The sequence below is a fragment of the Streptomyces sp. NPDC006551 genome (assembly GCF_040611675.1).
In the GTDB taxonomy this organism is placed as follows: domain Bacteria; phylum Actinomycetota; class Actinomycetes; order Streptomycetales; family Streptomycetaceae; genus Streptomyces.
This window is the reverse complement of the sequence record NZ_JBEXOT010000024.1, coordinates 1-57,161: the sequence shown is the minus strand read 5'-3', so window position 1 is coordinate 57,161 and position 57,161 is coordinate 1. Positions and strand designations below refer to the sequence as shown.

Below are 57,161 nucleotides of genomic sequence, written 5' to 3'. Positions count from 1 at the left end.
TCGGCGAGAGCACCGATTCGACCCAGATCTCGACACCCCGGCCGACCGGGGCCGCGGACTTCGCCGCGTACTTCACCGGCTGCCCGCCCAGGTGCAGCAGCACCTCGCCGTAGCCGTCGGCCGGGATCGCCGTGACCACGGAGCCTGAACTGCCTCGCAGATCGTCACCTCGCGGTGCGGGCGCGCCTTGGTCGCGCATCAGCGCCCGGCTGAATTTCCATGTCAGCCGGCCCGCGACGGCCCCCGCCGCCACGCCCGCACCGGTGGCGACCCCCGCCCCCGTGCCGGTGGTCCCCAGGGCGATCACGCCCGTGAAACCGAGCGCGGAGACGAACCCCGCGATCACCGGCAACGACAGAAACCCGTCCAGCCCCCCGCCGAGCCCGTCGAGGACCCCCTCCACCACCCCGTCGAGGACCAGGGACAGAACGAGCAGCACGAGACCCACGATGCCGAGACCGAGAAACCAGCCCATGTGCGCCACCCCGCCCCGTGCGTCTGTTTCCGTCGTGGAGGCGATCGTTGCACGGCGGCGCACTGGTGTTCACTGCCGGTTCCCGGCAGTCTTTACGCGTTCTTGATGCCGAGGTCGACCCCTGGGATGAGTCCGATCGGAGCTCGATGGGCGGCAGGCGAACGCTCCGCCCGTAGGCTGACGTCATGCGGCTGCTTCTGACCTCCGACACGCATGTGCCCGCCCGGGCGAAGAGCCTGCCGGACGACCTCCTGGCGGGTGTCGACGAGGCCGACGTGGTGATCCACGCCGGGGACTGGATCGACGAAGCCACCCTGGACCTGCTGTCGTCGAGGTCGCGTCGGCTGATCGGTGTGTACGGCAACAACGACGGCCCTGCGCTGCGACGACGGCTGCCCGAGGTGGCCCGCGCGGAACTGGGCGGGCTGCGGTTCGGTGTCGTGCACGAGACCGGAGCGGCCACCGGGCGCGAGCGGCGCTGCGCCGAACGCTTCCCGGACCTGGACGTCCTGGTGTTCGGGCACAGCCACATTCCCTGGGATTCCGTCGCTCCCGGCGGTTTGCGGTTGCTCAACCCCGGCTCTCCCACGGACCGCAGGCGCCAGCCCTTCCACACGTTCATGACGGTGACCGTCGCGGATGGGATCCTTCACGATGTGACGGTGCGTCGACTGCCGCGGAGGCGTTGACGAGGTGCCCTCGCCGAACGCGCCGGAACGGCCGGAACGGGTCGGAACGCGTAGGGCCGGCGGCGGGGGCGGGTGGTTACCCTCTTCTCTCCATGGATGTCGAGCGCAGGGGGAGTGGATCGTGCGCAGTGCCGTCGTGACGCCCGAGGGTGACCGGATTCGCTGGCTGGAGCTGCCTGGCCGGGAGCCGTCCCGCGTCTATGTGCACGGTCTGGGCGCCACCGCGGCCGCCTACTTCACGGAGGCCGCCGTGCACCCTCTGCTGGCCGGCCACCGCTCGCTGCTGGTCGACCTCCTGGGCCACGGCCTCAGTGACCGGCCCACGCGCTTCGACTACACCCTGGAGTCGCACGCCGATGCCCTCGCGGACGCCCTGACCGTGGCGGGCGTCAGCGGTGCGCAGTTGATCGGGCACAGCATGGGAGGCTCGGTGGCCATCGTGCTGGCCGCACGCCATCCGCACCTGGTCTCCCGCCTGGTCCTGGTCGACGCCAACCTCGATCCGCTCCCGCCCCCGATACCGAGCCTGCCCGCCTCCGGCGGCAGCAGCGGCATCGCCGCCTACTCCGAGCAGGCGTTCCTGGCCGGAGGGTGGGAGGAGGTACGGGACCGGGTCGGTCCGCACTGGTGGGCCACCATGCGCCTGACCGGTCGTGAGGCCCTGCACCGCAGCGCGGTCTCCCTCGTCCGGGGCACCGTCCCCACCATGCGTGAGCTCCTGCTGAACCTGAAGATTCCCCGTACCTATCTGCTGCCCGAGGCCGACGGCCCGCTCCCGGGCGCCGACGCTCTTGCCGAGGCGGGGGTGTCCGTGGTCGCGATCCCGGAGTGCGGACACAACATCATGCTGGACAACAAGGAAGCGTTCGCCCACGTCACCGCGGCCGCGCTGGCGGGCCCGGTCCCGGAATGACGAACCGGCGGAAGACCGCCGGTTCGTGACGTCGAGTCAGAGCAAGGAGACGCTGGGAGAGGCGTACGGCGTAAGGATCCGGATCGGGACGCGTCCGCCGACGGCTCGCCCAGCATCGTTCATCCGCCCCGCGCTACGCCGTTACGACGTGACCGCGATCCGCTGAGCCGGGTCGGTGGTGTCCGTCACCGTGTAGACGGCGTTGAACGTGGAGCTCGTCGCGCTGGTCGGGCAGCCGAACCCGCCGGTGACCTTGATCGGGACCGAGGCGTTGGTGAAGGTCAGGGAGGACGGGGCGCCGTTGGTCCAGGTGCCGGGCACGTTCGCCGCGGCGGTCGGTGCGGCGACGACCGTGCAGGAGGCCAGACCGGTCGTCTTGACCACGAGACCGCCCGTCGGGACGGTCATGGTCGCGGTGATCGGAGCTCCGTTCTGCATGGACACCTGCCAGGCGCCGCTGGTGGTGACCGTCGGCGTCACGCCCGCCGTGCTGGAGGTGCAGGAGCTGTAGGTCGGGGCGGAGATGGGGGAGGCGACCGGACCGGCCGGGTTGTGGTTGCCGGGGGCGGCCGGAACGGCGCCGGTGGCCACCGAGACCGTGCAGGTGATGGTGACCGAGCCGGCCTTGAGAGTGGCCTTGCCGCTCAGCGTGGCCTTGAAGGCGTGGCCGGCCGGGGTGACCGTGGTCGAGCCGGCCGCCGCCGTCGGTAACGGTGCGGCGGTGGCGGACGCGGTGCCGAAGGTCAGTGCGCCGACCGCGGCGAGTCCGAGGGCGAGGGTGGTGGGTGTGCGGCTCATGGCTGTGCTCCTTGGGGATCGGAGTGTGGTGCGTGGGAGGGGGTGTCGTGCGGTGCGGACGAAGCGGCTCGCCCGGTTCCGTCGGATTCCGTGGTCTCCTCGGGAGTGCCGGGCCTGGGGACGCTCGGCTGCCACGCGAACATGAGGCCGCCGCCGAGGATGCCCAACAAGGTCCCGGCGAGGAATCCGCCGAGGTTGGACAGGACGAGCGCGAAGGCGGCGATGAGGGTGGTGACGATTCCGGCGAGGGTGCGGTAGTGCGGGGCGAACCAGACGGAGACGCCGAGCACGACCATCACGAGGCCCATCAGGACGGACGGGATACCCGCCACACCCTGCGCGAGCATGACCTTCAGGGGGGCGAGCGGCAGGGCGCAGATCTCGGCCCCGGCGAGGACGGTGACGAGCCCGCCCCAGAACGGCCGGCTGCGGCGCCACCGCCGGAACCGCGTCCGGTAGCGGGTCAGAAGCATTCCTTCGTGCCCTTGCTGATCTTCATGTTCAGACCGGAGAGCTTGAAGGTGCCGGCGTTGGTGGCCCACGCCGTCTGCCGCAGATCGGTGATCGTGATGGTGTCGGCCTGCTGGGCGAACAGGTCCTGCATGCCCTGGGCGCCCTCCGGACCCTTGTCCAGGGTGGAGGCGTCACGGCCGATCTCGATGTTCGTGAACGCCGCGTTGCCCGAGAGCTGGGTGGCGTCGACGAAGAGGTTCGTCGCCTCGACCGGGGTCTTCTGCCCGGCGGTGAGGTTGAGCGAGATGTCGCCGATCACCGGGAGCGAGGTGACCACCGACTGGCAGAGGCTCTTGAGCTCGGCCTCCTTGATGGCGGTGACCGCCACCGGAATGAGTTCCTCACGGGCGTTGACGTCCACGCTGCCGTACTGGGCGAAGCCCTTGCCGGTCAGGCTCGTCGCGGAGACCTTGAACTGCTGGCCGGAGACGGCGAAGGAGGCGGCGAGCGCCCCTTGGGCCAGGGCGATGCCGAGGCCCGCCGTGAGGGCGATGCCCGGGACTGCCAGGACGGCGAAACGACGCCATCTCACCCGGCCGTCGCCCACGTCGCCTGAATTGTCTAAGCCATGTAAGCCACGTTGCATGACAGGACCCCCTTGAATGGGTGGGGTGGTGGGGAGTGCGATCCGGTCCGAGCCGGAGTGATCGGGCGCGCGATCTGGTGCGATCTGATGCCAACCGGTCGCGCGAGATCGTTACTCGCCGGTATGACCGTGGAGTTGAATGTAAGAGTGCCAATGACGGTTGGCAAGGTTGTGCGGACGCTGCCTTTCGGACAAGTCCTACTGCTCCGTACGCAGCAGCGCGGCGACCTCCGCCTCGACCCTCCTGGCCATCGCACGCGCGAATTCGGCGGCCACGACCTCCGCCGCCACCGGGCGCAGCGCCGACGCGGCCTCCGCGATGTGATCCAACTGCGTGGCCGAAAGCCGCTCCAGGCCCTCCGGGCCGATCACATGACGGCGGAAGAGGGCGACGAACCGGTCCGCGAGCGCCGCCGCCTGATGCTGGACGAAGTCCCCCGCCTCCAGAATCTCTCCGAGCGGCAACCCCTGGCGCACCAGCGTCAGCGTCGCCTCCAGCAGCCGGCGGCTGGGGAAGGTGACGGTGTCCCCGTCGACCCGTACGTACTCCAGGGCGGCGGCCCGCCGGGTGTCCTGGGGCGTCGCCGCCGGACCGAACAGCTCACGCAGCTCGGCCAGACTCATCGTGACGGGCTCCTCCCGCGCCCAGTCGCGGGTCATCTCCCGCTCCAGACCGAGGAGTTGGCCGATACCACCGCCCTGCTCCCAGGCGGCCAGGAGCTCGGCGATGCCGTTCACCGTGTAGCCGCGGCCGAGCAGATCGTCGATCAGGCGCAGCCGGGCCAGGTGCTGCTCGGAGTACCAGGCGATCCGGCCCTCACGGCGGGGCGGAGGCAGCAGCCCCCGCTCCTGGTAGTAGCGCAGGTTACGGACTTTGACGCCGGCCGCCCGGGCCACTTCCTCCTGGCGGTACCGCACCCCACCCGCTGCGACCGTGTCACCCGCTGCCTCGCTGCTCACGGCCCCGAGCCTAGTACCGCGCGGACCATGCGCCCGCTCGTCGGCGGCGGGTCGTGCGCCCGGCACACCTCCGCTCTCGAGCCCGCTCCTGAACCGATCCCGCTGACGTCACCGGAATTCGTCGCGCGACGCTCCCTGAAAGAGGTCGAAATCTCGTGCGTGTAGGGCTGTAAACGTGGGGCACATGATGCTGCGGAGGTAGATAACTATGGTTCCCCTGCTACTCGTTCTCCTGTTGGCCCTGATCCTGTTCGGTGCCGGATTCGCCGTGAAGGCGCTGTGGTGGATAGCGGTGATCGTGCTGGTCGTATGGCTGATCGGCTTCGTCGCCCGCCCGAAGGGCAGTACCGGCCGCTGGTACCGGTGGTAGCAGCACCGCTCCGCGCGGAAAGTTCCGTGCGGCCCGTCACCACGGTGGTGACGGGCCGCACGGCATTTCCCGGCGGTGGAGAATCGGCGACGGCATTCGACGAATCCGGATATCGAGGATTCGGGCGAGGCGCACCCCGCACTGCGCAATTTCCCTGATGTTCTATGGCGTGGCATCGATCCGGGAGTTACGGAAGACACAGGGTCGTATCCCGCCCGGGGGACTTTGGACCAGGGTGCCGGAGCGGAAGCCCCGGATTCTGTGAAGCAGGGTGACGGAGACGCGAGTTCTGCGATCATGATCGCGAGGAGGGTCATCGGGCCCTCCGCCGTATTCGGCCGGCGGAGTCCGCCGGCAGAGACCGAACAGGACTCGTCCTCCGTGACTTTCACAGCCCCCTGGCGACGCCTGGCCGCCGCGCCCGCGCTCGCCGCCGCGCTGCTGGGCACCGTCCTCGCCCCCACCGCGTCGGCCGCCCCTCCCACTCCCGCCCTCTACGGCGAGCTGGTGCTCAACGGCTCGTTCTCCGCCGGAACCGACTCGTGGTGGGCCAGCGCCGACGCGTCCGCCCGCGCCACCCCCGAAGGGCAATTGCGTACCACCGTCGAGGCCGGGAGCGGCAACACCTGGGACACCATGGCCGGGCAAGGTGGACTCACCCTGCGCAAGGGGGCGACGTACACCCTCTCCTTCGACGCCATGGCCTCCCGGGCGACACGGATAGCCACCTCCGTGCAGCTCGGGGAAGCGCCCTACACCGGCACCCTCTCCCGAACCATCGGTCTCGACACCACCTTCCAGCACTTCAGCTGGACCTTCACCTCCGAACTGGACACAGCCGCCGGGCAGGTCACCTTCCTGCTCGGCAACCAGAGCGAGCGGACCGACATCACCCTCGACAACGTCTCGTTGACCACGTCCACCGCACGCGAGGGCTTCTACACCGACCCGCACAACAACGCCTACACCTGGGCGAACGCCAACCCGGGCGACCCCCGTGCCGCGAGGATCAGGTCTTCCATCGGGGACCACGCCACCGTGAAGTGGTTCGGTGGATGGGACGCGGACGGCAACCCCGCGACCGGCGTCCGCGACGAGGTGAGCGCCTATGTCGGCGGGGCCGCCGCGAAGGGCGAGATCCCCGTACTGGTCACGTACAACATCCCCGGCCGTGACTGCGGTGGCCCCTCCTCCGGCGGAGCGGGGAGCCCCGAGGCGTACAAGAAGTGGATCGCGGACCTCGCCCTCGGCCTCGCCGGCCGTCCGGCGATCGTCGTGCTGGAACCGGACGCGGTGCCTATGGCCGCGAACGAGGCGTGCATGAACGGGGGCCTCGAACAGCGCCTCGACGCCCTCTGGTTCGCGAACCAGCGGTTGCGGGAACAGGGCCGCTTCGTCCAGACGTACCTGGACGCGGGCAACTTCACCTGGACTCTCGGCTCCGACGGCACCGGCGCTCAGGGAATCGGTCTGAAGAAGATGGCCGAGCTGCTCAACCGGGCCGGGATCTCCATGGCCCGGGGCTTCTCCGTGAACGTCTCCAACTTCGACGACACGGGCGTGTCGAACGACTACGGCCGGCGCCTCGCGGCACAGCTCCAGGCCGACTTCGGCGTGACCAGCAGGTGGGTGGTCGACACCTCCCGCAACGGCAACGGTGCCTACGTCACCCCTGGTGATCCGGACAGCGGGCACGTCGGCTTCTGCAACCCGCCCCGGCGCAAGCTCGGCGTTCCGTCCCAGGCCGGCACGGGCGGTGCCGAGTACCTGCTGTGGATCAAGCACCCGGGTGACTCGGACGGCGACTCGTCGGAGTGCCCGGCCGGTTCTCCCGCGGCCGGAGTCTTCTCTCCGGCCCTGGCCGACGCGTTGATCGACGGCACCTGAGAGCCCTGCCCGGGGAGCGTCAGGTGAGGCAAGCCCTCCACGCGGCCGCCAGGCCGTCCAGCCACCCGGGAGGCAGCTCCGCCCCGTCCCAGGCCGCGTACAGGGCATCCGTCGCGGTGTCGAGCCGTTCGAGCACGGCGATGCTGGTGGGGGAGTGGGCGAGAGAATGGCGGCCGTGGACGGCGATGCCGCTGCCCGGGCCGTACTCCGCGTACAGGCGGGCCAGGCTCTCCCCGTGAGTCTCGGCGAACGCGTCGAGCCGGCCCGGGTATCCCGCCCTCTGCTGCGCGCTCATCGTGCCGAGGACCGCTGTGAGGACCTCGTCCGCCATCTCGGGGTCGAGGTCCGACGGCTGGGTGAAGGTGAGGTACAGCGCCGTCACCGCGACGTTCGTCCGTTCCACCTCCACCCGGCCGACCGGAGCGTGCGCGCTACGGCCGTCGGGCGGCAGCCGATGTGCGGGGACCGTCGGCGCGGTGGCCCGCCGCAGGGTCCGTTCGGCGAGGCGGCGAAGTTCGTCTCTGACGGCCTCGGCGCCGTCGTGCCGGCCGGTGTCGTAGAGCTCCCCCTTCTCGGTCGGAGCCTCGCCCTCCGCGGCGCCGACCTCACCATGCGCGTGCGCGAGGGCGCCCGCCTCGACGAGCGCGATCAGGACATCCGCCTCGGCCGCGGACACACCGGCGCGGCCGAGGAGCTCGTGGAGGGTCTTCTTGGCGTTCAGGACGCTTGCGGAGTTCAGGCCGTGCTCCGGGTCGGACAGGTTCATGGTCACCAGCTTGCCGCGTTTCCGTCCTGCTTTCCGGCCACATACGGATCACGTTCTTAGGGGCGCGGTTCGACGGGAGCCCGTTAGACGTCCCCGATGGGCGGGTAACGGAGCATACTGCGACGTATAGGACGCAGTCGGAACAAATGCAGCAGAGGAGCCGAGGATCGTGACGGACGTTTCGAGCCAGGGTCCCGCACCCGGCGACGACCGGAAGGTACTCACCAACCGGCAGGGGCACCCTGTCTACGACAACCAGAACCAGCGCACCGTCGGGTCCCGGGGTCCGGCGACGCTCGAGAACTACCAGTTCCTGGAGAAGATCAGCCACTTCGACCGGGAGCGCATCCCGGAGCGTGTCGTCCACGCGCGCGGGGTCACCGCCTTCGGGTACTTCGAGGCGTACGGTTCCTGGGGCGACGAGCCGATCAGCCGCTACACCCGCGCCAAAATCTTCCAGGAGCGGGGCAAGCGCACCGACCTCGCCGTCCGGTTCTCGACGGTGATCGGTGGCCGTGATTCCTCCGAGGCGGCGCGCGACCCGCGCGGGTTCGCGGTGAAGTTCTACACCGAGGACGGCAACTGGGACCTCGTCGGGAACAACCTGGGCGTGTTCTTCATCCGGGACGCGATCAAGTTCCCCGACGTGATCCACTCCCTCAAACCGGACCCCGTCACCTTCGAGCAGCAGCCGCGGCGGATCTTCGACTTCATGTCGCAGACCCCCGAGTCCATGCACATGCTGATGAACCTGTTCAGCCCGCGTGGCATCCCCGCCGACTACCGGCACATGCAGGGCTTCGGCGTGAACACGTACAAGTGGGTCAACGCCGAGGGCGACACCGTCCTGGTCAAGTACCACTGGATGCCCAAGCAGGGTGTGCGCAGCATGACGGAGGAGGACGCCGCCAACGTGCAGGCGCAGGGGCTCGGCCACGCCACCAAGGACCTGTACGAGGCGGTCGGACGCGGCGACTACCCGGAGTGGGAACTGCTGGTCCAGATGATGGAGGACCACGACCACCCGGAGCTGGACTTCGACCCGCTGGACGACACCAAGACCTGGCCCGAGCAGGACTTCCCGCCCAAGCCGGTCGGGAAGATGGTGCTCAACCGGATGCCGGAGAACTTCTTCGCCGAGAACGAGCAGATCTCCTTCGGTACGGGGGTGCTGGTCGACGGCCTGGACTTCTCCGACGACAAGATGCTGGTCGGCCGGACCTTCTCGTACAGCGACACCCAGCGCTACCGGGTCGGTCCGAACTACCTCCAGCTGCCGGTCAACCACGCCAAGAACGCCGACGTGCGCACCAACCAGCGCGACGGGTTCATGACGTACCACGTGGACGGCGCCGGCGAGAACCCGGACGTGAACTACGAACCGTCGATCCGGGGCGGTCTGCGCGAGGGCCAGTACCCCACGCACGACGAACAGGGTCCGGAGATCCGCGGCAGGCTCACCCGTAAGCGGATCGAGCGGACGAACGACTACATGCAGGCCGGCCAGCGCTATCTGCTGATGGAGCAGTGGGAGCGGGACGACCTGGTGCACAACTTCATCAACCTGCTGAAGCAGTGCGACCGGCCGGTGCAGGAGCGGATGGTGTGGCACTTCCTCCTGGTCGAGAACGACCTGGGGCTGCGCGTCGGCGAGGGCATCGGCATCACCCCGCAGGACGTGGCGCACCTGGAGCCGCTCGCGAGCCAGGACCTCACCGAGGAGGACCGCAAGCGCCTGGCCAACCTCGGGGAGAACCCGCCCCGGGACGTCGAGGGACTGACGATGACGCACTGCGTGCCCGACGAGCGGCACGTCGTCACCCGCTGAGGCGCACGGCGCACGCACGGTACGCGTGACGGGGGCCCGCCCGCCCGGTGGGCCCCCCTTCCGTGCGTGCGGACGCCCTCGGGCGGCATCCGCGGCCGCTTCGAGGCATCGGGCGCCGGAGTCGTGGAACACGAGCGGAGGGCAGCGACAGCCGACTCGAGGAGGCCACCGTGTCACATACCCCCGATTCCCTCTACGCCCGCATCAGGGAGGAGGTGGCCGCCCGCGCGGACCGGCTCTGGGACGTGAGCCTCGCCCTGCACCGCGAACCCGAGACGGCCTACGAGGAGCACCGGGCGGCCGGTCTGCTGGCCGGCGAACTCGAGCGGGAGGGGTTCCGGGTGGAGCGCGGGGCGGCCGGGATGCCGACCGCCTTCGTCGCACGGACGGGCCGGGCGGCCACGGCGGGCGACGGGCCCTGTGTGGCCCTGCTGATGGAGTACGACGCTCTGCCGCTGCTGGGGCACGCCTGCGGCCACAATCTGATCGCGTCGGCCGGCCTCGGCGCGGCCACCGCTCTGCGGGCCGCGCTCGGCGAGGTCGACGGGACGCTGCTGGCCGTCGGGGCTCCGGCGGAGGAGCGGGGAGGCGGCAAGGTCACGGAGGTGGAGGCGGGTCTGTTCGACGGGGTGGACGCGGCGCTGATGTTCCACCCGGGCGTCTACGACTGGGCATGGGCGCCGCTGACGGCCAGCGCCCAGGTCCGCGTCGGGTTCCACGGGCGCGCCGCGCACCCCACCGGCAGCCCCACGGAGGGGATCGACGCGCTGGGCGCGCTGATCCAGCTCTTCAACACACTCGGCGTCCTGGACCGGCGACTGCCCGGCGGATCGCACATCCAGGGCATCGTGACGGACGGCGGCCGGGCCACGAACATCGTCCCCGAGTACGCGGAGGGCCTGTTCGGGCTGCGCGGCGGGACCACCTCGGCCCTGGAGAAGCTGGTGGAGGAGCTGCGTTCCTGCGCTCAGGGCGTGGCGCTGGCCACCCGCACGCGAGTGGAGGTGACCGACGTGGGCGGCCGGTACGAGCATTTCCGTGACAACGACGTGCTGTCCGGGCTGTTCGCCCACCACCTGGACCGGGCGGGCATCCGGCTGTCGGAGCCCGTGCCGGGTGTGTACCTGGGGTCGTCCGACATCGGCAACGTCAGCACGCGGGTGCCCGCGATCCATCCCTTCGTCGCCATCATGGGGTCGGAGGGCTCCGATCACACGCCCCCGTTCGCGGAGGCGGCGGCCGGGCCCCGTGGGCGGCGGGTGATGCTGGCCGCGGCGGAGGCGCTGGCGTGCACGGCGGCCGACGTCCTGCTGCGCGAAGACGTGCCGGAGCGGGCCTGGGACCGGTTCCGGGAGAAGGCCGCCGCGGGGCTGTGACGCGCGGCCCGGCGTCGGGCTGCCCCCGGCCGCCACCGGGCCGGGGGCGCTGACCTGGGCGCCGGACCGGGCGCCGACCGGGTGCCGGACTGACTGCGGGTCCGGGCGCCGGGCCGGGTGCCGGACTGACTGCGGGTCCGGGCGCCGGGCCGGGCGCCGGACGTCAGTCCTCGACCGTCACGCGGACGGTCTTGACCTCGGTGTCGGCGGCGTCCGGTACCACCATGCCCGCCTCGACGCCGCTCCGCAGGTAGCGCAGCACCTCGGCGTTGAGCTTCTCACCGGGCAGCGCCGCCGGGATGCCCGGCGGGTACGGCGTGAGCATCTCGGCGCTGACGCGGCCGACGGCCGACTCCCACGGCACCTGCTCGACCCGCCCGAAGAAGGCGTCACGCGGCAGCATGACCTGTTCGAGACGGAGGTCCGCCGGGTCCGGGACCTCCACCCGGGGCGCGGGCCGCAGCTCGTCGGCGTGGGCGGCGACGTCGCGCAGCGCGGCGAGCAGGGCGTTGGCGGTACGGGAGTCGTCGGCGTGGGTGAGCTGCGCGCTGGTGCGGCGGTGGTCGGAGAGATGCAGGTTGATCCGGTGGTGTGCGCGGATCCAGTCGGCGATCCGGTAACCGGTGGTCCCGAGCCCGGTGACGTCGACGATCACTTGGAGGGGGTCGAGGGCGGCGGAACGGCCGGGCCCGCAGAAGTCGTCGCGACCGTGGACGTGCATGCCGTCGATCTCGGCGATCCGCGCCCGTACGTCCTTGGCCAGGGCGAGCGCGTCGTCGTAGAGGGCGTGGCCGTGCTGGACCATCTGGCGGCGCCACCCGTCCAGGGCCGCGTAGACGAGGACGGAAGGGCTCGTGGTGCCCAGCAGGTCCTCACGGTTCTTCAGCACCTCGGGTTCGATCAGGTCGCCCTGGAGGTGGAAGACCGAGCCCTGCTCCAGCCCGGAGCCCATCTTGTGGACGGACGTGACGCACACGTCCGCGCCCGCGTCCATGGCCCAGGTGGGCAGGTCCGGGTGGAACGGGAGGTGAGCACCCCATGCCTCGTCGACGATGAGGGGCACCCCGTGCTCGTGGCACGTCCGGGCGATGGCGGCCAGATCGGAGCAGGTGCCGTACGGCGTCGGCGTCGTGACCAGGGCGCCCCGCGCGTCGGGGTGTTCGGCGAAGGCGGCGCGGAAGGCGTCGGCGGACGGCGGGTGGGCGAGGTGCCGCTCCGCGTCCCACTGGGGGTCCACCCAGACCGGCACGATCCCGGCGAGGACGAGGCCCGACACCACCGACTTGTGGGCGTCGCGTCCCACGAGCAGCTTCTCGTGCGGTCCGGCCACGGACAGCATGGCGGCCTTGATCGAGAGGGAGCTGCCGCAGGTCGAGAAGAAGGTGTGCTCCGCTCCGACGGCGTCGGCCATCAGCTCCTGGGCCTTGGCGAGGACGCCCTGGGACGAGGTCCGGTCGTCCAGGCCGCTGGTGGCGAGGACGTCGGACTGGAACACGGCGTCGCCGAGGATCGCGCGTACGCGGGGGTCGGCGCCGCGTCCCTGCTTGTGGCCGGGTGGGGTGAAAGGTGTCTGGTTCTCCACGTGGTACGCGGCCAATGCGTCGAGTACGGGTGCCTGTGCATGGTCCATGGGGCTCCGGCTGCCCCGCGAAACGGGACAAAAACTCCGCCTGGCGGCCGGGTGCGGGCCGCGGTGGTGGGCCGGGGCCGGCCGCATGGCGGGGCCGTGCGGTTCGGCGGAGGCATGCTCCGCGATCAACGGGGAACCCGCCGAAGCGGAGCGGGCCGCCTTTGCACCGTGGAACCGAACGGCGGACAGACGCTCGCTCCCTGTCTTCGAGGAGTTGTGGTGACCGTTTCATATGAGGTCGAGGAGGACTGCGAGGGCCCGGACGTGCCGGGGCGGGTGCGGCACGGCAGGGAGGTGCGGCATGTGCGGCCTGAGTGGTGAGATCCGCTTCGACGACCGGCGGCCCGACGTGGCCGCCGTGGAGCGCATGACCGACCGCCTCGCGGCCCGAGGACCCGACGGCCGGGGCATCTGGTCGCAGGGCGCCGTGGCGCTCGGCCACCGGCGCTTGAAGATCATCGACCTGTCGGAGCGCGGTGCGCAGCCGATGGCCGACACCGAGGCCCGGCTGACGGGCGTGTTCAACGGCTGTGTGTACAACTACCAGGCGCTACGGGACGAACTGCGGGCCCTCGGGCACCGGTTCTTCTCCACCTCGGACACCGAGGTGGTACTGAAGGCGTACCGGCAGTGGGGCACCGACTGCGTCGATCACTTCAAGGGCATGTTCGCGTTCGTCATCGTCGAGAACGACACCGGCCGTGTGGTGCTGGCCCGCGACCGGCTCGGCATCAAGCCGCTGTACCTGGCCCACGGGCCGGGCCGGCTGCGTTTCGCCTCCACGCTGCCCGCCCTGCTCGCCGGTGGCGGCGTCGACACATCGCTGGACCCCGTCGCGCTGCACCAGTACCTGAGCTGGCACGCCACGGTGGCCGCGCCGCGAACCGTGCTCAACGGGGTGCGCAAGCTGCCGCCCGCCACGGTGCGCGTGGTGGAGCCGGACGGCTCCCACCACGACCGGTGCTACTGGCAGCCGTCGTACACCCGCCGCGCCGAGTACGCGGGCATGGACGCGGCCGACTGGCGTGACGCGGTGCTGCACGCGCTGCGGACGGCGGTACGGCGCCGCATGGTCGCCGACGTGCCGGTCGGTGTGCTGCTCTCGGGCGGGCTCGACTCGTCCCTGATCGTCGGTCTGCTGGCCGAGGCGGGCCAGAAGGACCTGGCGACGTTCAGCGTCGGCTTCGAGACTGAGGCCGGCGAGGAGGGTGACGAGTTCGCGTACTCGGACCTCATCGCCCGGCGGTACGCCACCGACCACCACCAGTTGATGGTGCCCTCGGACCGGGTGTCGACCGCCCTGGACGGGGCGGTCGAGGCCATGAGCGAGCCGATGATCAGCCATGACGTGGTCGCCTTCCACCTGCTGTCGGAGCTGGTCTCCAAGGAGGTCAGCGTCGTCCAGAGCGGCCAGGGCGCCGACGAGGTGTTCGCCGGGTACCGCTGGTACCCGGACCTGGCCGCCGTCGAGCGGGAGCGCGAGCCGGAGACCTACGCGGAGGTGTACTTCGACCGGCCGCACTCCGAGTTCGCGCGGATCCTCCAGCCGCACCTGCTCACCCCGCACGACGAGTCCGGCAGGTTCGTCCGCGCGCACATGGCCGTGCCCGGGGCCGAGACCGCGCTCGACGCGGCGCTGCGGCTCGACACGCACGTCATGCTCGTCGACGACCCGGTCAAGCGCGTGGACAACATGACGATGGACTGGGGCCTGGAGGCCCGGGTGCCGTTCCTCGACCACGAGCTGGTCGAGCTGGCCGCCGCCTGCCCGCCGGAGCTGAAGCTGGCGCAGGGCGGCAAGGGCGTACTGAAGGACGCGGGCCGCATGATCCTGCCCCGCGAGGTGGTCGACCGGCCCAAGGGCTACTTCCCGGTTCCGGCGATCCGCCACATGGCGGGGCCGGTCCTCGAACGGGTCCGTCAGGCCCTTGCCGCCCCCGAGGCCCGGGCGCGGGGCGTCTTCCGCGACGAATACCTCGCGGAACTCCTCGCCGCCCCAGACCGTCACCGGACGAAGCGGGGAGCGAACGCCCTGTGGCACGTAGCGTTGCTGGAGATATGGCTGCAGACACACGGGATCAACTGACCGGAGCCGCGCCGGGGGCCATGCCAGGAGTCGTGCCCGGGGCTGTGCCCGGGGCCGCGTCGGCCGCGCCCGTGCAGGTGCCGCTCGCCGACGCGGCGGGCCCGTGGGACACCCCCCAACCGCTGATCTCCCACGGCTGCTGGTATCCGTCCGGGGATCCCACCGGTGAGCGCGTGGCATTCATCTGTGACCGTACGGGCGTGCCCCAGCTCTGGACCGGGCCGGTGAACGGTTCGGAGATCCACCTGCTCGACGCGGACCCCGATCCCGTCACGGAGGTGGCCTGGTCCCCGGACGGGCGATGGATCGCCTACACGGTGGCCCCGGGAGGTGGCGAGCACACTCGGGTGCTGTGCGTACGCCCGGACGGCACCGGCCGCCGCGTCGTGGCGGGCGCGGACGCCGACAGCTCGGCGTACCTGGGCTGCTGGACGCGGGACGGCTCGGCCTTGGCGGTCACGGTGGCGGAACCGCCGCCGGACCGTCTGTGGCACGGCGAGGCGGGTGGCGCCGGCGGCCCCGACGGGGCGGCGGCGCGAGGTGAGTGGAGTGGCCTGGACGGCCTGGACGGAATGGGGCTGGGTGCGGCGGGCGAGGCGGGCGACCCGAGCGGGGCGGGTGGCCTGGACGGGGTGGGGTTGGGCGACCTGAGCGGGGCGGGTGGCCTGGACGGGGTGGGGTTGGGCGACCTGAGCGGGGCGGGTGGTCTGGACGCGGCGCGGCGGAGCGAGCTGGGTGGGGCGGACGGCCTGGACGGGGCGCGGGACCGGCTCAGCGCGTATCTGGTCGACCCCGACGGGGTCCGGTCGCCCGCACTCCTCGCCACCGAGTCGGGGGCCGCGACGCTGCGCGTCTGCGACATCAGCGAGGACGAGCGGTTCGCGCTGGTACGGAGAGGGCCGCGCGGCCGACGCGAGGCGGTGGTCGTGCGCACCGCCGACCTCGGCGCCGGGTCCGTGCTGCGGGTCGCCGACGGCGATCCGTGGATCGGCCGCTTCGCGCCGGACGGCCACACGCTGTGGCTGCGGAGCGACCACGAACGGCAGTTCGCGGCCCTGCTCGCGGCCGCGCTGGACGAGGGCGGCACGCGCCTCGGCCTGTCCGTCGTGGCCGAGCGCGAGGACAGCGACCTGGAGCTCCTCGCCTTCGCCGAGGACGGCCGCACCGCCGCCCTCGCGTGGAACGTGCGGGGCGCCGTCGAACTCCAGACCCTGGGCCTCCCGGCGGCCGGGCAGGTGTCCAGCGGGGCCGCCACCGGCACCGCGCCGCCCCGGGACGTGCCACTGCCGCACGAGGTGGTCACGCGGATCACCCGGTCCGGACCGGACGGGATGGTGCTGGCGCTCTCCGGTTCGCAGCGCCGCCCCGGAGTGTGGTGGGTGCCCCCGGGCGCGCCCTCGGCGCGCACGCCGTGGTCGTCGCGGGACGAGGACGCCGTACCGCCGGGCAGGCCGCCCGTGCGGCCCGTCCCGCTGCGGCCGGTCGCCCGGGACGGGCTGCCGCTGGGCGGCTGGTACTACCGGGCGCCGGGCCGCGACACCGGCCGTCCGGCGCCGTGCGTCATCCATCTGCACGGCGGGCCCGAGGAGCAGGAGCGGCCCGTGTTCGACCCGCTGTACCACGAGTTGCTGGGCCGGGGACTCGACGTCTTCGCGCCCGACGTCCGCGGCTCGTCCGGCTGGGGACGGTCGTTCGTCGACGCCGACCTCGGTACGGGGCGGTTCGCTGCGATCGACGATGTCGCCGCCTGCGCGGCACACGCGGTCCTGACCGGCCGCGCGGACCCGACCCGGCTCGCGGTGATGGGGCGCTCGTACGGCGGCTACCTGACGCTGGCCTCCCTCGTATGGCATCCGGAGCTGTTTCGCACGGGCATCGCGGTGTGCGGGATGTCCGACCTCACGACGTTCTTCGCGGGGACCGAGCCGTGGATCGCGGAGTCGGCGGCGCACAAGTACGGCCATCCGGTGCGCGACCGGGAGCTGCTACGCGCGCTGTCCCCCATGAGCCGTATCGACGAGCTGCGCGTACCGCTGCTCGCGGTCCACGGCGAACACGACACCAACGTCCCGCCCGGCGAGTCCGAGCAGGTCGTGCGCGCCGCGCGGGAGCGGGGGCTGACGGCCGAGCTGCTGACGCTCCGCGACGAGGGCCACGACTTCCGACGGGCGGACAACCGGCGGCTGTTCCGCCGTACCGCCGCGGAGTGGATGGAGCGCCACCTGAGCGGCTGACCGGAGCTGTGCCGCGGTGCCGCGCCGGCGCGGCACCGCGGTCGTGTCGCTCTCGCCTCGACGGGACCGTGCGTGTCCGATTCATCCCCTTGTCCCGGGGTACTGGCACGGCATGATCACCATTGGGGTCGAGGAAGAGTACATGCTGCTCGATCCGGACACCTCCCTGCCGGTACCGCTCGCGGAACAGGTACGGGAGGCGGCCGGTCTGGGGCCGATCGTCGAGGAGGCGGAGGTCCAGTCGGAGCTGCTGCAGGCGCAGGTGGAGGTCGCCACGCCGATCTGCACCGACCTGGAGGAGGTCGGCGGCCATCTGCTGCGACTACGGCACGCGGTCGGAGCGGCGGCGGAGAAGAACGGCTGCCGGCTCGCCGCCTGCGGGACGCCCCCCTATCGGCAGGCGGCACCGGTCCCGGTCACACGCCAGGCCCGCTACCTGGCGATGCGTACCCAGGCCCCGCAGCTCGTGGCCGAGCAGCTGGTCAACGGCATGCACGTGCACGCCGCCGTGCCGGACCGGGCGATGGGCGTCGCGGTCCTGAGCCGTATCCGGGTCTGGCTGCCGGTCCTGGTCGCCATGTCCGCGAACTCACCCCTCTGGGACGGCACCGACACCGGCTTCGCGAGCTGGCGCACAGTGATCTTCGGCCGCTGGCCGGTCAGCGGCCCGCCGCCGTGCTTCACCTCGCTCGCCGACCACGAGAGCCGCGTCCAGTCGCTTCTGGACAGCGGCGTGATCACCGACACCGGACAGCTGTACTGGCAGGCCCGGCTCTCCGACCGGTACCCGACGGTCGAGGTCCGCTGCTCGGACGTCCAGCTACGGGCCGACACGGCGGTCATGCTGGCCGGGATCGTCCGCGCGCTGGTCGCGACGGCGATACGTGAGGAGAAGGCGGGAACCCCGCTCCCGCTCTGCCCGCCCGAACTGCTGCAGGCGTCGAACTGGCACGCCGCACGGCACGGGCTGAGCGGCCTGCTGGTCGACCCGGCCGGCCGGGCCCGCCGGGCCGGTGACGTGTTGTGCATGCTGCTCGACCACGTCACGCCGGCCCTCGACGAGGCCGGCGACACCCGTGAGGTGACCTCGCTGGCCCACCGGCTGCTCCAGGAGGGCACCCCGGCGGACCGGCAGCGCCAAGCCTTGGCCGAGGGCGGCATGTCGGCCCTTCTGGAGCTGATCACCGAGGAAACGGTCGCTCCCTGACGCTCCGCCCCCAACCCTTGCCGCGGCAGGCCGCCCCGAACTAACATACATACATGTTTGTATGTGAGTGCTCATGACGGCGGGCGGTGCCCCGAAGAGAACCCGCCGCACGCAGGCGGACAGGCGGGCCCTCACCCGGAACGCCCTCCTGGAGGCGGCGGCCCGGGGACTTTCCACGTACGGGTACGCCAATCTGGCGCTGGAGCGGGTGGCCCGAGAGGCCGGCTACACGCGCGGTGCCCTGTATCACCAGTTCACCGACAAGGAAGATCTGGCGCTCGCGGTCGTGCGGTGGGTCGAGGAGACCTGGCAGGCCGAAGTGGGCCGCCCAGCCGCCGCGGAGGCCGAACCCGTCGAGGCGCTCCTGGCCATCGCGCGCGGCCATGCCGTCTACTGCCGACGCGACATCGCCCAGGTCCTGATGACGCTGCGTGTCGAGTTCGCCGGGCAGGACCATCCGGTCGGCCGGGCGATCACGGAGATCGTCGACCGGCTCACCGCCGACTGCGCCGCACTGATCGCCGCCGCACGCGCGAGCGGTGCGATCCCTCCCGGACCGCCGCCCCCGACGACGGCAGCCGTCTTCCTCGGCGTCGTCGAGGCGGTCGGCATCGAGTTGGCCGGACAGGCCCCCTACGACATCCAGCTCACGGAACGGGCGGTGCGGGGCGTACTCGGTCTGCCGCCCGCCGCGCCCTTACCGGCGCGTTCAGATGAGGAGACGCACGCATGAAGCTCCCCGGCACCGCACACACCTCGCGCCCGTGGCGCATCCACGAGGTCGCCCCCGATTTCCGGCTCGAGGACGTCTGGGCACTCCGCACACCCGGCGGCCCGGACGATCTCCCCCGCCTGGTGGCGAGCATGGTCGGGGACGAGGCGAACAGCTTTCCCGAAGGCGCCCCGCTCGTCGTGCGCTTCCTCTGGGCGGCCCGGTGGAAGATCGGCGCCGTTCTCGGCCTCGACCGCCCCGACAGCGGCGTCGGCTCCAGGGTGAGGTCGCTCCGGGACCGGCTGCCGAGGGACCTGCGGGAGGCCGCCCGAGGGCCCGACTTCAAGGACGTTCCCCTCACCTCTCTGTACCTGCTCGAGAACGAGTGGGCGACGGAGATGGCCAACCGTACGGTGCACACGGTCATGCACATCGGCTGGGTCCCGGACGAGTCCGGCGGCTACCGAGGCCAGATGGCGGTGCTGATCAAGACCAACGGACGGTTCGGCGCCGCGTACATGGCGGCGATCAAGCCCTTCCGCCACTGGTTCGTGTATCCGGCGTTCCTGCGAAGCATCCAGCGGGATTACGCGGCGAGCGCCGATGCCGTGTAAGGCTCCTCGGCCGAGGAGGGGCCCGGCCGACGCTTCCTGCCCGCGTTGGCGCCACCCGGAGTGGGCGACCGGGCAGGCCCATCGTGATCACGCCCGCCCCGGCGCGTAGCACGCGGCGAGAAGGGGTGCTCGGTCACCGAGACGACCTGGCGTTTAAGGTCGCATCCATGACGAGGACCACCCCGCCACGCCCGCTCGATGTCGAGGAACTCTTCCCGGAGCTGGCCGCTCACCGCGGTACGACCACCCGGCTGCACCCGCGGCCGGGGAGCCCGGACGCGTCGTCCAGTTCCGTGGGCGGGCCCCTCCTGTGGCCGGCGGACGAGCCCTGGCCGGTGTGTACGGAGCCGCACGGCCGCGAGACCGGCCGGCGCCCCGCGGACATCCATCGGGAGCGACAGGTCCTCGCGGTCGCCTGGGCCCGCGACCCGGGCTCGGGGCCCACAGCGGAGGAGCGTGCGCTCCTGAAGGAACTGGCGCGGGAGCACCGTGTCACGGGTGTGGCCGACACCGATCCACTGCCGATGATCGGCGTCGCCCAGCTCTACCGGCGGGACATACCCGACTTGCCGGCGGGCCCGGACGGGTGCGATCTGCTCCAGGTGTTCTGGTGCCCGTTCGACCGGCACGGACGCACCGGACACGGCATGTCGCTGCACCTCCGCTGGCGCCGGTCCTCCGAGGTGGCCGAGGTCCTGGCCGCGCCACCCCGACCGGCGGTCGTCGGCTTCGCGGGATACGTGCCGGAGCCCTGCGTACTGCACCCGGAACAGGTGGCCACCTACCCGTTCGCCGGATCGCTGCCCGAGGACCTGCGCGACCGGATCGACGCCTGGGAGGAAGCCCTCGAGGAGGAGGCCGAAGAGGCGGCGGACGACGACGCGCCCGAGCCCCCCGACTACCAGCACGACCTTTCCATGCCGCCCGGCTGGCGCGTCGGAGGGTTCGCGTCGTGGCACGTGACCGACCCGTATCCCATGGACTGTCAGGCCTGCGCAGCACCGATGGACCTGCTGTTGACGATCGACAGCCGGGAGTGGGACGGCGGCACCGGCAGCTGGAACCCGCTCGAGGAGCGGGACCCGGCCGCGCACCGGTTCCCCTCGCCGACCGAGGTCATCGTGGGCCGCTGGGGTCAGCTGAACGTCTTCACCTGCCCCGTCGATCCCTCGCATCCACACCGCTGGAGCATCCAGTAGGCCCTCGGTCCTCCCTTCCCCCGCGGCCTCTTGGATTCCCGATCAATCGCTGCGGTCGTGGCCGGCGGCCCGCGGTGTCCACGCGCCGGTCCACGCCTTGTCCGACGGCCCGCCCGGCGCGATCACCATCACTCCCGGCGACGCCCGCGGCACTCTGCTGATTCCGGAGAAAGGCGGCGGCTACTGCTGCGGCCTCGACGGGGTCGACGGTCCCAACATGGCCGGTGCTGTCGACCAAGACCATCAACGGGGACCTGATCCGCCGGCAGTACGACCAGATCGTGAAGTACACCACCGCCCTGCGGCTGGGCACCGCCGAGGCCGAGCAGGTCCTGCGACGCTTCACCCGCGGCGGGCCCAAGCACCCCACCTACCAGGCGATCGAGGAACTCGGGCGGGCGGTGCGCACGGCATTCGTCTGCGACCACCTCGCCGACATCGAGCTGCGCCAGGAGATCCACGAGGGCTTGCAGGTGGGGAGAGCTGGAACAGCGCGAACAAGGACCTCTTCTACGGCAAGGACGGCGACCTGGCCGGGGCGGACAAGGAGTCCCAGGAGGTGTCCATGCTCGCCCTGCACCTGCTCCAGTCCGCCCTCGTGCACGTCAACACGCTGCTGATGCAGCAGGTCCTCGCCGAGGGGGTTGCTCCCAGGGTCGGGGCTCGGCGTGTGGGGAGCCCCGACCCTGGCACGAGGTCTCGGTTCCCAAGCTGCGGTCCGGGCTCAGGCGCGCTGCGTCCAGTCCTGGTCCAGGCGGTCGGTCAGGCCCGCGGCGGCGAAGGCCGCCTCCAGCTCGTCGCGGCCCTCGGTGAAGTGGGCCCAGCTGTCGTGGTGGACCGGGACGACGCGGCGGGCGTCAAGAATCCGGGTGGCCTCGGCGGCCTGGGCGCTGTCCAGGACGACCGGTCGGCCGTCGAAGAGCATGGGGAAGCGGGGTGCTCCGGCGAACAGGAGGGCGGTGTCGATCGGGGCGAAGCGGTCGGCGATCTCCCTGACCGCGTCGAGCGAGGCGTTGTCGCCGCTGACGTAGACCGTCGGCAGGCCCTCGCCCGTCAGGACGAAGCCGACGACCTGGCCGGCGAAGGGCTCGATCTCCTCACGCGCTCCGGGGCCGTGGATGGCCGGGACCCCGGTCACAGTGATGGTGCCGCCGCCCGGGCGCTCCAGCTCGGTCGACTCCCAGTCGGCCAGGCCCCTGGCCTTCGCCCCGAGGCGCTTGCCGCCGCCGGGTGTGGTGAGGGTGAGGGGGACGTCGGCGAGCAGGGCGCGGCCGGAGGTGTCGAGGTTGTCGGCGTGCTCGTCGTGGGAGAGCAGGACCACGTCGATGGGGCCGAGGTCGGCAGGGGTAGTGGTGGAGGAGGCGGTCTTGGTCAGGGTCGGGCCACCGGGTGAGGCGTAGTCGCCGGGGCCGTCGAAGGTCGGGTCGGTCAGGAAGCGCAGGCCGCCGTACTCGAACAGGGCGGTCGGACCGCCGAACGTGCGGACCGGGAACTGGTTGGCGTTGAGCTGGGACATCACGTCTCCGTTTCTCACGAAAAAAACCTGCGGTTAACGTGATTCCAGGCTAGGTAGGCATCACGGAAAAATGCAAGCGCTACCATGAGAGGCATGGACGACACCCTGGCCACCGACGTGGCACCGACCGCTCTGCCCCCGGCGCCGGGTGCCGACCGGTACCGCTCCCTGGACTTCGCCGACACCGCCGCCACCCTGCCCGCCAGCCAGAGCTACGACCTGCTCGCCGCCCCGGAATCCGCCATGCGCTGGCTCGCCGCCCACGACCTGACCACCCCGGACGTGCAGCTGTACGAGGTGTGCGCACAGCGGATGCGCACGCTGCGCGCCCACATCCGCGCCCTGTTCGCCGCCCGCGTCGACACCACCACCCCGCCCGAGGAATCCCTGCGCGCGGTGAACGAGGCCCTCACGGCCGTGCCCACCGCCCCCCTCCTCGCCTGGGACGGGGCCCGGGGGCTGCGCCGCGTCCAGGCGCACCCCACCGACCAGGCCGTCAACCACGCACTGGCGACCCTCGCCGCCGACGCCGCCGACCTGCTCACCGGTCCCGACGCCGACATCCTCGCCGCCTGCGGATCAGCCCCCTGTGACCGGTTCCTCCTGCGCACCCACGGCCGGCGCCACTGGTGCTCCACACGCTGCGGCGACCGTGCCCGCGCCGCCCGCGCCTACGCCCGGCGCAGCGGCGCCTCGGACTGACGCACCACCCCCAGGGTCCTCCTGCGGACCGCCCGGCGGCCACGCGAACACCTCCAGCAGGCTGCTTCCGGTTCGTGCAAGGGGTGGAATCTCATTACTCAGACGCTCGTGAGCGCCGTTGTCGCGCAGTGTCCGCGTCACCCGCCCCGCCGGTCTGCGTTGCGGCGCCAGGTGCCAGGCGGGACGTTGGATGCAACGGCGCCGGGCTGCGAGGTCAGGGCGAGGACGAGTGGCGGTCTCGGGACGTGATGTCTTCGGGGCGGAGGGTGAGAGCGCGTGAGCACACTGTCGAGTGATCTGTGGACGCTGGGCCACGAGGCGTATGTCTACCTGTATCCGCTGGTGACCATGGACATCACGCGCTTGCAGATGGTGAACGTCGAGGCGGACGCCAAGCCCGGGTGCGGGCCGCCGAACGAGTTCCACCACATGCGGGAGTTCCCCGACGCGACGTTCCGGCTGGTGGTGCGCCCGAACTTCGACACGCTGTACTCCGCTGCCTGGCTCGACCTGACGGCCGGCCCGGTGGTGCTGCACAGCCCCGACACGGCGGACCGCTACTTCATGCTGCCGATGCTGGACATGTGGACCGATGTCTTCGCCAATCCTGGCAAGCGCACCACCGGCACCGACGCGCGTGACTTCGTGGTCGTGGGCCCGGGCTACACGGGCCCCACGCCGCACGACCTACCGGTCATCGCGGCCCCGACCCCGTACGTGTGGGTGATCGGCCGTACCCAGACCAACGGTCCCGGTGACTACGAGGCGGTGCACGCCGTACAGGACGGCTACACCCTCACCACGGTGAACTCCGCGCCTGCCCACGTGATCGACCCGGACCACGACACCACCACAGAGCCGCTGACCCTGGTCAACAGGATGAACGCGGTGGAGTTCTTCACCCACGCCGCCCGCGCTCTGGCCGTCAACCCCCCGCACCTCACCGACTTCTCCGTCCTCGCCCGGATCGCGCACCTGGGCCTCGTGCCCGGCAAGGAGTTCGACGCGGGCCGGTTCGATGCCGCACAGCTCTCCGAGATCGAGGCCGGAGTGCGCACGGCCCGTGAGGCGATCCTTGCGGCACTGCCCACCCTGGGCACCAAGGTCAACGGGTGGACGACGTTCACCGACACCATGGGTGTCTACGGCAACTACTACTTCAAGCGCGCCGTGGTCACCGCGGTCGGGCTGGGTGCCAACCCCGCCGAGGACGCCGTCTATCCCGTGCTCATGGCCGACGCCGACGGCGAACCGCTGTCCGGCGAACACGACTACCACATCCACTTCGATGCGGACCAACTGCCGCCCGTTCACGCGTTCTGGTCCATCACGATGTACGACGCGGAGGGCTTCCAGGTCGCCAACGAGCTCAACCGCTTCGCCCTCGGAGACCGCGACCCGCTGACCTACAACGACGACGGCTCCCTCGACATCCTCCTCCAACACCACAACCCCGGACCCGGCAAGGAAACGAACTGGCTCCCCACACCGACCGGCCCCCTCGGCGTCACGATGCGCCTCTACGCACCCAAGCCCGAGGCCATGGACGGGCGATGGAACCCCCCACCCGTCCGCAAGGTGTAGACCCCACCCCGCGGCGAACACCGCGTCCCGGGACAGGCCGACGCACCTCCGAACCGCTGATGAAGCTACCTGAATCTCCCCCCCACGCTTCAGGTAGTGGCCAGAGTTGCCGGCCCCCGTCCATACCGATCACCCCCGGGCAGTGGGGTGATGCGCCGCAGCTGATCCCGGTCCTGGACCGTATCCGTGCCCCACGCCCAGCGGGCGGGCACCCGCGGGCCCGCCCGGACCATCTGTGTGGCGACAAGGCGTACGGCTCCCGTCGGAACCGCTTCTGCCCGCGGCGACGGCAGATCCGGCACCCGATTCCCCGAGCGCGGGGACCAGCGGGCCAACCGCCGGCGGCGCGGTAGCCCAGGTGGTTGCCCTGCTGGGTCAGGCGTGCTGTCCAGCAGGTCCGACCGACCGGCCTGCCCCCACGGCACTCCTCCCTTCGGTGGATCTCCATGGGCGGCGCCTCCGCCGCATGGGGGGAAGCGAATCACGCGCCGGCCTGATCCCTGCGCGCCGCGGACCCGGAAGAGTGAGCCCATGGCGATCAGCGAGGTGAGTCCCACGACGGCGTTCGAGGGGATCGAGGGGCCTGTGCCGCTCTGGGCGGAGCGCATGGCCCGCGAGTGGGGGAGCCATCCCGATGGGGTGACATACGACGCTGTCGGGCTGGGTGCCGGACTGTCGGCGCGAGCGGTCCGAGCGCGGACCGATGGCTGGCGTCCCGAGTTCTCCCGGTCCGCCCGTCCGATGAGAACGACGCCGACCCCTTCCGCTGTTTCCCGGTGGTCAACTGTGTTGAGGACGATGAGGGACCGTCTGTGACGTTCTTGCTCATGTCGTTCCCGGCGTTCGCTTCTCTGCTGGTCTTGTTCGCCCTGGTGGAGAGCGCGTGGCGATGGTTCACGGGGTCGGGCCTGATCCCGTGGCTACGCAGGCGCACCGGACAGTCGTTGTCGAGCATCGCCTTCGACGAATTCACGGCGGTCGTGAACGGAAACAAGACGGTGGAGCTGGAGCAGCGGAGGGTGGAGCGGCTGCGGCGGGACGACGAAAGCGACGGCGCGCCGCCCCGCTCCAGCATTGACCTGACCAAAAACACGGCGTTCATCGTGTTGCCACAGGAAGCGGATGGCCCGTGCGCTGGGCAGGCGCGATGTCCGTGAGAGCCGGCGGTGAGACGCCGGCCGGAGGAACAGGTGCAGAGCCGTCTTCGCTGTGGGGGAGTCTCGCCGATCCTGCCGGCTCGCGGCGCCACGGGAGGTGCCCCCAGTTGTCGTCGGTCGGCGACGCTCCGCGTGGCTCCCTCCTCCTCCTTGCGATCACGCACCAGACGCCGCTCGCTGATCCGGCCTGATCGACGAGACACCTCCTAGCCGCCGCCGAAGCTCGTGCGGACACCCGTCCAGGGCCCCGGCGGGCGGTGGGCGACATCGTGAGGCGGGGCGGTGCGCCCGCGGCGGCGGGTGGGTTGTTCGCCGCGGGTCTCCGCGACGAGGAGGTCCACGCCCGCCAGCAGGTCGTCCCGCGCGGCTGTCTCCCGCAGGCGATGGGCGGCGCTGCCGGCGCTCACCGTCTGTTGGGCTAGTTCCCGGACCAGTTCCCAGTCGCCGTGCTCCTCCAGCATGGGACGCGCGTGCCGCAGCAGGGCCTGTACGACCCGGGCCGCGGCGGCCGGGCGGCGGGTTTCCGGGTCGATCAGCTCCGCCTCGAGCCCCGAGCGGGCGGCGCGCCAGGTCGCCGCACGCAGCCACTCGTGCCGACCGTCGCATCCGGTAGTGCCACCGGTCGCCGCCAGGCGGGCGCAGGCGTCCGTCACGAGCGCGCGGAACAGTCCGGCGATCATCACCACCGTCTCGACGCGGGGGCAGGCGTCGCAGACGCGGAGCTCCAGGGTCTGCTGGTGGGCGGACGGCCGTACGTCGTAATAGATCATTCCCGCGTCGCTGATCACGCCGGAGCGGATGAGTCCGGCCACGGTCTCGTCGTAGTCCTGGGCGCCCGCGAAACAACCGGCCGGCCCGGCCGTGGGCCAGCGCTGCCACACCATGGTCCGCCAGCTCGCGTAACCGGTGTCGGTACCGAGCCAGAACGGGGAGCTGGCCGACAGCGCCAGCAGGGGCGGCAGCCACGGCCCCACCGCGCACATGGCGCGTACGGCGGTCTCGTGGTCGGGGATGTCCACGTGCACCTGCGCACCGCATATCAGCTGCTCGTCGGCGACGCGACGGTACTCGCGGGCCATCTTCTCGTAGCGCGGCGCGGGCGTGATGCGGACGGACTCGACCCGGCCCAGCGGGGCGACGCCGGCGGCGACGACCGCCAGGCCCTGACGCGACGCGGCCGCGTCCAGCCGACGTCGGGAGCGGCGCAGGTCGGAGTGCAGCCCCTGGAGGGAGGTGTGGACATCGCTATTGGTCTCGACCATCGACTGGGACAGCTCGTGTGTGTACGTCCTGGGCGGCAGCCCGGCCAGCAGGGCCCCGGCGCGGGGCACGAGCGATCCGCTTTCCACGTCGATCACATGGAACTCTTCCTCAACCCCTATGCGAACGGTCACGACCACTCTCCAGGGACGGGGTCGACCGTCGACGGGTCGACTGTATGTGCGGCAGATGCCCGGATCTGATGCTTTTAGGCCCATCATCCTCACCCGTCGCACGCGCATACACGTCTTCCGTCCCTGGTAAGGGGCGCCGGGCCGGACGCACGTGTGCCCGGCAGCCGCCTCGCGGAACGTGCGAGCCTCACCGTCCGTGTCCCGGGCGCACGCGTGTCAGGCGCGGGTGAGGGTGCCGAGGAAGCGTATGTGCGGGCGCCGGTCGGGTCCGGTGAGGGTGATCGCGGCCCGCACGCGGTAGACGTCGGCGATGAGCTCCTCGGTCAGGACCTCCGCCGGGCCGCCGGCGGCCACCACGCGGCCCTCCTTGAGCACCACGAGTCGCTCGCAGTACGTCGCCGCCAGGTTCAGGTCGTGCAGGGCGACGACACTGGTGAGGCCGAGGTCGGAGATCAGGCTCAGAAGATCGAGCTGGTGCTGGATGTCCAGGTGGTTGGTCGGTTCGTCGAGGAGGAGTTCGCGCGGCTCCTGGGCGAGGGCCCGGGCGATCTGGGCGCGTTGGCGTTCACCGCCCGAGAGCGTGTGCCAGGGCTGATGGGACTTCTCCGTGAGGCCGGTACGGGCGAGGGCGGAGCGCACGGCCGCCTCGTCCGCCGCCGAGGACGGCGTCCAGGCCCGGCGATGCGGGATGCGGCCGAGCCGTACGACGTCGATGACCGGCAGGTCGACCAGCGTGTCCGCCTGTTGCTCGACGACGGCCAGCCGCCGGGCCACCGTACGGCGGCCCAGGGCGTCCAGCGGGTCCCCGTCGAGGGTGACGATCCCGCTGTCCGGGGCGAGTACGCCGGAGAGCAGGCGCAGGAGAGTGGACTTGCCGGAGCCGTTGGGGCCCAGCAGACCGGTGACGGTTCCGGGGCGCGGTGTGACGCTGACCCCGTCCAGGATCAGCGTGCCGCCGGCGGTGCGCGAGACGCGTTCGGCACGCAGACCGGCGCCCGTCGTGCGCGTGACCGTCACCGCGTCCCCCTGGTGCGGAAGAGGATCAGGACGAACGCCGGTACGCCGATCAGTGAGGTCACCACGCCCACCGGGACCTCCTGCGGTTCGAGGACCGTACGGGCGAGCGTGTCGACCCATACGAGGAAGACCGCCCCGGCCAGGGCGGTGACCGGCAACAGTCGGCTGTGCCCCGGCCCGACCAGTGCCCGCGCGGCGTGCGGAAGCACCAGGCCGACGAAGCCGATGGCTCCCGCGGACGACACCAGTGCCGCCGTCAGCAGGGCGGTGACGCACAGCAGCACCAGCCGCGTACGGCCGACGGAGACGCCGAGGGTGGCGGCGGCGTCGTGCCCGAACGCGAAGGCGTCCAGCGTCCTCGCGTACCCGCCGCAGACCATCAGCGCCGCCACCAGTACCGCCAGGCACACCCACACATCGGTCCAGCCGACCCCGCCGAGCGAGCCGAGCAGCCAGAACAGCACTCCCCGTGTCGTCTCCGCGTCCGCCGCGGTCATCACGACGAAGGAGGTGAGCGCGGAGAAGAGCTGCATCGCGGCGACGCCCGACAGCACCACCCGGTCCGTCGTGCCGCCGAGCGCGTGGCTGAGCAGCAACACCAGTGCGAACGAGCACGCCGCACCCACGAACGCCCCGCCGGAGATCGACAGCGCCCCGCCGCCGACACCGAGCACCACGACCACGACGGCGCCGGTCGACGCGCCGGAGGAGACGCCCAGCACGAAAGGGTCGGCGAGCGGGTTGCGCAGCAGGGCCTGCATCACCGTGCCGCATACGGCGAGTCCGGCGCCGCAGACGGCGGCGAGCAGCGTGCGGGGCAGCCGCAGGTTCCACACGATGCCGTCCCGGATCGGCGAGAGGTCCGAGGCCCCACAGCCGAGTCGGGCCGCCACGACGGACCAGACGTCCGCGACACGGATGCTCGCCGGGCCGATGGTGATCGCCAGCGCGACGGAGACGACGAGCAGCGTGAGACCGGCGACCCACAGCAAGGGCCGCCCGAGCCCGCGTATCGCGGCAGGAGACGACACGGAGCCGGGGTCGGAACCCGAAACCGAAGGCGAAATGGTCGTCGTGGCCGTGGCCGTGGCCGTGGCCGTGGCCGAAGTCGAGCCCGTGTCGGCGTCCCCGGTGTCGGAGGCCGGGGCCGCGGCCGGCCCGCTCCCGGTCACTTCGCGAGGCCGTACGCACGCAGCGCCGCCGCCACCTTCTCCACGCCCTCGACGGTACGGATGGTGGGGTTCATCGCCTGGCCACTGAGCAGGACGTAGCGCTTTCGCTTCACCGCCGTCATGTTCCTGGTGACCGGATGGGACTCCAGGAACTCGATCTTCTTCGCGGCGGACTCGGCCGTCTGCGACTTGCGCGTCAGGTCGCCGATCACCAGGACGTCGGGATCGCGGTCGGCGACGGTCTCCCAGTTGATCTGCGGCCACTCCTCGCGCGTGTCGTCGAAGACGTTCTTCGCCCCGAGCGTACGGGTGATGATGCCGGGCGCCCCGCAACAGCCCGCCATGTAGGGGGACTCGGAGTTGGCGAACCAGTAGAGGAGACTGACGTCCCGGAAGTCGTGCGCGGAAGTCGCCTTCGCCACGCGGGACTTCAGATCGGCGACGAGTCGCTCGCCCCGGTCCGGCACGCCGAAGATCCTGGCCAGGTCGCGTACCTCGCCGTAGACCGTGTCCATCGTCAGCGGTTCGGTGCGTACGCCGTCGCCGTCACCGCTGTTGTCCTTGCCGGCGCAGTCGGTGGGGGAGAGGTAGGTGGGGACGCCGAGCTTCGCGAACTGCTCGCGTGGGGCCACACCGCCCTTGCCGAGGGTGAAGGTGAAGGAGGCGGCGGCGAAGTCGGGCTCGGCGTCCAGGACCCTCTCGAAGGAGGGGTAGCGGTCGGCCAGCCGCTCCACCTTCGCGTTCTCCTCCTCCAGGCCCTTCAGCACCGGGTCCGTCCAGGTGGCGGTCCCCGCCATCCGGTCGGCGAGACCGAGGGAGAGCAGGATCTCGGCCGCGCCCTGGTCGAGCGCGACGGCCCGCCGCGGCGGACGATCGACCCGGACCCGCTGACCGCAGTTGTCCAGGGTGACGGGATGGCCGGCGGCGGCGCCGTCCTTCGCCGACCCCTGAGCGGTGGAGGCGGCGGGCCCGCCGCCACAGCCGGTCAACATCAGGGCGCCGGCCAGGAACAGCGCGGCAGGGCGGACGGGGTGTGCGAGTGGCACGGGAACTTCCTCTGCGGCCAGGGCTCATACGCGGAGCCTGTCGTACGGTGCTCCCTCCGACGACCCACGCCGCGGAGGGCGCCAGCAGGTCTTCGGACTCGGGGTCAGCCGGACGAAGCGCCTTCCCGGGCCTGTTTCACGCCGCCCAGTGGCCGTTGCTCCGCCCGTCGCCCTCACCGCTGCGCGTCAGCTCCGGATTCCCACCGGATTCCCTGACCCGTGCACACACGAATGCGTACTCAGGTGCGACTGGCGTCGGCAAGCTATCACGGGCGCTCGGACCGTCCCGTACCCGGACGCGCCGACCGTGCCCCACGTCACGGCCCGCGAGCCCCGCGGACGAGCGCCGGCGTGGTCCCGCCGACGTCCGCCCCGCGCCGCTCTTTCCTCACCGTTCTCCTGGCGAACGGTGCCCGAGATCAAGGCTCGTTGATCTGCCATGGCGCTTTCGAGGCCCGTCGGACATGCCCTAGTCGAGGGTGTCCGGGTCCGGGCCCGTGCGCAGGCCGCGGTCCAGGGTGGCGATCGCCGTCATCTCGTCGGGCGTGAGTGTGAAGTCGAAGACGTCGATGTTCTCGCGGATGCGGGCCGGGGTGACGGACTTCGGTATGACGATGTTCCCGAGCTGGAGGTGCCATCGCAGCACCACCTGGGCCGGGGACTTGCCGTGGCGCGCGGCGATCTCACGCAGCACGGCGTCGTCCAGGACGGCACCCTGGGCGAGCGGGCTCCAGGCCTCGGTGGCGATGCCGTGTTCGGCGTGGAGGCCGCGCAGTTCGCGCTGCTGGAGGCCGGGGTGGAGCTCGACCTGGTTGACGGCCGGGACGAGCGTGGAGCCTTCCAGGAGCCGGTCGAGGTGCGCGGGCAGGAAGTTGGAGACTCCGGCGGCCCGGACACGGCCGTCGGCGGCCAGCTTCTCGAGGGCCCGCCACGTCTCCTGGAACAGGCCGCGGCCGGGGGCGGGCCAGTGGATCAGGTACAGGTCGACGTGGTCGAGGCCGAGCTTGGCGAGACTGTCGTCGAATGCCTTCAGCGTGGCGTCGTACCCCTGGTCGGCGTTCCACACCTTGGTGGTGACGAAGAGGTCCTCGCGGGCGATGCCGGAGGTGGCCAGCGCGCGGCCGACGCCGGTCTCGTTGCCGTAGATCGCGGCGGTGTCGATGGAGCGGTAGCCGGCCTCCAGGGCGGCGGTGACGGCGGCGGTGGTCTCGTCGTCGGGGACCTGGAAGACGCCGAAGCCGAGCTGCGGGATCTCCACGCCGTTGTTGAGCGTGACGGTGGGGACAGAGGTCATGACGTGCCGGATCTTTCCTGGGAGGGGGAGGGGTGTCGGCTTCGGAGCGCGGCTGGTGCCGTGCCGCGGATCGGTGACGGCCGTGTACCGGAGCGCTGTACCGGAGAAACGGCGCCACCCCAGGCGGCGGCGCGATCGACGCACTCGTAAGCCGGGAGTTCTGGCGTCGACGATAATTGCGTACGCGGGTTACATGCAAGCGGGCATACGTGCGTACGCGCTTAAGCGTTGTGCGCATGTGTCGGTCGCGGCCCGAGGGGCGAGAGAAAGCCCGCGCTTGCAACTAACGCGCGTGTGCAAGTATTGTGGACGCAAGCAAAGCGCCTCTGCAAATTTTTTGGAAGGTACTCCTCATGCCGCTCGCGCTTCTCGCCCTCGCGATGGGGGCCTTCGGAATCGGCACGACAGAATTCGTGATCATGGGCTTGCTGCCCGACGTCGCGGCCGATTTCGGTGTCTCCATCCCCACCGCCGGCTTCCTCGTCACCGGCTACGCCCTCGGTGTCGTCGTGGGCGCACCGCTGCTGACCGTGCTCGGCACCAAGGTGACCCGCAAGCGGATGCTGATGGTCCTCATGGGGTTGTTCGTGCTCGGCAACGCCCTGTCCGCCGTCGCCCCCAGCTTCGGCCTCATGGTGGCCGGCCGGATCGTCGCCTCGCTCGCCCACGGTGCCTTCTTCGGGATCGGCTCGGTCGTGGCGGCCGAGCTGGTCGCACCGGAGAAGAAGGCCGGCGCCATCGCCATGATGTTCACGGGCCTCACCGTCGCCAATGTCGTCGGCGTCCCCGGCGGCACCCTCATCGGCCACGCCATCGGCTGGCGCACCACGTTCGTCATCGTCGCCGCACTCGGCGTCGTGGGTCTCCTCGGTATCGCCCGGCTCGTCCCGGACACGCCGAAGCCCGAAGGCGTACGCGTACGGCACGAACTGGCCGCGTTCAAGAACGCCCAGGTGCTCCTGGCCATGGCGATGACCGTGCTCGGCTTCGGCGGAGTCTTCGCCGCCATCACCTACATCGCCCCCATGATGACCGAGGTCGCCGGCTACGCCGAGTCCTCCGTCACCTGGCTGCTGGTCCTGTTCGGCCTCGGCATGGTCGTGGGCAACCTCGTCGGCGGCAGGTACGCCGACCGCAGGCTGATGCCGATGCTCTTCATCTCCCTCGGCGCACTCGCCGTCGTCCTGGCGCTGTTCACGGTCACGGCGCACGACAAGGTCCTCGCGGCGATCTCCATCGCGCTCGTCGGCGCCCTCGGCTTCGCCACCGTGCCCCCGCTGCAGAAGCGGGTCCTCGACCACGCGCACGGGGCGCCGACCCTCGCCTCCGCCGTCAACATCGGTGCCTTCAACCTCGGCAACGCGCTCGCCGCCTGGCTCGGTGGCCTGGTCATCGCCGCGGGCCTCGGCTACACCGCGCCCAACTGGGTCGGTGCCGCCCTGGCCGCCGCCGCGCTCCTGCTGGCCTTCGTCTCGGCAGGCCTCGAGCGCCGTGACCGGGTGGCGGGCCGGGGTGTGACGGGGGACGTCGTCGCCGGTCAGACCGGTACGCGTCCCGCGGATGCCCAGCTTGCGAAGGCCGAAGCCGACCGGCCGACCGCGTCCGCCCTCCACTGACGGCTCGCGGCCCGCGGACGCGGGTACGCGGCATACGGCATACGGCATACGGCATCGTCATTCGGAAATACGGATCGGAACGACGGCCCGCCGCCCGGCGCCAGTACCTCTCTGGACGCCCGGTACGGCGAGTCGTCGGCCGATTCCGGGCCTGTTCCCCTTCCGTACCGAAGAGTTCGAGAAGCTGTGGAAGAACCCCGGCCCAGCGAGCGCTACGGGAACAGCGGCAGACTCGCTCGTACGAGACGGAAGGAAACGGGCACCGGTCATGAAGATCGATCTCACCGACACCACCTCCAGCAAGATCAACAAGGCGATCCTGTCGGGCCGCCGGTCCATCGGGATGCCGGCCGTCGGAATGGTGCTCACCCTCGTCATCGTCACGGACGAGGAGAACGCCTACGACTCGCTCAAGGCCGCCAACGAGGCGTCGCACGAGCACCCCTCGCGCACCCTCGTGGTGATCAAGCGGCACGCCCGTTCGCCCCGCGAGAGGCTTGAGGCCCGGCTGGACGCGGAGGTCCGCGTGGGCAGCGACGCGGGCGCCGGTGAGACCGTAGTGCTGCGGCTGCACGGTGAACTCGGCGCGCGTGCCGACTCCGTCGTCCTGCCGCTGCTGCTGCCCGACGCGCCCGTCGTCGTCTGGTGGCCGGTGGACGCGCCCGAGGTGCCGTCCAAGGACCCGCTGGGCTCGCTCGCCCAGCGGCGGATCACCGACGCGTACGCCGTGGAGGATCCGCTGGCGGCGCTCGCGGCACGCGCCGCGTCGTACGCCCCCGGCGACACCGACCTGGCCTGGACCCGGCTCACGCCGTGGCGCTCGATGCTCGCCGCGGCGCTCGACCAGGCCCGCGCGACCGTGATCTCGGCCGCCGTGGAGAGCGAGGCCGACAATCCCAGCGCCGAGCTGCTGGCCCGCTGGTTCGCGGACCGGCTGCGGGTCCCGGTCGAGCAGGTCGTCACCGAGGGGCCGGTCGTCACGGCCGTCCGGCTGGGCACACCCGACGGGGAGATCCGCATCGACCGGCCCGAGGGGCCGGTGGCGAGGCTGGCCATTCCCGGTCAGCCCAGCCGGGTCCTGGCCCTGAAGGTACGGACGACCGCCGAGCTGATCGCGGAGGAACTGCGCCGGCTCGACCCCGACGAGATCTACGCCTCGGCCCTCCGCGCCCAGGTCAACCCGCCGACCCCGGTCCGCCCCCTGACGGAGCCCTCGCCGCCGGCGCCCTGACCTGGACGTTCCTGCCGGCGGCAGCCGCGTGGGGGCCCGTCCGGCGCATTGTCGACCGCCCGCCGCCGGCGGCCGCGAGGGCCAGGGCCGGCGGCGGGGCCGTGGCCGTACGGTGCCACGCCCGCCCTGGCGAAGGCCCAGTTCCGGCCGCCCGCCAGTGCCCGCCCGGCCAGTGCCAGCGCGACCAGTGCCGGCCCGGGCCAGTGCCGGCCCGGGCCGGCGCCCGTCCGGGGCGTGCGCCCGGCCCCCGCGACAGCCCGGTGGCCGGGCCCACCTCCAGCGCCCCCGGCCCCTCGCGGCGTCGGCACCCCCGCCTCCCGCCCCGTCGGCGGCAACGCGGAATCGTCGCTCCCGATCATTGACAGCCGTCCCCCTCGCCCCGACACTCTTGCCACTCGTCAGTGAAGCATTCTTCACCAGGCGAACGAGCCGCTCGCGATTCAGGGACTCATATGACCTCCACCTCTGCCCCGGCCTCCCCGCCCGGCGCCCCCCGTACCTTCCGCACGGTCCTGCCGGTGCTCGCGCTGTGCTGGCTTGCCGTGTTCTTCGACGGCATGGACGTCAACATCTACGGCGCCGTGATGCCGCACATGCTCGACGACGCCGGGCTCGGGCTCACCCCGGCCGGGGCGGGGACCGTCGGGAGTTGGACCACCTTCGGCATGCTCGTCGGCGCGCTCGCCGCAGGGAACGTCACCGACTGGCTGGGGCGCCGCCCCATGCTCGTCGCCAGCGTCGTGCTGTTCTCCCTCGGCTCAGCCCTCTGCGCGCTCGCGTACGACGTCACCTTCTTCGGCGCCGGCCGGTTCGTCGCCGGGCTCGGTCTCGGCGGGCTGATGCCACTCTGTCTGGCCATGGTGCTGGAGTTCGCCCCGCCGCGCCGCGCCGCCCTGATGACCGGGCTCCTGATGACCTCGTACCACGCCGGGGGCATGGCGGCGACGGGTCTCGGGCTCACCCTCGCGCCCGCCGCCGGCTGGCGCTGGGTGTTCTGGGCGGGCGTCCTGCCGGCCGTGATCGCCGTACCGCTGCTCCTGAAGCTGCTGCCCGAGTCGCCCGGTGTGCTGCTCGCGCGGGGCGACCGCGCAGGGGCCGACGCGGTCGCCGACCGCTACGGTCTCGCCCGTCCGGCCGCCGTCGAGGCTCCGGCCGCCGGTGCGAAGGGCAGGATCGACGCGATACGGGCGCTGTTCCGCCCCGAGTCGCGCTGGGCGACCCCGCTGCTCTGGCTGGCCTCCTTCTGCGGACTGCTCCTCGTCTACGGAGTCTCCACCTGGCTGCCGACCATGATGCGGGCCTCCGGGTACGGCCTCAGCTCCTCCGTCAGCTTCCTCATGGTCATCAACGCGGGCGGCATCGTCGGCATGCTGATCGCGGGACGCACCGCCGACCGCTTCGGCGCCGTCCGGGTCTCCGCGATCTGGTTCGTCCTCACGGCGGCCGGCGCGCTGCTGCTGAAGGCGCAGCTTCCGCTGGGCGTCACCTACGCCGTCGTCGCCGTCACCGGGATCTGGCTCTTCAGCGCGCAGGTCATGGTGTACGCGGCGACCGGCACCGTCTACCGCGACAGCGAGCGCGCCGCCGGGCTCGGCCTCGTCACCGGCGTGGGCCGCACGGGGGCGGTCGTCGGCCCCTGGCTCGTCGGCGTCCTCGCCTCGAACGGCAACCAGGGCTGGGGCTTCACCGCTTTCGCCCTCGCCGGCCTGGTGGGCGCGGCGGCCATCGCTCTCGTCCCGCTCGCCCAGCGTCTCGGGCGATCCGGCGGGCGCGCGACACCCGCCTCCGCCACCGCCCCGGCGTCCGTCCCTCTCGTCAAGGACTGAGAGACGAAGGCGCGGCCTGCCGGACCCCCGGCGGGCCGCGCCTTCGCCGCTCCTGCGCGCGTGCCGCGCCGATCAGTGGCGGCCGAGCGGCAACCCGACGTAGTTCTCGGCCAGTTCGGCGGAGGCGTGCGGCGAGCTCGCGATCCGCTCCAGCTGGGAGAGCTGGAGCCGGGTGTCGAACGCGGATTGCCCGGGATCGGTGTGCAGCGTCGTCGTCATGAAGTACGAGAAGTGCTCGGCCCTCCAGACCCGGCGCAGGCAGGTGTCGGAGTACGCGTCGAGGAGCTCGGCCGAGCCCGTGGAGGACCGGTGGGCGAGCGCCCGGGCGAGAACGATCACGTCGGCGGCGGCGAGGTTGAGTCCCTTCGCACCGGTCGGCGGAACGATGTGCGCCGCGTCCCCGGCGAGGAAGACCCGGCCCCAGCGCATCGGCTCCGTCACCGAACTGCGCATCGGCAGCACGGACTTCTGGGTGACCGGTCCGCGCTTGAGCCGCCACTGGGGATCCGATGCGAGCGCGAGGCGGGCGTCGAGCTCGTCCCAGATCCGTTCGTCGGACCAGTCGGCCGGATCGGTGCCGTTCGGCACCTGGAGGTAGAGCCGGCTCACGGAGGGCGAGCGCATGCTCGCCAGCGCGAAGCCCCGCTCGGAGTGCGCGTAGATCAACTCGTCGTAGGCGGGCGGGGCTTCGGCGAGTATGCCGAGCCAGGAGTATGGATACGTCCGCTCGTACGTCCTGCGGACACCCTCGGGCACGGCCGCCCGCGTGACGCCGTGGAAGCCGTCGCAGCCGACCACATAGTCACAGGTCAGCGTCTGCTCACGGCCCTCGTGGGTGTAGCGGATCACCGGACGGTCGGTGTCCGCTCCTTCCACCGCGCTGACCTCCGCCCCGAACAACAGGGGACCGCCGTCGGCCACTTGGAGCGCGACGAGATCCTTGACCACCTCGGTCTGGGCGTAGACCCAGACCCTGCGGCCGCCGGTGAGCGAGGGGAAGTCCACTCGGTGGGCCCGGCCGTCGAAGCGGAGTTCCACGCCGTCGTGGACCAGGCCCTCGGCGTCGAGCCGGGCGCCCGCCCCGACGGCGCGCAGGGCGTCGACCGTGGCCTGTTCGAGGATCCCGGCGCGCTGGCGCCGCTCGACATAGGCGCGGTCTCGGCTCTCCAGGACCACGCTGTCGACGCCGGCGTTGTGCAGCAGGCGGGCGAGCAGCAGGCCGGAGGGGCCGCCGCCGATGATCCCGACGGTGGTGTGCATGCGATCTCCATCCCCGGACGTTCGTGACGTTCCCGGTGTTCGTATAGTGAAGGAAAGTTCACCGAAGAGTCCGCCGAGTCTGCGCCCGCCGCCGTCGGCTGTCAACGGTCCCGGCGTGGCCGCACCGGGCCCTTCCTCTACGGTGTCCCCAAGATCCGCCAGGGAGAGACCATGTCACCGACCGACACCGACGCACCGCCGGAGGCCGTCGCCCCGCTGATGCGCGGCCTCGCCGTGCTGCGCGCGCTCACCGACGCCGACGGGGTCCTCAGCCTCAGCGACCTGGAGCGGACCACCGGTCTCGCACGCTCCACCGTCGACCGGGTCACCGGGACGCTCGCCCGCATGGGATACGTACGTCTCGACGGCCGCGACGTCTTCCTCGCCCCCCGCCTGATGGAACTCGGCAACGCCTATCTGGCCTCCCTCCGCCTCCCCGGCCTGCTCGGCCGGCACGCCGACGCCCTCGCCGACGAGCTGGACGAATCGGTCTCGCTCGCGGTCGGCGACGGCGACGGCATCCGCTTCGTCCACCAGGCGACGCGGCGCCGCGCCATGTCCTTGAGCTTCCGCATCGGCGATCTGCTGCCCGCCGAACGCACCGCCCCGGGCGCCCTGTTCGCCGCCGACTGGACGGAGGCCGACTGGGAGCGCTGGCGCGCGCGCCGGCTCGCCGACCCGCGGGACGCCGGCTTTCCCGCGGTACCACCCGGCGGTGCACCAGGCGCCGGATCGGGCGTCGGGCCGGCGGGTGGTCTGGATGTCGGATCGGCGGGTGGTCCAAGTGTCGGGCCGGCGGGTGGTCCGGGCGTCGGGACGAATGACAGGCCGGACGACCGGCCGAACCGCCGACCGGACGGCGGGGACTTCGCCGCACGGGCGGCGCGGGCGGGGGAGCGGGGCTGGGCCCTCGACGACCAGCTCATCGAGCCGGGCCTCGTCGCGCTCGCCCTGCCCGTACGGGGCGCCGACGGCGCCGTGGCCTGCGTGGCGAGCGTCGTGAGCCACACCAGCCGCCACTCCGCCGAGTCCTTGCGAGACGCGATGCTGCCCCGGCTGCGGTCGGCCGTGACGGCCTGGGAGGAGCTGCTCCGGCAGGCACCGCCGCCCCGGGAGGAGCCGCCCCTGCCGGCCGCGGGTCTCGCGGCCTGGACGCATGCCTCGAAACAGGAGCTCGGGCGCGGCTTCATCGAGTCCCTCGCGCGCGGCCTCACGGTACTGACCGCCTTCGGTGAGGGCCGCGGCGCCTTGCCCCTGACCGCCGTGGCCGAGGCGACCGGGCTCGCCCGGGCCACCGCCCGGCGCGCCCTGATCACCCTGGAGCATCTCGGGTACGTGAGCGGCGAGGGCCGGCTGTTCCGGCTCACCCCCCGGGTGCTCGCCCTCGGGTTCCCGTATATCTCCCGCATGCCGCTGCCGCAGATCGCCGCACCGCACCTGGCCGAGCTGTCGCGTCGCGTGCACGACTCGGCGTCCTTGGCCGTGCTCGCCGGCGCGGACATCCGCTACACGGCCCGGGTCGCCACCCGGCGCATCATGAGCGTCCACATCACCGTCGGCACGCGCTTCCCCGCCCACGCCACGTCCCTGGGCCGGGTGATGCTCGCCGACCTCCCCTCCCGCGAACGCGAGGCATGGCTGGCCGGCATCGAGCCGCAGGCCCTCACCCCGCACACGGTCACCGAGCGCGCGGAACTGTCCGCCCTGCTGGAACGGGTGAGGGAGCAGGGGTACGCCCTCGTCGACGAGGAGCTGGAGCAGGGACTGCGGTCGATCGCCGTACCGGTCCGCGACCGGGCGGGCGTCGTCGTGGCGGCGGTCAACGTGGCCATGCACAGCAGCCGCCGCACCGTCGAGGAGTGCGTCGAGGTCGTCCTTCCCGAGCTGCGTGCCACCGCCGCACGGATCGAGGACGACCTGCGCACGGCGGGGCGGTTCGCGAGCGTGCCGGTGGTCTGACCGGCCCGCCGTACGAGCCGGTCGGCCGTGCGAGCCGGTCCGTCGTACGCGCCGGTCACGCCGTACGAGTCGATCCGCCGTACGAGTCGGTCCGTCGTACGCGCCGGTCACCGCCGTACGAGCCGGTCCGCCGGCCGTGACGGTTTCGCGCGGGCCCGTCCGGTCGGCGCAGCGGTTCCGTCGGCCCTGGTCCGGCCGGCGCGGCGAGCCCGTACGGCCCGGTCCGCCGGCCGTGACGGTTCCGTACGCCCGCTCGTCCGTCGCGTCCGGACCGTCAGGCGGAGGAGACCGGCTCCGCCTGAGCGCCGGTCTCCGAGACGGCGACCGGCTCCGCCTGAGAGCCGGTCTCCGAGACGGCGACCGGCTCTGCCGGAGTGCGCAGGCGCTCCGCCGCGTCCGACACCCGCAGCAGCAGGTTCATGAACTGCGCCTGCTCCTCGGTCGAGAGCGGCGCGAGGAAGACTTGGTTCATCCGCGCCGTACGCAGCGTCAGCTTGCGGTGGATCCGCTCGCCCTCCTCGGTCAGGCGCAGCAGGAACCGTCGGCCGTCCCCCGGGTCGCGCACCTTGTCGAGCAGACCGCGCCGGGTGAGCCGGGTGATGACCTCGGCGATGGTGGAGCGGTCGAGGCCGACGCGTTCGCCCACGGTCCGCTGGTCGAGGCCGGGCTCCGCCATCAGGGCGTTGAGGACGCCGAACTGCGGGGAGGTGATCTCCTCCGAGACCATCGCGTTCCACAGCAGATGATGCGCCTGCTGGAGCCGTCGGGCCAGGTGCCCGGGATGGGTGGTCAGGTCCACTGCGGCCATGAGGTGTCTCCCGCCCTGCGCCCGCATTCGTCTGTCTGATTCGTTGGTGCACTGAACAATACCCGCCTTCGTTGGAAGGCGCGGGCTGCTGTGGGGTGCTATTGACGGCCGGTGAGGCGGGTGCCAGCATGGCCGTGTCGGAATAAACGCTCAGTGCACTGACTAATAACGCGGGAGGCTTCTCGTATGGACAAGGTGGTCGCCACAGCCGCCGAGGCGGTGGTCGACGTCCGGGACGGGGCCTCCCTCGCCGTGGGCGGCTTCGGCCTGAGCGGTGTGCCGAACGCGCTGATCGAGGCGGTCCACGCCCAGGGCGCCAGGGACCTGCGGGTGGTGTCGAACAACTGCGGGGCGATGGACTCGGGCCTCGCGGTGCTCCTCGCCGCGGGCCGGATCGCCCGGGTGACGGGGTCGTACATCGGGGCCAACAAGGAGTTCGCCCGTCAGTACCTCGCCGGTGAGCTGGAGGTGGAGCTGATCCCGCAGGGCACGCTCGCCGAGCGCCTCCGCGCCGGCGGCTGCGGCATCCCGGCGTTCTACACCCCGGCCGGAGTCGGCACCCAGGTCGCGGAGGGCGGCCTGCCCTGGCGGTACGACGGCCGGGGCGGGGTCGCGCTGGCCTCGCCGGCGAAGGAGGTGCGGGAGTTCGACGGCAGCGAGTACGTCCTGGAGCGCGGGATCCGCACGGACTTCGCCCTCGTGCGGGCGGCGAAGGGCGACCGGCACGGAAACCTCGTCTTCAACAAGTCCAGCCGGAACTTCAACCCGTTGGCGGCGATGGCGGGGAAGGTCGCCATCGCCGAGGTCGAGCAGTTGGTGGAGCCGGGGGAGATCGATCCCGACGAGGTCCATCTGCCCGGCATCTTCGTCCAACGAGTGGTGGCACTGACCGCCGAGCAAGCGGCGGACAAGCGGATCGAACGGCGCACGGTCGCCGCGCCCCCGGCAGGAGGGACCACACGATGAGCTGGACTCGCGAGCAGATGGCTGCCCGCGCCGCGCGGGAACTGAAGGACGGCCAGTACGTCAACCTCGGCATCGGCCTGCCGACCCTGATCCCCAACCACCTGCCCCCAGGCGTCGAGGTGGTGCTCGAGTCGGAGAACGGCATCCTCGGCACCGGCCCCTACCCGACGGAGGACCAGGTCGACCCGGACCTGATCAACGCGGGCAAGGAGACGGTCACGGTGCTGCCGGGAGCGTCCTACTTCGACTCGGCCCTCTCCTTCGGCATGATCCGCGGCGGTCACATCGACGTCGCCGTCCTGGGAGCGATGCAGGTCTCCGCGCGCGGAGACCTCGCCAACTGGGCGGTCCCGGGGAAGCTGGTCACCGGGATCGGCGGGGCGATGGACCTGGTCCACGGCGCCCGCACGGTCGTCGTGGTGATGACCCACACCGCCAAGGACGGCTCGGCGAAGATCGTCGAGGACTGCGATCTGCCGCTGACCGGCCGGAGTTGCGTGGACCGGATCATCACGGACCTCGGCGTCCTCGACGTCACGGACGACGGGCTCGTGCTCGTCGAGACCGCCCCGGGCGTCGACACCGACGACCTCCTCGCCAGGACCGCCGCGAAGGTCCGTCTGCCCGAACCCGCCCGCGCCCGCTGACCCGCCGGGCCCGGTACCGGGGCGCGCACGCCCACTGGCTCAGCCACGCCCGCTGACCCGGCCGGGCCCCGTACCCCGCCGCGCGCCCACTCACTCGGCCGGGCCCGTCTCCCGTTGCCCCCGGCCCGACCCCCGCACGCCGCCCCCCCTCGGACCCGTACTCGAACCCCGTACTCAGACCCCTGGGACATCCTCATGGCTCTCACCCAGTCGGACATCGACACCGAGATCGACGACCTGCAGAACGCGTACGACAAGGAGCTGGCCGCCGGCGCGCCCGCGCGCAGCCATCCGGCCCGTGACTACGCTCCGTACCGCAGCTCGCTGCTCCGCCACCCCCGCCGGCCGCTCGTCGCCGTGAACGGCGGTGACCCGGAGACGGTCGAGCTCTCCGGTCCGGTCTTCGGGCCCACCGACGTCACCGAGATCGACAACGACCTCACCCGGCAGCACCCGGGGGAGCCCCTCGGCGAGCGGATCACCGTCTCCGGGCGCCTCCTCGACCGGTCCGGCCGCCCGGTGCGCGGTCAGCTGATCGAGCTGTGGCAGGCCAACGCCTCCGGCCGGTACGCCCATCTGCGCGACCAGCACCCCGCCCCGCTCGACCCCAACTTCACGGGCGTCGGCCGTACCCTCACCGACGACCAGGGCCGCTACCGCTTCACGACCGTCAAGCCGGGCGCGTACCCGTGGCGCAACCACACCAACGCGTGGCGCCCCGCCCACATCCACTTCTCCCTCTTCGGTACGGCGTTCACCCAGCGGCTCGTGACGCAGATGTACTTTCCGGGGGACCCGTTGTTCGCGTACGACCCGATCCTGCGCTCGGTCACCGACCGCGCCGCGCGCGAACGGCTCGTCGCCGCCTACCGCCACGAGCTCTCGCAGCCCGAGTTCTCGCTCGGCTACGAATGGGACATCGTCCTCGACGGTCCCTCCGCCACCTGGATCGAGGAAGGACGCTAGCCGGACATGAGCGAGACGACCGAGCTGTTCCCGCCCACCCCCTCTCACACCGTCGGGCCCTTCTACGGCTACGCGCTGCCCTTCCCCGAGGGGGAGCGCGTAGCGCCGGAGGGCCACCCCGAGCGGATCACCCTGCACGGTCACGTACGGGACGGCGCGGGTGCCCCCGTCCCCGACGCGGTCCTGGAGTTCTGGCAGGCGGCCCCCGACGGCTCCCTCGACGGCGCGCCGGGTTCGATGCGGCGCGATCCCGTGACCGGCGGCTTCCTCGGCCGCAACGGCACCGACTTCACCGGCTTCGGCCGGGTCGCCACGGACGCCGACGGTCACTACGCCCTGCACACCCTTCCGCCCGGCAACGCGGGACTGCCGTACATCAGCGTCTGCGTGTTCGCGCGAGGGCTGCTGCACCACCTCTTCACCCGTGCGTATCTGCGCGACGGCGCCGACCCGCTGCTGGACGCCCTGCCGGACGAGCGGCGCGCCACGCTGGTCGCACGCCCGGGCGAGAACCGCACGTACCGTTTCGACATCCGCCTTCAGGGCGAAGGCGAAACAGTCTTCCTGGAGTTCCGGTGACTCACGCCTCCGACGGCGCCGATCCCCGCGACGCCGGCCTCCCCGGCACCGACCCGCACGACGCCGGCCTCCCCGGCGCCGATCCCCGCGACGCCGGCCTTCTCGATGTCGGCCTGCTCGCCCCCGTGCGGGCGGGCTCCCCGGCCGAGACGGCGACCGGCGACACCGCGTTCCTCCAGGCCATGCTCGAAGCGGAGGCGGCGCTGGCCCGCGCCCAGGCCGCCGTCGGCGACACCCCGGCCGAGGCCGCCCACGCCGTGACGGCCGCCGCCGACGCGGGCCGATTCGACGTGCGCGACCTGGCCCTGCGGGCCCGTGACGGCGGCAATCCCGTCATTCCGCTGGTCGCCGACCTCACGGCGGCCGTGCCGGGGGAGTGGCGCCCGTACGTCCACCGGGGCGCGACCAGCCAGGACATCATGGACACCGCGACGATGCTCGTCGCGGCCCGCGCCCTGGACCTGGTCCTCGCCGACCTCGACCGGACGGAACGGGCCCTCGCCGCACTGGCCGCCGCGCACCGGGACACGACCATGGCCGGCCGCACCCTCACCCAGCACGCCGTGCCCACCACCTTCGGGCTCAAGGCGGCGGGCTGGCGCTCGCTGGTCCTCGACGCGCGGGACCGCGTCCGGCAGGTACGGGACTCCCTTCCGGCCCAACTCGGGGGCGCCGCAGGCACCTTGTCGGCCTTCGAGGCGTACGGCGGCGGCTCCCCCGAGCCGGAGACCGAGCCCGCTCCCCGATCCGCGTCCGTCCCCGCGTCCGCCTCCGCCTCCGCCTCCGGCGCCGCGTTCGTCGAGCGACTCGTGGCCGCCTACGCCCAGGAGACCGGCCTCGCCGTACCCCTCCTTCCCTGGCACACCCTCCGCACCCCCGTCGCCGACCTCGCCGGCGCCCTCGCCTTCACCGCCGGCGCGCTCGGCAAGACGGCCGTCGACGTGCTCACCCTGTCGCGGACCGAGATCGGTGAAGTGACGGAGGGCGCGGGCGGCGGCTCCTCGGCCATGCCGCACAAGGCCAACCCCGTCCGCGCCACCCTCGTCGCGTCCGCCGCACGGCGCGCCCCGCACCTCGCGGCCGCCCTGTACGCCTCGATGGCGGCGGAGGACGAGCGCCCGGCCGGCGCCTGGCACGCCGAGTGGGAGCCTCTGCGCGAACTGCTCCGCCTCGTCGGCGGAGCCGCCCACGCCGCCGCCGAACTCGCCGGAGACCTGCGCGTCCATCCGGACACCATGCGCGAAAACCTCGACCTCACCGACGGGTTGATCGTCTCCGAACGGCTCTCCGCCGCACTCGCCCCGCTGCTGGGACGGGCGCCTGCCAGGCGACTCCTCACGGAACTCGCCCGACGCACCCGCACCGAGGGACGCTCACTCACCGAACTCCTCGCTGAAGAAGAGGAGTTGAAGGGCGTCGATCTCAGTGATCTCACCGACCCCACCCGCTGCACCGGCTCCGCCGGAGCCCTGACCGACCGCGCCCTGGAGCGACGTTGACCACACAGCCGTACGAAGGACTGCTCCACCACCGTGCCGAAGGGCCCGCCACCGGACCGGTCCTCGTCCTCGGCCCCTCGCTCGGCACGTCCACCGCTCTGTGGGACGCGGTCGCGCCGGAACTCTCCGCGACCCACCGGGTGGTGCGCTGGGATCTCCCCGGTCACGGCGGTTCCCCGGCCTCCCTCATCGGACCGGGAGCGACGGTCGCCGACCTGGCGGGGCTCGTCCTGGCCCTCGCCGACGCCCTGGGCGTCGACCGTTTCTCGTACGCGGGCGTGTCTCTCGGCGGGGCCGTCGGACTCCACCTCGCCGTTCACCACCCCGAGCGGGTGGACCGGCTGGCCGTGCTCTGCTCCTCCGCGCACTTCGGCGGATCGGCGATGTGGCGGGAGCGGGCGGCCACGGTACGCCGTGAAGGACTCGCCGCACTGGCGGAGACCGCCCCATCCCGTTGGTTCACGCCCGGTCACACCGTCCCCGGCCTGATCGACGACCACCGCAAGGCCGATCCGGAGGCGTACGCCGCCTGCTGTGACGCGCTCGCGGCCTTCGATCTCCGCGAACGGCTGCCGTCCATCACCGCGCCGACCCTCCTCGTCGCAGGTCGGGAGGACCCCGCGACCCCGCCCGCCCATCTCAGGGAGATCGCCGACGCCGTGCCCGGTGCCGCGCTCACCGAGATCCCCGGCGCCTCCCATCTGGCGCCCGCCGAGCGGCCCGAGGCCGTCCTCACGGCGCTGACCGCCCACTTCACGCGCTGCGCCCGGCGCGGCATGGAGGTGCGCCGCGAGGTCCTCGGCGACGCGCACGTGGACCGCGCGCAGGCGCGCCAGTCCGGCTTCACGGCCCGCTATCAGGACTTCATCTCCCGCTATGCCTGGGGGGAGATCTGGACCGACACCACGCTCTCGCGTCGCGAGCGCAGCCTGATCACGCTGACCGCCCTGGTCGCGCACGGTCACCTCGACGAGCTCGCCATGCACGTCCGAGCGGCGCGCCGCAACGGCCTGACGGAGGACGAGATCGGCGCGGCGCTGCTCCAGACCGCCGTCTACTGCGGCGTCCCGGCCGCCAACGCGGCCTTCGCCGTGGCCCAGCGCGTCCTGGAGGAGGACACGCCGGACCGCTGACCCCACCCGCGCGCCGGGCGCCCCCCCCGTGTCCCGGCGCGGTGAGCCACGAGCCCGACGCGCGGGGCTCACGCCCCGGCCGCCGCGGTCGGAGGCTCGGGGCCCGGGCTCAGCCCCAGCCGCCCGGTCGGAGGCTCGGGGCCCGGGCTCACGCCCCCGGCGCGCCGCGGCCCCAGCCCGGCGCGCCGGGCCCACGGCTCGGTTCGCCACAGTCGTGGCGCGGGCTCACGCCCCCCAGCTGCCGCGCCGGTGCGCGGTTCAGCGCGTGAGGCGGTGGTCCGCCGCCTTACGCGCTTCCTCACGCCAACTCTGTGAGATCCGGCGGGCCTCGTCGGCCGAGTCGACGCCCAGGGCCCCGGCGACGGCCTCCCAGGATTGCCCGGAGGCCAGCAGTGCCTCGACGGCCGCGCCGACGCTCAGGTCGGCGCCGCGCCGGGCGTGGTCCAGGGCCCTCAGCGTGCCCAGGAGGTCGTCGGCGGTGGCCGAGTCGCGGAGCGCGCGAGCGGCGGCCTCGCGTCCCTGGACCGCGGTGACCCACCAGTCCGCGGCGGTGTGCGAGGGGTGCGGTCCCTGCGTTTCCCGAGGTTCCTGTGTTCCTTGCGTTCCCTGCGTCATGAGACGCCCTTCCGCTAGGTGCTCAGTGCACTGAGCACAGCTGGGTGTTGTTACGGCCGGATGTATTGACACCGCCCCGAGCGCGGGGGAGCATCGCCACCAGGTTAATTAACTATCTAGTGCGTTAACTGCACGTGTCAGGGTGTGCGCCCCGCTCGCCACCCCGCTCCGGCGCTCTCCTCGTGACGACGCCGACCCCCGTAGCCTCTCGCAGTCCGCCCCAGCCCCTGGGTAGGCTGCACACCCCCGAGGAGTTCACGTGTCCGCTGACCCGCAGGCCGACCGGGCGCCCGCCGCCCCGCCCCAGGGCAAGCCCCGCAAGGCCGCGTTCGCCGCCTGGATCGGCAGCGCGCTGGAGTACTACGACTTCTTCATCTACGGCAGCGCCGCCGCCCTGGTCTTCCCGAAGGTCTTCTTCGACCCCGACGACCCGGCCACCGCCACCCTGATCTCCCTGGCGACCTTCGGCGTGGCGTACGCCGCCCGACCCGTCGGGGCGCTCGTGCTCGGCCATGTCGGCGACCGGCTCGGCCGACGGACGATCATGGTGTGGACCCTCGTCCTGATGGGCCTGTCCACCTTCCTCATCGGCTGTCTGCCGACGTACGCCCAGGCCGGCACCCTCGCCCCGGCGCTCCTCGTCCTGATGCGGATCCTCCAGGGACTGTCCGCGGCCGGCGAGCAGGCCAGCGCGAACGCGATGACCCTGGAGCACGCCCCCGAGCACCGGCGCGGCTACTACACCAGCTTCACCCTGAACGGCACCCAGGCCGGTCAGATCCTCGCCACCCTCGTCTTCATCCCGATCGCCGCCCTGCCGGACGAGCAGCTGTACACGTGGGGCTGGCGCATCCCGTTCCTGCTCAGCGTCGTCGTCGCGGTCGTCGGCTACGTCATCCGCCGCACGCTGGAGGAGACCCCCGTCTTCCAGCAGGCGACCGCCGAGCGGGCCGTGGCCAGGATGCCGCTCGCGGAACTGTTCAAGAACCACTGGGCCGATGTGCTGCGCGTCGTCGCGGCCGCCCTCATCGCCACCGTGAGCACCATCTTCTCCGTATGGGCCCTGGCCTACGCCACCAGCGACGCGGTCGGCCTCGACAAGACCGGCATGCTCTGGGTCAACGGCTGCGCCAACGCGGTCGCGCTGCTCGCCATCCCGCTCTGGGCCCGGCTCTCGGACCGCGTCGGCCGCCGGCCCGTCTTCCTGATCGGCGCGCTCGGCAGCGGTGTCATGGTCTTCGTCTATCTCTGGGCGATCTCCACGGGCAGCTATCCGCTGGTCTTCGCCACCGGACTGCTCTTCTTCGGCGTCGTCTACAGCGCGGCCAACGGCATCTGGCCCTCCTTCTACGGCGAGATGTTCCCCGCCCGCGTCCGGCTGTCCGGCATGGCGGTCGGCACCCAGATCGGCTTCGCGGTCGCCGGATTCGCCGTCACCTTCGCCGCGAAGATCGCCGGCCCGGACGGGGACGACTGGACCGGTGTCGCCGTCTTCACCGCCGTCTTCTGCGTCATCTGCGCGATCGCCGTGGCCACCGGCCGTGAGACGCACCGCGTCCCCACGGCCGACCTCGGCCTCCCCGCGCGGCCCGAACCCGCCCCGACGCCGGCGCGCGAGTCCGCCGCGCTCTGAAGCAGCCGGCCCGTACCCGTCCGCGACCCCCACGCACGGCCCCCAAGGGCCCCACCCGGCCGCCTCTTCCGTGAACCGACCAGTTCGTACGAAAGGCACTCCCATGGAGACCTCCGTCCTCGTCCTCAACGGACCGAACCTCAACCTGCTGGGCCTGCGCGAGCCCGCGATCTACGGCACGGACACCCTCGACACGATCGAGCGCCTCTGCCACGACACCGGCGAAAGCCTCGGCCTGCGGGTCGACTTCCGCCAGAGCAACCACGAAGGCGTCCTCATCGACGCCGTACAGGAAGCCCGCACCACCCACCACGGCATCGTGATCAACCCCGCCGGCTACAGCCACACCTCCGTCGCCCTGCGCGACGCGCTCGCCGCCGTCGGACTCCCGGTCGTCGAGGTGCACCTGTCGAACATCCACCGCCGGGAGTCGTTCCGACACCACTCGTACGTCTCCGGCGTCGCCGACACCGTCATCTGCGGGGCCGGGTCCCACGGCTACGCCCTGGCCCTGACGCACCTCGCCCGGCTGGCGCGCCCCGCCGGCCGGACCTCCCAGGAGAGCCCGCGATGACCTCGTACCTCACCGGCCTGATCGGCTCCGGCATCGGCCCCTCCCTCAGCCCGGCCCTCCACGAGGCCGAGGCGGACCGGCACGGCGTACGGCTCGTCTACCGCACCCTCGACCTCGACACGCTCGGCGTCGAGCCCGAGGCCGTCGGCGATCTCGTACGTGCCGCCCGGCTCCTCGGCTTCGACGGCCTGAACATCACGCACCCCTGCAAGCAGCTCGTCATCGAGCACCTCGACGAACTGTCCCCCGAGGCCGCCGAACTCGGCGCCGTGAACACCGTCGTCTTCCACGGCGGGCGCGCCGTCGGCCACAACACCGACGTCACCGGCTTCGCCAAGGCATTCGCCCGCGGCCTGCCCGACGCCCCCACCGGCGACATCGTCCAGCTCGGCGCGGGCGGGGCCGGCGCCGCCGTGGCGCACGCCCTGCTGACCCTCGGCGCCGACCGGCTCACCCTCCTGGACACCGACCCCGCCCGCGCCGCGGCCCTCGCCGCCGCCCTCGACACCCGCTTCGGCCCCGGCCGGGCCGTGTCCGCGCCGCCGGCCGAAGCGGCGGACCGGCTCGCCCGCGCCGACGGACTCGTCCATGCCACCCCCACCGGCATGGCCGCCCACCCCGGCCTTCCCGTACCGGCCGACGTGCTCCGCCCCGGCCTGTGGGTGGCCGAGGTCGTCTACCGCCCCCTGGAGACCGCACTGCTCCGCGCGGCCCGCGCCGCCGGATGCCGCACCCTCGACGGCGGCGGCATGGCCGTCTTCCAGGCCGCCGACGCCTTCCGGCTCTTCACCGGACTGCGGCCGCACACCGAGCGGATGCTCGCCCACCTCGCCGATCTCGCCGCCACCCCGGCCTGAACGGAGCACCCCACCATGAACCCCCCGAGCCTCACCATGAACCCCCTGAGCCCCTCCGTGAACCCGCTGCGCACCTCCATCGCCACCGTCTCGCTCAGTGGCCCCCTCTCCGAGAAGCTGACCGCCGTCGCCGCCGCGGGATTCGACGGAGTGGAGATCTTCGAGAACGACCTGCTGACCGCTCCGCTCAGCCCCGAGGAGGTACGGCTGCGCTGCGCCGACCTCGGCCTGCGCATCGAGCTCTACCAGCCCTTCCGCGACTTCGAGGCCGTGCCCGCCGACCGGCTCGACCGGAACCTCCGGCGCGCCGAGCGGAAGTTCGACGTCATGGAACGCCTCGGCGCGGATCTGCTTCTCGTCTGTTCCAGCGTCGCTCCCGAGGCGCTCGACGACGACGCGCTCGCCGCCGAGCACCTGCGCCTCCTCGCCGAGCGGGCCGAGGAGCACGGCATCCGGATCGCCTACGAAGCCCTGGCCTGGGGGCGGCACATCAGTACGTACGACCATGCCTGGCGGGTGGTCGAGATGGCCGACCACCCGGCGCTCGGGACCTGCCTCGACAGCTTCCACATCCTCTCCCGGGGCTCCGACCCCGCGGGCATCGCGGAGATCCCCGGCGAGAAGATCTTCTTCCTGCAGCTCGCGGACGCGCCCCTGATGGCGATGGACGTCCTGCGGTGGAGCCGCCACCACCGGTGCTTCCCCGGCCAGGGCGGCTTCGACGTCGCCGGACTGGTGAGCACGGCCCTGCGCGCCGGATACCGAGGCCCGCTCTCCCTGGAAGTGTTCAACGACGTCTTCCGCCAGGCCGGAGCGGCCACCACCGCCGTCGACGCGCTGCGCTCCCTGCTGCTCCTCGGGGAGTCCGCCGGGCTGACCTCGCCGCCCGCGCCCTCCGTACCGACCGGCTTCGCCTTCGCCGAACTGGCCACCACCGACTCCGAACCGCTGCGCGGCATGCTCGGCGCGCTCGGCTTCAGCCGCACGGGCCGGCACACCTCGAAGCCGGTCGAGCTCTGGGAGCAGGGCGAGGCCCGGATCCTGCTCAACACGGGCTCCGCCGACCGCCGGAGCGGCCCGGCCTTGGCCGCCGTCGGCGTGGAGACCCCGGACCCCGGCCGGGCCGTACGGCGCGCCGAGGCCATGCTGGCCCCGGTCGTCCCCCGCCGTCGCGCGGCGCGGGACGCCCCGCTGGACGCGGTCGCGGCCCCCGACGCCACGGAGCTCTTCTTCTGCCGCACCGACGCGCCCGACCAGCCCAGCTGGACCCGCGACTTCGCGGCCGTGCCCGGTGATGTCGTACCGGCTGACGCCGTACCCGGTGGCGTACGACGGATCGACCACATCGCGCTGACCCAGCCCTGGCACCAGTACGACGAGGCGGCGCTGTTCTACACCTGCCTGCTCGGTCTGGCGGCCGACGACAGCCTCGACCTCGCCGACCCCTACGGGCTGCGCCGCAGCCGGGCCGTGGCCACCCAGGACGGCGGGGTCCGCGTCGTCCTCAACATCGCCCCGGCGCCCGGCCCCGACGACCACCGTCTCCAGCACATCGCACTCGCCACCGACGACCTCCTCACCACCGCCCGCCGGGCCCGCGACCGCGGAGCGGCCCTGCTGCCCATCCCCGCCAACTACTACGACGATCTCTACGCCCGCCACGCCCTGGATGCGGAGACCCTCGCCGCCTACACGGAACTCGGCATCCTCCACGACCGCGACGAGAAGGGGGAGTTCCTGCACTGCTACACCGCCACCGTCGGACGGGTCTTCTTCGAACTCGTGCAGCGCGTCGACGGCTACCAGGGCTACGGCGCCCGGAACGCGCCGGTGCGGCTGGCGGCCCAGCACGCCCACCAGCACACCGGCTGACGCCCCGGGCGCCGTCGGCCCCCACGGCTAGACTGACCGGCGCCGGACAGTCCGCCCCGAGGAGCCGCATGGCCGCCGCCGTCCCCCCGTCCACCCAGCCCGCCAAGCGCACCCGGGACGCGGCCCGGACGCGGGCGGAGATCCTCGACGTGGCCACGGAGGAATTCGCCCGCCTCGGCTTCGCCGGCGCCCGGGTGGACGAGATCGCCGCCCGGATGCGGACGACGAAGCGGATGATCTACTACTACTTCGGCAGCAAGGAACAGCTCTTCACCGCCGTCCTCGAACGGGCCTACACGGTCATCCGCAGCGAGGAGCAGAAACTGGACGTCGAGCACCTCGACCCCGTCTCCGCGATCCGCCGGCTGGCCGAGCTCACCTTCGACCACCACGAGGCCCACCCGGACTTCATCCGGCTGGTGAGCATCGAGAACATCCACGAGGCGGAACATATCGCCGCCTCACCGATCCTGAGCTCCCTCAGCTCGCCCGCGATCGACGTCATCGGCCGCATCCTGGAGGCCGGGCGCGCCCAGGGCGTCTTCACCGCCGAGGTGGACGCCGTCGACCTGCACGCCATGATCAGCTCGTTCTGCTTCTTCCGCATCTCCAACCGTCACACCTTCCGCACCCTCTTCGGCCGCGACCTGACCGAGGCGCATCACCGCGCCCACTACCGCACGATGCTGGGCGACATGGTCATCGCCTATCTGACGTCGGCGCGCTGACCTCTGCGGGCCGATCGCGGCGGCTTACCGTACGCGGGACGAACACCATGCCGAGGAGAGGCACCAGACCGAGGACGAGCCAGGGCACCGGCCCTTCCCGCTCCAGAAGCGCCCCGGCCGGGGCCGCGCCCAGCAGGACGATCAGACCGGAGAGGGACGAGAGCGCGCCCGTGAACAGTCCGAGCCGCTCGGGATCGACCAGTTCGGGTACGCACGCGCGGGCCGCCGGGACGACGAGCATCTGACCGAGGGTGAGGAGCACGGTGAAGGCGACGGCCGGCCACAGGCCCCCGAGCGTGAGCAGCGCGCCGGTCGCCGCGAACGCGACACCGATCAGCGCCAGTCCGCAGCGGACCATGCCCGGCCAGGTCATCCGCGCCGCCGCCCGGCGTTCCAGCGGCAGCTGGCCGACGACGACCAGCACGGAGGAGAGGGCGAACAGCCAGCCGAGCGCCCGCTGCGAGCCGGTGGCCCGGTCCAGCTCGGCCGGCAGCGCGAGATAGAGCTGGTTGTACGAGAGGAGATAGGCCGAGTACGCGAGGGCGAGGCCCAGGAAGCGGCGGTTGCGCAGCAGGGGCCGCCACTCGGTCGCGACCCGCCGCCCTTCCGGCCGCGCGCGCGGCATGAGGCGCCAGTGACCGGCCAGGACGACGGTGAACACCACGGCCCCGGCCAGACAGGCGGCCCTGAAGTGCCCGCCCGATCCGCCGCCCTCGCCCGTACCCGTTCCGTACAGCAGCAGCGCGCCGACGACCGGTCCGACGAGGGCGCCCGCCTGCCCGCCGGTGGAGAAGAGAGCGAGCGTCCGGGTGCGGGCCGGGCCGCCACCGCTCTCGACGCGGACGGCCTCGCGCGCGACCTCCGTCTCGACCGCCGGGGAGAAGAGGGCGGCGGCGAACCCGACCAGGACCACGGCACCGGCGACCGCCCAGGTGGAGGCGGCGAACGCGAGCCAGACGAAGCCCGCGACGCGCAGCGCGCAGCCGGTGAGGACGACGGGCCGGGCGCCGTACCGGTCGGTCAGCGCGCCGCCGACGACGAACATGCCCTGCTGGCTGAAGGTCCGCAGGCCCAGGATCAGCCCGACGAGCCAGCCGCCGAGGCCCAGCGCGCCGCCCAGATGGTCGGCGAGGTAGGGCAGGACGGCGAAGAAGCCGACGTTGAAAGCGAACTGACTGATGATCAGGAGGCGGGTGAGGGAGGTCACGCGACGAGCTTTCCGTTCCGCATGGTGAGGACGCGGTCGCTCATGTGCCGCACGGCCGCCATGTCGTGGGAGATGAAGAGACAGCCGAGGCCGAGCCGGTCCTGGAGGTCGAGGAGGAGATTGAGGACCCCGGCCCGCAGGGACGGGTCGAGCGCCGAGACGGGCTCGTCGAGGACGAGGAGGTCGGGGTCGCTCGCCAGGGCGCGGGCGATTCCCGCCCGCTGGCACTGCCCGCCGGACAGCTCGTGCGGCAGCCGCTCGCCGTGGGAACCGTCGAGGCCGACGCTGTCCAGGAGCTCGGCGACCCGGCCGGGTCCCGCCGTCCGCGACCAGCGCCCCTGGACGCGCAGCGGCTCGGCGATCTGCTCGCGGATCCGCCGCCGTGGGCTGAGGGAGCCGTACGGGTCCTGGAAGACGGGCTGGAGGCGCGGCCGGACGGCACGCAGCTCCCGGCCGCCCATCCCGGTCAGCTCCAGGCCGTCGAAGAGGACCGAGCCGCTGTGCGGGCGCCGCAACTGCAGCACGGCGGCGGCGGTGGACGACTTCCCGCAGCCGGACGGGCCGACGAGCCCGACCGTCTCACCGGCGCCCACCTGGAACGAGACACCGTCGACGACGGTGACCGATCCGTACCGTACGACCAGGTCACGGACGTCGAGCAGCGGGTTCATACGGTCTCCGGGACGGCGAGATGGCAGGCGACCTCGCGCCCGTCGACAGGGCGGGGCTCGGGTGCCTGGGTGTGGCAGCGGTCGACGGCCCGCGAGCAGCGGGGGGCGAAGGCGCAGCCCGCCGTCAGCTCGCCCGGTGCCGGGGGCCGGCCGGGCAGGGCGGGCAACCGGGTCCTGGGCTTCCCGTCGACGGCCGGCAGAGAGGCGAGCAGACCGGCGGTGTACGGCGCCAGAGGCCGGGTCAGCACCCGCTCCGCCGGCCCGTACTCGGCCAGGCGACCGGCGTAGACGACCGCCATCCGGTCGGCGTGGGCCCGTACGACCCCGATGTCGTGGGTGACCAGGACGAGGGAGGCACCCGTGGCCGAGCACCGCTCGCGGAGGAGTCCGAGAACCCTCTCCTGGGTCTCGGGGTCCAGGGCGGTGGTGGGCTCGTCGGCGACGACGAGGTCGGGTTCGTTCACCAACGCCATCGCGAGCACCGCGCGTTGCCGCATACCGCCGGAGAACTCGTGCGGATGGCAACGGGACTTGGCGGTGGGGATGCCGACCGCCTCCAGGGCGGCCTCGGCCCGCCGCCGCGCCTCCCTCCGGGAAAGACCCTGGACCGACCGCAGGGCGAGCGACAGCTGCTCGCCCACGGGATGGACGGGGGAGAGCGCCGACAGCGAGTCCTGGGGTACGAGCGCGATACGGCGGCCCCAGTCGGCGGGCGTGACCGGCGCGCCGTTCAGGAGCACGACGCCATCGACCGACGCCCCGCGCGGGACCATGCCGAGCAGGGCGCGGGCGGTCAGGGACTTCCCGGCCCCCGACTCGCCCACCAGGGCCAGGACCTCACCGGGGAGCACCTCGAAGGAGACGCCCCGCACCACGTCCACGCCGTCGAATCCGACGCGCAGCCCGCGCACCGAGAGCACAGGGTCAGACCGCACCGCGGGCCGCCTTTCCTCGTACGGACAGGGATCGGGAGTGGGGCCGCGGCCGGGCCGCGGCGAGGGTGACGGCGAGCGCGGCGAGCAGCGCCAGCGCGATCGCGGGCGCCAGGGCCGCCACCGGCGCCCGCTCGACGTAATCGGCGGACTCGTCGAGCAGCAGACCCCACTCGGGGGACGGCGGCTGCGCGCCGAGCCCGAGGAAGCCGAGCGAGGCCAGGGCCAGCGCGATGCCGGGCAGGCGCAGCACGGCGTGCCGGCCGACCGGGCCGGCCACGGACGGCAGGACGTGACGGCTCACGATCCACAGCGGGCTCGCGCCCATCGCCCGCTGCGCCGCCAGAAACGCGGAGGCGCGCACCTCCTGGGTGAGGGCCGCCGCATGGGCCGCGAGCGGAGGCCAGGAGACCACGGTGACGGCGAGCGCCGCCGCGCCCGTGCCGGGTCCCGTCGCGGCGGCCACCAGGATGCCGGCGACGACCGGGGGCACGGCGTTGGCGATGTCGGCGAGGCCGGAGGCGAGCCGTGGCAGGAAGCCGAGTCCGAGGGCGAGCAGATACCCGAGCAGACCGACGCCGGCCGCCGTGCCGATCGTCGACGCCGCACCGTGTCCGAGCCGGGCGAGGACGTCGCGGCCGAGCGCGTCGGTGCCCAGCGGGTGCCCGGGGGAGGGGGCGGCGAGACGGGCCGCGGTGTCGATCGCGTACGGCTCACGGAGCAGCCCCCAGCCGATCACGGCGAGCAGGACCGCGCCGAGGACGACCGGGACGACGGTGGGGACCCGGACCGGGCGGACGGCGGGCAGTGTGAGGCCCGCGTCGCGCAGGGCGGGCCCCAGCAGCCTGCGGCGTACGGCGGCGGCCAGCGCGCCCACGAGCAGTCCGAGCGCCAGCAGCGCCAGCACCGATCCCTGGAGGAGCGGCAGATCCTGCGACTTGGCCGCACCCAGGGCCGTACGGCCGAGGCCGGGAACCGCGAAGACGGTCTCCACGGCGACCGCGCCGCCGGTCAGGCCGACCGCCACCATGCCGAACTGCGGCACCAGCGGCGGCAGTGCGCGCCGCAGCGCCGCCGCGGCGATCCGCGCCCTGCCGACGCCCGCACCACGCCACAGCTCCACCCAGCGCTCGTCGAGGACGGCGGGCAGGGCGTCGGCGACCAGCCGGCCGAGCAGCGCGCCCGCCGGCACGCCGAGGGCGAGGGCCGGGAGCACCAGATGTGCCGGACCGGCCCAGCCGGAGGTCGGGAACCAGCCGAGCCAGACTCCCGCCACGATCAACAGGCCGAGAGAGAGGAGGAATTCGGGGACGGCGGCGAGCGCCGCGGCCCACGCCCCCGTGGTGGCCCGCCCCCGCACGAGTACCGGCACGGCCGCCGCGGAACCCAGCAGCAGCGCCACGGCGAGCGCCGCGCCCATCAGGGTCAGGGACACCTGGAGCCCGGCGGCGACCGAGGGGAGAACGTCCGTGCCGGACACCCAGGAGATCCCGAGGTCCCCCCGGAGGAGGCCGCCCGCCCAGCCGCCGAGGAGTCCGAGCGGACCCGCGTCCAGTCCGAGGTCCGCGCGGATCGCGGCCAGCGCCTCGGGTGTCGGCTCCTGTTCGGCGGAGCGCGCCCGCAGCAGGCTCAGCGCGGGATCCTTGCCCGACAGCCACGGCAGCAGGCCGGTCACGGTCAGGACCGCGACCAGGCCGGCCGTCCTGGCCAGTGCCGTCCTCACTCGACCGAGGTGTCGAGCGTGACGAGGGCGCGCTCCCGGGGGTCGTGGGGGGGGGGGCGGGCCCGCGCCGCGGCGCGCCGGCGGGCCCGCGCGGGCGGCCGGGGGGGGGCGGGGGGGGTGGGGTCTTAGCAGGT

At 72.4% G+C, this 57,161-nt stretch carries 50 protein-coding genes, 2 pseudogenes and 1 riboswitch (1 of these 53 running past the window's edge); of the genes and pseudogenes, 32 read left to right on the top strand and 20 right to left on the bottom strand.

Annotated features, from left to right (window positions below):
- A protein-coding gene (locus ABZY12_RS21475; RefSeq protein WP_356892605.1) for a hypothetical protein crosses the window boundary here: on the bottom strand, positions 1-475 show its 5' portion. The gene continues 32 nt to the left of window position 1, outside the view; only the first 475 of its 507 coding nucleotides appear in the window; it begins with the start codon at positions 473-475; the stop codon falls past the left edge of the window.
- Between the two features lie 185 nt (positions 476-660).
- Between ABZY12_RS21475 and ABZY12_RS21470 the strand changes: the two genes are divergently transcribed.
- Positions 661-1,164 (top strand): metallophosphoesterase, encoded by a 504-nt coding sequence (locus tag ABZY12_RS21470; protein ID WP_356892603.1) that lies wholly within the window; start codon positions 661-663, stop codon positions 1,162-1,164.
- A gap of 121 nt (positions 1,165-1,285) precedes the next feature.
- The gene (locus tag ABZY12_RS21465; protein ID WP_356892602.1) at positions 1,286-2,077 is read left to right on the top strand and encodes an alpha/beta hydrolase; all 792 of its coding nucleotides are present in this window, start codon (positions 1,286-1,288) and stop codon (positions 2,075-2,077) included.
- Positions 2,078-2,218: 141 nt separating this feature from the next.
- Here the strand turns inward: ABZY12_RS21465 and ABZY12_RS21460 are convergent, their stop codons facing one another.
- The 4 genes from ABZY12_RS21460 to ABZY12_RS21445 form a co-directional block, all read right to left on the bottom strand.
- Complete coding sequence (locus tag ABZY12_RS21460) at positions 2,219-2,875, bottom strand: hypothetical protein (protein WP_356892601.1); 657 nt, start codon at positions 2,873-2,875, stop codon at positions 2,219-2,221.
- A complete protein-coding gene (locus tag ABZY12_RS21455) occupies positions 2,872-3,348 on the bottom strand; it encodes a DUF6114 domain-containing protein (RefSeq protein ID WP_356892600.1) in 477 nt (158 codons plus the stop codon). Before ABZY12_RS21455 ends, ABZY12_RS21460 begins: the two co-directional genes overlap by 4 nt.
- Positions 3,339-3,974: a DUF6230 family protein gene (locus ABZY12_RS21450; protein WP_356892598.1), complete on the bottom strand. Its 636-nt coding sequence runs from the start codon at positions 3,972-3,974 to the stop codon at positions 3,339-3,341. The genes ABZY12_RS21455 and ABZY12_RS21450 overlap by 10 nt, the downstream gene beginning before the upstream one ends.
- A 198-nt stretch (positions 3,975-4,172) precedes the next feature.
- The gene (locus ABZY12_RS21445; RefSeq protein WP_356892596.1) at positions 4,173-4,934 is read right to left on the bottom strand and encodes a MerR family transcriptional regulator; all 762 of its coding nucleotides are present in this window, start codon (positions 4,932-4,934) and stop codon (positions 4,173-4,175) included.
- Positions 4,935-5,142: 208 nt separating this feature from the next.
- Between ABZY12_RS21445 and ABZY12_RS21440 the strand changes: the two genes are divergently transcribed.
- Complete coding sequence (locus ABZY12_RS21440) at positions 5,143-5,304, top strand: hydrophobic protein (RefSeq protein WP_356892594.1); 162 nt, start codon at positions 5,143-5,145, stop codon at positions 5,302-5,304.
- A 381-nt stretch (positions 5,305-5,685) separates the two neighbouring features.
- Positions 5,686-7,191 carry a glycoside hydrolase family 6 protein gene (locus ABZY12_RS21435; protein ID WP_356892592.1) on the top strand — a complete coding sequence of 502 codons (1,506 nt, stop codon included), beginning with the start codon at positions 5,686-5,688 and terminating at the stop codon, positions 7,189-7,191.
- A gap of 19 nt (positions 7,192-7,210) precedes the next feature.
- Here the strand turns inward: ABZY12_RS21435 and ABZY12_RS21430 are convergent, their stop codons facing one another.
- Positions 7,211-7,957 carry a hypothetical protein gene (locus tag ABZY12_RS21430; RefSeq protein ID WP_356892590.1) on the bottom strand — a complete coding sequence of 249 codons (747 nt, stop codon included), beginning with the start codon at positions 7,955-7,957 and terminating at the stop codon, positions 7,211-7,213.
- A gap of 169 nt (positions 7,958-8,126) precedes the next feature.
- Between ABZY12_RS21430 and ABZY12_RS21425 the strand changes: the two genes are divergently transcribed.
- Positions 8,127-9,785 (top strand): catalase, encoded by a 1,659-nt coding sequence (locus ABZY12_RS21425; protein WP_356892588.1) that lies wholly within the window; start codon positions 8,127-8,129, stop codon positions 9,783-9,785.
- 170 nt (positions 9,786-9,955) lie between these two features.
- On the top strand, positions 9,956-11,161 hold the full coding sequence (locus ABZY12_RS21420; RefSeq protein ID WP_356892587.1) for an amidohydrolase: 1,206 nt from the start codon (positions 9,956-9,958) through the stop codon (positions 11,159-11,161).
- A gap of 163 nt (positions 11,162-11,324) precedes the next feature.
- On the opposite strand, the gene ABZY12_RS21415 is transcribed toward ABZY12_RS21420, so the two are convergent.
- Positions 11,325-12,791 (bottom strand): ornithine decarboxylase, encoded by a 1,467-nt coding sequence (locus ABZY12_RS21415; RefSeq protein WP_356892585.1) that lies wholly within the window; start codon positions 12,789-12,791, stop codon positions 11,325-11,327.
- Positions 12,792-13,092: 301 nt separating this feature from the next.
- On the opposite strand from ABZY12_RS21415, the gene ABZY12_RS21410 reads away from it, so the two are divergent.
- From ABZY12_RS21410 to ABZY12_RS21380, 7 genes and pseudogenes are all read left to right on the top strand, one after another.
- Positions 13,093-14,877 (top strand): N-acetylglutaminylglutamine amidotransferase, encoded by a 1,785-nt coding sequence (locus tag ABZY12_RS21410; protein WP_356892583.1) that lies wholly within the window; start codon positions 13,093-13,095, stop codon positions 14,875-14,877.
- A 20-nt stretch (positions 14,878-14,897) separates the two neighbouring features.
- Complete coding sequence (locus ABZY12_RS21405; protein WP_356892658.1) at positions 14,898-17,111, top strand: prolyl oligopeptidase family serine peptidase; 2,214 nt, start codon at positions 14,898-14,900, stop codon at positions 17,109-17,111.
- A 112-nt stretch (positions 17,112-17,223) separates the two neighbouring features.
- Complete coding sequence (locus ABZY12_RS21400; protein WP_356892581.1) at positions 17,224-18,318, top strand: glutamate--cysteine ligase; 1,095 nt, start codon at positions 17,224-17,226, stop codon at positions 18,316-18,318.
- A gap of 73 nt (positions 18,319-18,391) precedes the next feature.
- A complete protein-coding gene (locus tag ABZY12_RS21395) occupies positions 18,392-19,051 on the top strand; it encodes a TetR/AcrR family transcriptional regulator (RefSeq protein WP_356892579.1) in 660 nt (219 codons plus the stop codon).
- The gene (locus tag ABZY12_RS21390) at positions 19,048-19,644 is read left to right on the top strand and encodes a DUF2867 domain-containing protein (protein WP_356892577.1); all 597 of its coding nucleotides are present in this window, start codon (positions 19,048-19,050) and stop codon (positions 19,642-19,644) included. Before ABZY12_RS21395 ends, ABZY12_RS21390 begins: the two co-directional genes overlap by 4 nt.
- Positions 19,645-19,811: 167 nt before the next feature.
- Complete coding sequence (locus ABZY12_RS21385) at positions 19,812-20,843, top strand: hypothetical protein (RefSeq protein WP_356892575.1); 1,032 nt, start codon at positions 19,812-19,814, stop codon at positions 20,841-20,843.
- A gap of 224 nt (positions 20,844-21,067) precedes the next feature.
- Positions 21,068-21,423: pseudogene (locus ABZY12_RS21380) on the top strand (Tn3 family transposase); the annotation flags it as partial.
- Positions 21,424-21,567: 144 nt separating this feature from the next.
- Here the strand turns inward: ABZY12_RS21380 and ABZY12_RS21375 are convergent.
- Complete coding sequence (locus ABZY12_RS21375; RefSeq protein WP_356892573.1) at positions 21,568-22,359, bottom strand: MBL fold metallo-hydrolase; 792 nt, start codon at positions 22,357-22,359, stop codon at positions 21,568-21,570.
- A 93-nt stretch (positions 22,360-22,452) separates the two neighbouring features.
- On the opposite strand from ABZY12_RS21375, the gene ABZY12_RS21370 reads away from it, so the two are divergent.
- From ABZY12_RS21370 to ABZY12_RS21355, 4 genes and pseudogenes are all read left to right on the top strand, one after another.
- Positions 22,453-23,061, top strand: coding sequence for an ABATE domain-containing protein (locus ABZY12_RS21370; RefSeq protein WP_356892571.1), 609 nt, complete (start codon positions 22,453-22,455; stop codon positions 23,059-23,061).
- A gap of 276 nt (positions 23,062-23,337) precedes the next feature.
- Entirely contained in the window at positions 23,338-24,645 is a 1,308-nt protein-coding gene (locus tag ABZY12_RS21365) for a DUF1254 domain-containing protein (protein WP_356892569.1), read from the top strand.
- Positions 24,646-24,743: 98 nt separating this feature from the next.
- Positions 24,744-25,020, top strand: a pseudogene (locus ABZY12_RS21360) (IS5/IS1182 family transposase); the annotation flags it as partial.
- 437 nt (positions 25,021-25,457) lie between these two features.
- The gene (locus tag ABZY12_RS21355; protein WP_356892567.1) at positions 25,458-25,802 is read left to right on the top strand and encodes a DUF6191 domain-containing protein; all 345 of its coding nucleotides are present in this window, start codon (positions 25,458-25,460) and stop codon (positions 25,800-25,802) included.
- Positions 25,803-26,008: 206 nt separating this feature from the next.
- Here ABZY12_RS21355 and ABZY12_RS21350 read toward each other — a convergent pair whose 3' ends face one another.
- The 5 genes from ABZY12_RS21350 to ABZY12_RS21330 all read right to left on the bottom strand — a co-directional run bounded on the left by ABZY12_RS21350 (position 26,009) and on the right by ABZY12_RS21330 (position 31,725).
- Positions 26,009-27,196 (bottom strand): glutamate--cysteine ligase, encoded by a 1,188-nt coding sequence (locus tag ABZY12_RS21350; RefSeq protein WP_356892565.1) that lies wholly within the window; start codon positions 27,194-27,196, stop codon positions 26,009-26,011.
- Positions 27,197-27,412: 216 nt separating this feature from the next.
- The gene (locus tag ABZY12_RS21345) at positions 27,413-28,213 is read right to left on the bottom strand and encodes an ABC transporter ATP-binding protein (protein ID WP_356892563.1); all 801 of its coding nucleotides are present in this window, start codon (positions 28,211-28,213) and stop codon (positions 27,413-27,415) included.
- Positions 28,210-29,244, bottom strand: a complete 1,035-nt coding sequence (locus tag ABZY12_RS21340) for an iron chelate uptake ABC transporter family permease subunit (protein ID WP_356892561.1) — start codon at positions 29,242-29,244, stop codon at positions 28,210-28,212. Before ABZY12_RS21340 ends, ABZY12_RS21345 begins: the two co-directional genes overlap by 4 nt.
- Before the next feature lie 137 nt (positions 29,245-29,381).
- Positions 29,382-30,431, bottom strand: coding sequence for an ABC transporter substrate-binding protein (locus ABZY12_RS21335; RefSeq protein WP_356892559.1), 1,050 nt, complete (start codon positions 30,429-30,431; stop codon positions 29,382-29,384).
- 65 nt (positions 30,432-30,496) lie between these two features.
- Positions 30,497-30,700, bottom strand: a riboswitch (cobalamin riboswitch).
- Between the two features lie 200 nt (positions 30,701-30,900).
- Positions 30,901-31,725: an aldo/keto reductase gene (locus ABZY12_RS21330; protein WP_356892557.1), complete on the bottom strand. Its 825-nt coding sequence runs from the start codon at positions 31,723-31,725 to the stop codon at positions 30,901-30,903.
- Between the two features lie 353 nt (positions 31,726-32,078).
- Here ABZY12_RS21330 and ABZY12_RS21325 point away from each other — a divergent pair, with 353 nt between their 5' ends.
- From ABZY12_RS21325 to ABZY12_RS21315, 3 genes are all read left to right on the top strand, one after another.
- Positions 32,079-33,341 carry an MFS transporter gene (locus ABZY12_RS21325; protein WP_356892555.1) on the top strand — a complete coding sequence of 421 codons (1,263 nt, stop codon included), beginning with the start codon at positions 32,079-32,081 and terminating at the stop codon, positions 33,339-33,341.
- Between the two features lie 268 nt (positions 33,342-33,609).
- Entirely contained in the window at positions 33,610-34,572 is a 963-nt protein-coding gene (gene opcA / locus ABZY12_RS21320; protein WP_356892553.1) for a glucose-6-phosphate dehydrogenase assembly protein OpcA, read from the top strand.
- Between the two features lie 452 nt (positions 34,573-35,024).
- Positions 35,025-36,398, top strand: a complete 1,374-nt coding sequence (locus tag ABZY12_RS21315; RefSeq protein WP_356892551.1) for an MFS transporter — start codon at positions 35,025-35,027, stop codon at positions 36,396-36,398.
- A 72-nt stretch (positions 36,399-36,470) separates the two neighbouring features.
- On the opposite strand, the gene ABZY12_RS21310 is transcribed toward ABZY12_RS21315, so the two are convergent.
- The gene (locus ABZY12_RS21310; protein ID WP_356892549.1) at positions 36,471-37,658 is read right to left on the bottom strand and encodes a 4-hydroxybenzoate 3-monooxygenase; all 1,188 of its coding nucleotides are present in this window, start codon (positions 37,656-37,658) and stop codon (positions 36,471-36,473) included.
- A 171-nt stretch (positions 37,659-37,829) separates the two neighbouring features.
- Between ABZY12_RS21310 and ABZY12_RS21305 the strand changes: the two genes are divergently transcribed.
- Positions 37,830-39,617, top strand: coding sequence for an IclR family transcriptional regulator C-terminal domain-containing protein (locus ABZY12_RS21305; protein ID WP_356892547.1), 1,788 nt, complete (start codon positions 37,830-37,832; stop codon positions 39,615-39,617).
- Positions 39,618-39,891: 274 nt separating this feature from the next.
- Here the strand turns inward: ABZY12_RS21305 and ABZY12_RS21300 are convergent, their stop codons facing one another.
- Positions 39,892-40,425, bottom strand: coding sequence for a MarR family transcriptional regulator (locus ABZY12_RS21300; RefSeq protein WP_356892545.1), 534 nt, complete (start codon positions 40,423-40,425; stop codon positions 39,892-39,894).
- 186 nt (positions 40,426-40,611) lie between these two features.
- Here ABZY12_RS21300 and ABZY12_RS21295 point away from each other — a divergent pair, with 186 nt between their 5' ends.
- The 6 genes from ABZY12_RS21295 to pcaD all read left to right on the top strand — a co-directional run bounded on the left by ABZY12_RS21295 (position 40,612) and on the right by pcaD (position 46,215).
- On the top strand, positions 40,612-41,391 hold the full coding sequence (locus ABZY12_RS21295) for a CoA transferase subunit A (RefSeq protein WP_356892543.1): 780 nt from the start codon (positions 40,612-40,614) through the stop codon (positions 41,389-41,391).
- Positions 41,388-42,038 carry a CoA transferase subunit B gene (locus tag ABZY12_RS21290; protein WP_356892541.1) on the top strand — a complete coding sequence of 217 codons (651 nt, stop codon included), beginning with the start codon at positions 41,388-41,390 and terminating at the stop codon, positions 42,036-42,038. Before ABZY12_RS21295 ends, ABZY12_RS21290 begins: the two co-directional genes overlap by 4 nt.
- 195 nt (positions 42,039-42,233) lie before the next feature.
- Complete coding sequence (gene pcaH, locus ABZY12_RS21285) at positions 42,234-43,004, top strand: protocatechuate 3,4-dioxygenase subunit beta (RefSeq protein WP_356892539.1); 771 nt, start codon at positions 42,234-42,236, stop codon at positions 43,002-43,004.
- Positions 43,005-43,010: 6 nt separating this feature from the next.
- Complete coding sequence (pcaG, locus tag ABZY12_RS21280) at positions 43,011-43,583, top strand: protocatechuate 3,4-dioxygenase subunit alpha (RefSeq protein ID WP_356892537.1); 573 nt, start codon at positions 43,011-43,013, stop codon at positions 43,581-43,583.
- Between the two features lie 125 nt (positions 43,584-43,708).
- On the top strand, positions 43,709-45,082 hold the full coding sequence (gene pcaB, locus ABZY12_RS21275) for a 3-carboxy-cis,cis-muconate cycloisomerase (RefSeq protein WP_356892656.1): 1,374 nt from the start codon (positions 43,709-43,711) through the stop codon (positions 45,080-45,082).
- A complete protein-coding gene (gene pcaD / locus ABZY12_RS21270) occupies positions 45,079-46,215 on the top strand; it encodes a 3-oxoadipate enol-lactonase (protein ID WP_356892535.1) in 1,137 nt (378 codons plus the stop codon). The genes pcaB and pcaD overlap by 4 nt, the downstream gene beginning before the upstream one ends.
- Before the next feature lie 258 nt (positions 46,216-46,473).
- Here the strand turns inward: pcaD and ABZY12_RS21265 are convergent, their stop codons facing one another.
- A complete protein-coding gene (locus ABZY12_RS21265; RefSeq protein ID WP_356892533.1) occupies positions 46,474-46,830 on the bottom strand; it encodes a hypothetical protein in 357 nt (118 codons plus the stop codon).
- 259 nt (positions 46,831-47,089) lie between these two features.
- On the opposite strand from ABZY12_RS21265, the gene ABZY12_RS21260 reads away from it, so the two are divergent.
- From ABZY12_RS21260 to ABZY12_RS21240, 5 genes are all read left to right on the top strand, one after another.
- Entirely contained in the window at positions 47,090-48,463 is a 1,374-nt protein-coding gene (locus ABZY12_RS21260; RefSeq protein ID WP_356892531.1) for an MFS transporter, read from the top strand.
- 103 nt (positions 48,464-48,566) lie between these two features.
- Positions 48,567-49,037, top strand: a complete 471-nt coding sequence (gene aroQ / locus ABZY12_RS21255; RefSeq protein WP_356892529.1) for a type II 3-dehydroquinate dehydratase — start codon at positions 48,567-48,569, stop codon at positions 49,035-49,037.
- Positions 49,034-49,894: a shikimate dehydrogenase gene (locus ABZY12_RS21250; protein ID WP_356892527.1), complete on the top strand. Its 861-nt coding sequence runs from the start codon at positions 49,034-49,036 to the stop codon at positions 49,892-49,894. Before aroQ ends, ABZY12_RS21250 begins: the two co-directional genes overlap by 4 nt.
- Before the next feature lie 66 nt (positions 49,895-49,960).
- Positions 49,961-51,766, top strand: coding sequence for a TIM barrel protein (locus tag ABZY12_RS21245; RefSeq protein WP_356892654.1), 1,806 nt, complete (start codon positions 49,961-49,963; stop codon positions 51,764-51,766).
- Between the two features lie 68 nt (positions 51,767-51,834).
- Positions 51,835-52,494, top strand: a complete 660-nt coding sequence (locus ABZY12_RS21240; RefSeq protein WP_356892525.1) for a TetR family transcriptional regulator — start codon at positions 51,835-51,837, stop codon at positions 52,492-52,494.
- Here the strand turns inward: ABZY12_RS21240 and ABZY12_RS21235 are convergent.
- Genes ABZY12_RS21235 through ABZY12_RS21220 form a run of 4 tightly spaced genes read right to left on the bottom strand, consistent with a single transcriptional unit; the run spans position 52,466 to position 57,027 of the window.
- Positions 52,466-53,701 (bottom strand): MFS transporter, encoded by a 1,236-nt coding sequence (locus ABZY12_RS21235; protein ID WP_356892523.1) that lies wholly within the window; start codon positions 53,699-53,701, stop codon positions 52,466-52,468. The two genes, ABZY12_RS21240 and ABZY12_RS21235, sit on opposite strands and share 29 nt — an antisense overlap.
- Positions 53,698-54,372, bottom strand: coding sequence for a dipeptide/oligopeptide/nickel ABC transporter ATP-binding protein (locus ABZY12_RS21230; protein WP_356892521.1), 675 nt, complete (start codon positions 54,370-54,372; stop codon positions 53,698-53,700). Before ABZY12_RS21230 ends, ABZY12_RS21235 begins: the two co-directional genes overlap by 4 nt.
- Positions 54,369-55,307, bottom strand: coding sequence for an ABC transporter ATP-binding protein (locus ABZY12_RS21225; RefSeq protein WP_356892519.1), 939 nt, complete (start codon positions 55,305-55,307; stop codon positions 54,369-54,371). Before ABZY12_RS21225 ends, ABZY12_RS21230 begins: the two co-directional genes overlap by 4 nt.
- On the bottom strand, positions 55,297-57,027 hold the full coding sequence (locus ABZY12_RS21220; RefSeq protein WP_356892517.1) for an ABC transporter permease subunit: 1,731 nt from the start codon (positions 57,025-57,027) through the stop codon (positions 55,297-55,299). Before ABZY12_RS21220 ends, ABZY12_RS21225 begins: the two co-directional genes overlap by 11 nt.
- Positions 57,028-57,161: the final 134 nt, after the last annotated feature.

Coding starts and splice junctions, on each gene's coding strand:
- ABZY12_RS21470 (WP_356892603.1), top strand. CDS start 661: ATGCGGCTGCTTCTGACCTCCGACACGCATGTGCCCGCCCGGGCGAAG.
- ABZY12_RS21460 (WP_356892601.1), bottom strand. CDS start 2,875: ATGAGCCGCACACCCACCACCCTCGCCCTCGGACTCGCCGCGGTCGGC.
- ABZY12_RS21455 (WP_356892600.1), bottom strand. CDS start 3,348: ATGCTTCTGACCCGCTACCGGACGCGGTTCCGGCGGTGGCGCCGCAGC.
- ABZY12_RS21450 (WP_356892598.1), bottom strand. CDS start 3,974: ATGCAACGTGGCTTACATGGCTTAGACAATTCAGGCGACGTGGGCGAC.
- ABZY12_RS21440 (WP_356892594.1), top strand. CDS start 5,143: ATGGTTCCCCTGCTACTCGTTCTCCTGTTGGCCCTGATCCTGTTCGGT.
- ABZY12_RS21430 (WP_356892590.1), bottom strand. CDS start 7,957: ATGAACCTGTCCGACCCGGAGCACGGCCTGAACTCCGCAAGCGTCCTG.
- ABZY12_RS21415 (WP_356892585.1), bottom strand. CDS start 12,791: ATGGACCATGCACAGGCACCCGTACTCGACGCATTGGCCGCGTACCAC.
- ABZY12_RS21410 (WP_356892583.1), top strand. CDS start 13,093: ATGTGCGGCCTGAGTGGTGAGATCCGCTTCGACGACCGGCGGCCCGAC.
- ABZY12_RS21405 (WP_356892658.1), top strand. CDS start 14,898: ATGCCAGGAGTCGTGCCCGGGGCTGTGCCCGGGGCCGCGTCGGCCGCG.
- ABZY12_RS21400 (WP_356892581.1), top strand. CDS start 17,224: ATGATCACCATTGGGGTCGAGGAAGAGTACATGCTGCTCGATCCGGAC.
- ABZY12_RS21395 (WP_356892579.1), top strand. CDS start 18,392: ATGACGGCGGGCGGTGCCCCGAAGAGAACCCGCCGCACGCAGGCGGAC.
- ABZY12_RS21390 (WP_356892577.1), top strand. CDS start 19,048: ATGAAGCTCCCCGGCACCGCACACACCTCGCGCCCGTGGCGCATCCAC.
- ABZY12_RS21385 (WP_356892575.1), top strand. CDS start 19,812: ATGACGAGGACCACCCCGCCACGCCCGCTCGATGTCGAGGAACTCTTC.
- ABZY12_RS21375 (WP_356892573.1), bottom strand. CDS start 22,359: ATGTCCCAGCTCAACGCCAACCAGTTCCCGGTCCGCACGTTCGGCGGT.
- ABZY12_RS21370 (WP_356892571.1), top strand. CDS start 22,453: ATGGACGACACCCTGGCCACCGACGTGGCACCGACCGCTCTGCCCCCG.
- ABZY12_RS21330 (WP_356892557.1), bottom strand. CDS start 31,725: ATGACCTCTGTCCCCACCGTCACGCTCAACAACGGCGTGGAGATCCCG.
- ABZY12_RS21325 (WP_356892555.1), top strand. CDS start 32,079: ATGCCGCTCGCGCTTCTCGCCCTCGCGATGGGGGCCTTCGGAATCGGC.
- opcA (WP_356892553.1), top strand. CDS start 33,610: ATGAAGATCGATCTCACCGACACCACCTCCAGCAAGATCAACAAGGCG.
- ABZY12_RS21315 (WP_356892551.1), top strand. CDS start 35,025: ATGACCTCCACCTCTGCCCCGGCCTCCCCGCCCGGCGCCCCCCGTACC.
- ABZY12_RS21310 (WP_356892549.1), bottom strand. CDS start 37,658: ATGCACACCACCGTCGGGATCATCGGCGGCGGCCCCTCCGGCCTGCTG.
- ABZY12_RS21305 (WP_356892547.1), top strand. CDS start 37,830: ATGTCACCGACCGACACCGACGCACCGCCGGAGGCCGTCGCCCCGCTG.
- ABZY12_RS21300 (WP_356892545.1), bottom strand. CDS start 40,425: ATGGCCGCAGTGGACCTGACCACCCATCCCGGGCACCTGGCCCGACGG.
- ABZY12_RS21295 (WP_356892543.1), top strand. CDS start 40,612: ATGGACAAGGTGGTCGCCACAGCCGCCGAGGCGGTGGTCGACGTCCGG.
- ABZY12_RS21290 (WP_356892541.1), top strand. CDS start 41,388: ATGAGCTGGACTCGCGAGCAGATGGCTGCCCGCGCCGCGCGGGAACTG.
- pcaH (WP_356892539.1), top strand. CDS start 42,234: ATGGCTCTCACCCAGTCGGACATCGACACCGAGATCGACGACCTGCAG.
- pcaG (WP_356892537.1), top strand. CDS start 43,011: ATGAGCGAGACGACCGAGCTGTTCCCGCCCACCCCCTCTCACACCGTC.
- ABZY12_RS21265 (WP_356892533.1), bottom strand. CDS start 46,830: ATGACGCAGGGAACGCAAGGAACACAGGAACCTCGGGAAACGCAGGGA.
- aroQ (WP_356892529.1), top strand. CDS start 48,567: ATGGAGACCTCCGTCCTCGTCCTCAACGGACCGAACCTCAACCTGCTG.
- ABZY12_RS21250 (WP_356892527.1), top strand. CDS start 49,034: ATGACCTCGTACCTCACCGGCCTGATCGGCTCCGGCATCGGCCCCTCC.
- ABZY12_RS21240 (WP_356892525.1), top strand. CDS start 51,835: ATGGCCGCCGCCGTCCCCCCGTCCACCCAGCCCGCCAAGCGCACCCGG.
- ABZY12_RS21230 (WP_356892521.1), bottom strand. CDS start 54,372: ATGAACCCGCTGCTCGACGTCCGTGACCTGGTCGTACGGTACGGATCG.